At 70.3% G+C, this 57,479-nt stretch carries 51 protein-coding genes, 3 tRNA genes and 2 pseudogenes (1 of these 56 cut by a window edge); 22 read left to right on the forward strand and 34 right to left on the reverse strand.

The window, feature by feature from the left end; all coding sequences use genetic code 11:
• Both C4T78_RS22120 and C4T78_RS22125 read left to right on the forward strand, forming a co-directional pair.
• A protein-coding gene (locus C4T78_RS22120; protein WP_093350929.1) for a YcnI family copper-binding membrane protein crosses the window boundary here: on the forward strand, positions 1–161 show its final stretch. 565 nt of this gene lie to the left of the window's left edge; the window shows 161 of its 726 coding nt (coding positions 566–726); its start codon lies off the left edge, out of view; it ends in the stop codon at positions 159–161.
• Positions 158–688, forward strand: a complete 531-nt coding sequence (locus tag C4T78_RS22125) for a copper resistance CopC family protein (protein WP_093350927.1) — start codon at positions 158–160, stop codon at positions 686–688. The genes C4T78_RS22120 and C4T78_RS22125 overlap by 4 nt, the downstream gene beginning before the upstream one ends.
• Before the next feature lie 61 nt (positions 689–749).
• On the opposite strand, the gene C4T78_RS22130 is transcribed toward C4T78_RS22125, so the two are convergent.
• Genes C4T78_RS22130 through C4T78_RS22140 form a run of 3 tightly spaced genes read right to left on the reverse strand, consistent with a single transcriptional unit; the run spans position 750 to position 2,012 of the window.
• A complete protein-coding gene (locus tag C4T78_RS22130; RefSeq protein WP_093350924.1) occupies positions 750–941 on the reverse strand; it encodes a DUF397 domain-containing protein in 192 nt (63 codons plus the stop codon).
• 14 nt (positions 942–955) lie between these two features.
• Positions 956–1,153 carry a DUF397 domain-containing protein gene (locus C4T78_RS22135; protein WP_093350922.1) on the reverse strand — a complete coding sequence of 66 codons (198 nt, stop codon included), beginning with the start codon at positions 1,151–1,153 and terminating at the stop codon, positions 956–958.
• A gap of 4 nt (positions 1,154–1,157) precedes the next feature.
• Positions 1,158–2,012, reverse strand: coding sequence for a helix-turn-helix domain-containing protein (locus C4T78_RS22140; protein ID WP_143185792.1), 855 nt, complete (start codon positions 2,010–2,012; stop codon positions 1,158–1,160).
• A gap of 316 nt (positions 2,013–2,328) precedes the next feature.
• Between C4T78_RS22140 and C4T78_RS22150 the strand changes: the two genes are divergently transcribed.
• Positions 2,329–2,670: a hypothetical protein gene (locus C4T78_RS22150; protein ID WP_146075833.1), complete on the forward strand. Its 342-nt coding sequence runs from the start codon at positions 2,329–2,331 to the stop codon at positions 2,668–2,670.
• Positions 2,671–2,927: 257 nt separating this feature from the next.
• Here C4T78_RS22150 and C4T78_RS22155 read toward each other — a convergent pair whose 3' ends face one another.
• The 4 genes from C4T78_RS22155 to C4T78_RS22170 all read right to left on the reverse strand — a co-directional run bounded on the left by C4T78_RS22155 (position 2,928) and on the right by C4T78_RS22170 (position 8,598).
• On the reverse strand, positions 2,928–5,477 hold the full coding sequence (locus tag C4T78_RS22155; RefSeq protein WP_143185791.1) for an HAD family hydrolase: 2,550 nt from the start codon (positions 5,475–5,477) through the stop codon (positions 2,928–2,930).
• 360 nt (positions 5,478–5,837) lie between these two features.
• A complete protein-coding gene (locus C4T78_RS22160) occupies positions 5,838–6,143 on the reverse strand; it encodes a hypothetical protein (protein ID WP_093350913.1) in 306 nt (101 codons plus the stop codon).
• Positions 6,144–6,289: 146 nt separating this feature from the next.
• Complete coding sequence (locus C4T78_RS22165) at positions 6,290–7,192, reverse strand: phosphotransferase enzyme family protein (protein WP_093351196.1); 903 nt, start codon at positions 7,190–7,192, stop codon at positions 6,290–6,292.
• A 38-nt stretch (positions 7,193–7,230) separates the two neighbouring features.
• Positions 7,231–8,598 carry a helix-turn-helix domain-containing protein gene (locus C4T78_RS22170; protein WP_093150584.1) on the reverse strand — a complete coding sequence of 456 codons (1,368 nt, stop codon included), beginning with the start codon at positions 8,596–8,598 and terminating at the stop codon, positions 7,231–7,233.
• 221 nt (positions 8,599–8,819) lie between these two features.
• Between C4T78_RS22170 and C4T78_RS22175 the strand changes: the two genes are divergently transcribed.
• Together C4T78_RS22175 and C4T78_RS22180 are read left to right on the forward strand one after the other, a co-directional pair.
• Positions 8,820–9,071, forward strand: a complete 252-nt coding sequence (locus tag C4T78_RS22175) for a hypothetical protein (RefSeq protein ID WP_235863449.1) — start codon at positions 8,820–8,822, stop codon at positions 9,069–9,071.
• Positions 9,072–9,084: 13 nt separating this feature from the next.
• Positions 9,085–9,423 (forward strand): hypothetical protein, encoded by a 339-nt coding sequence (locus C4T78_RS22180; protein WP_093150589.1) that lies wholly within the window; start codon positions 9,085–9,087, stop codon positions 9,421–9,423.
• Positions 9,424–9,763: 340 nt separating this feature from the next.
• On the opposite strand, the pseudogene C4T78_RS37435 reads toward C4T78_RS22180, so the two are convergent.
• From C4T78_RS37435 to C4T78_RS22200, 4 genes and pseudogenes are all read right to left on the reverse strand, one after another.
• Positions 9,764–10,159: pseudogene (locus C4T78_RS37435) on the reverse strand (GtrA family protein); the annotation flags it as partial.
• Positions 10,125–11,552, reverse strand: a complete 1,428-nt coding sequence (locus C4T78_RS22190; protein WP_093350908.1) for a glycosyltransferase family 2 protein — start codon at positions 11,550–11,552, stop codon at positions 10,125–10,127. The pseudogene C4T78_RS37435 and the gene C4T78_RS22190, both read right to left, overlap by 35 nt.
• Positions 11,549–13,063 (reverse strand): glycosyltransferase family 39 protein, encoded by a 1,515-nt coding sequence (locus tag C4T78_RS22195; protein WP_177247533.1) that lies wholly within the window; start codon positions 13,061–13,063, stop codon positions 11,549–11,551. Before C4T78_RS22195 ends, C4T78_RS22190 begins: the two co-directional genes overlap by 4 nt.
• Before the next feature lie 413 nt (positions 13,064–13,476).
• Positions 13,477–16,896 (reverse strand): L-tyrosine/L-tryptophan isonitrile synthase family protein, encoded by a 3,420-nt coding sequence (locus tag C4T78_RS22200; protein ID WP_235863448.1) that lies wholly within the window; start codon positions 16,894–16,896, stop codon positions 13,477–13,479.
• A 526-nt stretch (positions 16,897–17,422) separates the two neighbouring features.
• On the opposite strand from C4T78_RS22200, the gene C4T78_RS22205 reads away from it, so the two are divergent.
• Positions 17,423–17,995 (forward strand): TetR/AcrR family transcriptional regulator, encoded by a 573-nt coding sequence (locus C4T78_RS22205; protein ID WP_093350903.1) that lies wholly within the window; start codon positions 17,423–17,425, stop codon positions 17,993–17,995.
• A 142-nt stretch (positions 17,996–18,137) separates the two neighbouring features.
• Here the strand turns inward: C4T78_RS22205 and C4T78_RS22210 are convergent, their stop codons facing one another.
• Positions 18,138–19,313, reverse strand: coding sequence for an amino acid deaminase/aldolase (locus C4T78_RS22210; protein WP_093350900.1), 1,176 nt, complete (start codon positions 19,311–19,313; stop codon positions 18,138–18,140).
• Positions 19,314–19,629: 316 nt separating this feature from the next.
• On the opposite strand from C4T78_RS22210, the gene C4T78_RS22215 reads away from it, so the two are divergent.
• Positions 19,630–20,934 (forward strand): D-arabinono-1,4-lactone oxidase, encoded by a 1,305-nt coding sequence (locus C4T78_RS22215; protein ID WP_093350898.1) that lies wholly within the window; start codon positions 19,630–19,632, stop codon positions 20,932–20,934.
• 70 nt (positions 20,935–21,004) lie between these two features.
• On the opposite strand, the gene C4T78_RS22220 is transcribed toward C4T78_RS22215, so the two are convergent.
• The 6 genes from C4T78_RS22220 to C4T78_RS22245 form a co-directional block, all read right to left on the reverse strand.
• On the reverse strand, positions 21,005–21,661 hold the full coding sequence (locus tag C4T78_RS22220; protein ID WP_093351187.1) for an SDR family oxidoreductase: 657 nt from the start codon (positions 21,659–21,661) through the stop codon (positions 21,005–21,007).
• 226 nt (positions 21,662–21,887) lie between these two features.
• Entirely contained in the window at positions 21,888–22,520 is a 633-nt protein-coding gene (locus C4T78_RS22225; RefSeq protein WP_177241959.1) for a hypothetical protein, read from the reverse strand.
• 272 nt (positions 22,521–22,792) lie between these two features.
• A complete protein-coding gene (locus tag C4T78_RS22230) occupies positions 22,793–23,581 on the reverse strand; it encodes an IclR family transcriptional regulator (RefSeq protein WP_093350895.1) in 789 nt (262 codons plus the stop codon).
• Between the two features lie 95 nt (positions 23,582–23,676).
• Positions 23,677–24,126 (reverse strand): HD domain-containing protein, encoded by a 450-nt coding sequence (locus C4T78_RS22235; RefSeq protein WP_235863447.1) that lies wholly within the window; start codon positions 24,124–24,126, stop codon positions 23,677–23,679.
• A gap of 17 nt (positions 24,127–24,143) precedes the next feature.
• Complete coding sequence (locus C4T78_RS22240; RefSeq protein ID WP_235863446.1) at positions 24,144–24,623, reverse strand: anthrone oxygenase family protein; 480 nt, start codon at positions 24,621–24,623, stop codon at positions 24,144–24,146.
• A gap of 601 nt (positions 24,624–25,224) precedes the next feature.
• A tRNA-Leu gene (locus C4T78_RS22245) sits at positions 25,225–25,307 on the reverse strand.
• Positions 25,308–25,519: 212 nt separating this feature from the next.
• Between C4T78_RS22245 and C4T78_RS22250 the strand changes: the two genes are divergently transcribed.
• From C4T78_RS22250 to C4T78_RS22290, 9 genes are all read left to right on the forward strand, one after another.
• Entirely contained in the window at positions 25,520–26,887 is a 1,368-nt protein-coding gene (locus C4T78_RS22250; protein ID WP_093350890.1) for an FhaA domain-containing protein, read from the forward strand.
• A gap of 45 nt (positions 26,888–26,932) precedes the next feature.
• Positions 26,933–27,394 carry an FHA domain-containing protein FhaB/FipA gene (locus C4T78_RS22255; RefSeq protein ID WP_093350887.1) on the forward strand — a complete coding sequence of 154 codons (462 nt, stop codon included), beginning with the start codon at positions 26,933–26,935 and terminating at the stop codon, positions 27,392–27,394.
• Positions 27,391–28,791, forward strand: coding sequence for a PP2C family protein-serine/threonine phosphatase (locus C4T78_RS22260; RefSeq protein WP_093150614.1), 1,401 nt, complete (start codon positions 27,391–27,393; stop codon positions 28,789–28,791). The genes C4T78_RS22255 and C4T78_RS22260 overlap by 4 nt, the downstream gene beginning before the upstream one ends.
• On the forward strand, positions 28,791–30,203 hold the full coding sequence (locus C4T78_RS22265; RefSeq protein ID WP_093350884.1) for an FtsW/RodA/SpoVE family cell cycle protein: 1,413 nt from the start codon (positions 28,791–28,793) through the stop codon (positions 30,201–30,203). Before C4T78_RS22260 ends, C4T78_RS22265 begins: the two co-directional genes overlap by 1 nt.
• Positions 30,200–31,657: a peptidoglycan D,D-transpeptidase FtsI family protein gene (locus C4T78_RS22270; protein ID WP_093350882.1), complete on the forward strand. Its 1,458-nt coding sequence runs from the start codon at positions 30,200–30,202 to the stop codon at positions 31,655–31,657. The genes C4T78_RS22265 and C4T78_RS22270 overlap by 4 nt, the downstream gene beginning before the upstream one ends.
• A 3-nt stretch (positions 31,658–31,660) precedes the next feature.
• A complete protein-coding gene (locus C4T78_RS22275; RefSeq protein ID WP_093350879.1) occupies positions 31,661–32,935 on the forward strand; it encodes a serine/threonine-protein kinase in 1,275 nt (424 codons plus the stop codon).
• 37 nt (positions 32,936–32,972) lie between these two features.
• Positions 32,973–34,934: a Stk1 family PASTA domain-containing Ser/Thr kinase gene (gene pknB / locus C4T78_RS22280; RefSeq protein WP_093350877.1), complete on the forward strand. Its 1,962-nt coding sequence runs from the start codon at positions 32,973–32,975 to the stop codon at positions 34,932–34,934.
• A 198-nt stretch (positions 34,935–35,132) separates the two neighbouring features.
• Positions 35,133–36,539, forward strand: coding sequence for a hypothetical protein (locus C4T78_RS22285; protein ID WP_093350874.1), 1,407 nt, complete (start codon positions 35,133–35,135; stop codon positions 36,537–36,539).
• Entirely contained in the window at positions 36,536–37,666 is a 1,131-nt protein-coding gene (locus tag C4T78_RS22290; protein ID WP_093350871.1) for an ARPP-2 domain-containing protein, read from the forward strand. Before C4T78_RS22285 ends, C4T78_RS22290 begins: the two co-directional genes overlap by 4 nt.
• Before the next feature lie 16 nt (positions 37,667–37,682).
• Here the strand turns inward: C4T78_RS22290 and C4T78_RS22295 are convergent, their stop codons facing one another.
• The 3 genes from C4T78_RS22295 to C4T78_RS22300 form a co-directional block, all read right to left on the reverse strand.
• On the reverse strand, positions 37,683–38,324 hold the full coding sequence (locus C4T78_RS22295; RefSeq protein ID WP_093350869.1) for an aminodeoxychorismate/anthranilate synthase component II: 642 nt from the start codon (positions 38,322–38,324) through the stop codon (positions 37,683–37,685).
• 61 nt (positions 38,325–38,385) lie between these two features.
• The gene (locus C4T78_RS36495; protein WP_093350866.1) at positions 38,386–38,541 is read right to left on the reverse strand and encodes a hypothetical protein; all 156 of its coding nucleotides are present in this window, start codon (positions 38,539–38,541) and stop codon (positions 38,386–38,388) included.
• Complete coding sequence (locus tag C4T78_RS22300; protein WP_093350864.1) at positions 38,541–39,362, reverse strand: class E sortase; 822 nt, start codon at positions 39,360–39,362, stop codon at positions 38,541–38,543. The genes C4T78_RS36495 and C4T78_RS22300 overlap by 1 nt, the downstream gene beginning before the upstream one ends.
• Positions 39,363–39,560: 198 nt before the next feature.
• Between C4T78_RS22300 and crgA the strand changes: the two genes are divergently transcribed.
• The gene (gene crgA / locus C4T78_RS22305) at positions 39,561–39,827 is read left to right on the forward strand and encodes a cell division protein CrgA (RefSeq protein ID WP_093150652.1); all 267 of its coding nucleotides are present in this window, start codon (positions 39,561–39,563) and stop codon (positions 39,825–39,827) included.
• Between the two features lie 163 nt (positions 39,828–39,990).
• Positions 39,991–40,401, forward strand: coding sequence for a PH domain-containing protein (locus C4T78_RS22310; protein WP_093350861.1), 411 nt, complete (start codon positions 39,991–39,993; stop codon positions 40,399–40,401).
• A gap of 2 nt (positions 40,402–40,403) precedes the next feature.
• Here the strand turns inward: C4T78_RS22310 and C4T78_RS22315 are convergent, their stop codons facing one another.
• Both C4T78_RS22315 and C4T78_RS22320 read right to left on the reverse strand, forming a co-directional pair.
• The gene (locus C4T78_RS22315) at positions 40,404–41,333 is read right to left on the reverse strand and encodes a rhomboid family intramembrane serine protease (RefSeq protein ID WP_177247532.1); all 930 of its coding nucleotides are present in this window, start codon (positions 41,331–41,333) and stop codon (positions 40,404–40,406) included.
• Between the two features lie 35 nt (positions 41,334–41,368).
• Positions 41,369–41,917: a peptidylprolyl isomerase gene (locus C4T78_RS22320; protein ID WP_177241941.1), complete on the reverse strand. Its 549-nt coding sequence runs from the start codon at positions 41,915–41,917 to the stop codon at positions 41,369–41,371.
• A gap of 105 nt (positions 41,918–42,022) precedes the next feature.
• Between C4T78_RS22320 and C4T78_RS22325 the strand changes: the two genes are divergently transcribed.
• The 4 genes from C4T78_RS22325 (at position 42,023) to C4T78_RS22340 (ending at position 43,992) form a co-directional block, all read left to right on the forward strand.
• Positions 42,023–42,586 carry a hypothetical protein gene (locus tag C4T78_RS22325; protein WP_093350859.1) on the forward strand — a complete coding sequence of 188 codons (564 nt, stop codon included), beginning with the start codon at positions 42,023–42,025 and terminating at the stop codon, positions 42,584–42,586.
• Positions 42,587–42,686: 100 nt separating this feature from the next.
• Positions 42,687–43,181, forward strand: a complete 495-nt coding sequence (locus tag C4T78_RS22330; RefSeq protein WP_093350856.1) for an SRPBCC family protein — start codon at positions 42,687–42,689, stop codon at positions 43,179–43,181.
• A 50-nt stretch (positions 43,182–43,231) separates the two neighbouring features.
• Positions 43,232–43,441: a helix-turn-helix domain-containing protein gene (locus C4T78_RS22335; RefSeq protein ID WP_093150665.1), complete on the forward strand. Its 210-nt coding sequence runs from the start codon at positions 43,232–43,234 to the stop codon at positions 43,439–43,441.
• Positions 43,438–43,992 (forward strand): Clp protease N-terminal domain-containing protein, encoded by a 555-nt coding sequence (locus C4T78_RS22340; RefSeq protein WP_235863445.1) that lies wholly within the window; start codon positions 43,438–43,440, stop codon positions 43,990–43,992. Before C4T78_RS22335 ends, C4T78_RS22340 begins: the two co-directional genes overlap by 4 nt.
• Here the strand turns inward: C4T78_RS22340 and C4T78_RS22345 are convergent, their stop codons facing one another.
• The 11 genes and pseudogenes from C4T78_RS22345 to dnaN all read right to left on the reverse strand — a co-directional run bounded on the left by C4T78_RS22345 (position 43,993) and on the right by dnaN (position 56,497).
• On the reverse strand, positions 43,993–45,237 hold the full coding sequence (locus C4T78_RS22345; protein ID WP_093350851.1) for an MFS transporter: 1,245 nt from the start codon (positions 45,235–45,237) through the stop codon (positions 43,993–43,995).
• Between the two features lie 536 nt (positions 45,238–45,773).
• Positions 45,774–45,846: transfer RNA gene (locus tag C4T78_RS22350), tRNA-Ala, on the reverse strand.
• A 101-nt stretch (positions 45,847–45,947) separates the two neighbouring features.
• Positions 45,948–46,055, reverse strand: a pseudogene (locus tag C4T78_RS36805) (DLW-39 family protein); the annotation flags it as partial.
• A gap of 62 nt (positions 46,056–46,117) precedes the next feature.
• A tRNA-Ile gene (locus C4T78_RS22360) sits at positions 46,118–46,191 on the reverse strand.
• A gap of 115 nt (positions 46,192–46,306) precedes the next feature.
• Positions 46,307–47,077: a DUF3566 domain-containing protein gene (locus tag C4T78_RS22365; protein WP_093350849.1), complete on the reverse strand. Its 771-nt coding sequence runs from the start codon at positions 47,075–47,077 to the stop codon at positions 46,307–46,309.
• Between the two features lie 51 nt (positions 47,078–47,128).
• Positions 47,129–49,624 carry a DNA gyrase subunit A gene (gyrA, locus tag C4T78_RS22370; RefSeq protein ID WP_093350846.1) on the reverse strand — a complete coding sequence of 832 codons (2,496 nt, stop codon included), beginning with the start codon at positions 49,622–49,624 and terminating at the stop codon, positions 47,129–47,131.
• Between the two features lie 107 nt (positions 49,625–49,731).
• Positions 49,732–51,705: a DNA topoisomerase (ATP-hydrolyzing) subunit B gene (gene gyrB / locus C4T78_RS22375; RefSeq protein WP_093350844.1), complete on the reverse strand. Its 1,974-nt coding sequence runs from the start codon at positions 51,703–51,705 to the stop codon at positions 49,732–49,734.
• 353 nt (positions 51,706–52,058) lie between these two features.
• A complete protein-coding gene (locus C4T78_RS22380; protein WP_093350841.1) occupies positions 52,059–52,553 on the reverse strand; it encodes a DciA family protein in 495 nt (164 codons plus the stop codon).
• A 145-nt stretch (positions 52,554–52,698) separates the two neighbouring features.
• Complete coding sequence (gene recF / locus C4T78_RS22385) at positions 52,699–53,874, reverse strand: DNA replication/repair protein RecF (RefSeq protein ID WP_093350839.1); 1,176 nt, start codon at positions 53,872–53,874, stop codon at positions 52,699–52,701.
• Positions 53,875–54,306: 432 nt separating this feature from the next.
• Positions 54,307–55,194: a phosphogluconate dehydrogenase (NAD(+)-dependent, decarboxylating) gene (gnd, locus tag C4T78_RS22390; protein ID WP_093350836.1), complete on the reverse strand. Its 888-nt coding sequence runs from the start codon at positions 55,192–55,194 to the stop codon at positions 54,307–54,309.
• Between the two features lie 178 nt (positions 55,195–55,372).
• Positions 55,373–56,497: a DNA polymerase III subunit beta gene (gene dnaN, locus C4T78_RS22395; protein WP_093350833.1), complete on the reverse strand. Its 1,125-nt coding sequence runs from the start codon at positions 56,495–56,497 to the stop codon at positions 55,373–55,375.
• Positions 56,498–57,479: the final 982 nt, after the last annotated feature.

The raw sequence follows: 57,479 nt of genomic DNA on the forward strand, positions 1-57,479 counted from the left end.
GCGGCGAGGAGGAGCAGGCGGCGGCAGCCGGAGCCGGTGACGACACGGCCCGCTGGCTCGGCGGCGCCGGACTGCTCGTCGGCGCGCTGGGCGTCGGCATCGGGGCCGGTGCGCTGGCCCGCAGCCGCAGCGCCGCACCGACCGGGAAGGACGAGTCGTGAAGCGATTGATGGCGGTGGCAGCGCTGGCTCTGGCCGCGCTGCTCGGCGGCGCGGGCACCGCGCTCGCGCACAACGTGCTGGTCAGCAGCGATCCGGCGGACGGCGCGAAGCTGTCGACCGGGCCGGGCGAGATCCGGTTGACCTTCGACCAGCCGGTCCGCGCCGGTGAGGGCTACAACACGGTGAACGTGGTCGGCCCCGACGGGACGTACTGGACCGACGGCGAGGTCCGCGTCGAGGGCAACTCGGTGACCGCACCGGTCCGCGAGCTCGGCCCGGCGGGCACCTACACGGTCGGCTACCGGATCCTGTCCAACGACGGCCACCCGGTGCCGGGCAAGGTCACCTTCGAGCTGACCCAGGCGGGCAACGGCACACCGGCCGAGCCGCCGCAGAACGCGGACCAGCCAACCGAGCAGTCGGGCGAGTCCGGCGGCATGCCGATCTGGCCCTGGATCGTCGGAGTGGTGGTCCTGGTCGGCCTCGGCCTGGTCCTGGCACTCCGCCTCGGCAAGCCCAAGGCCTGATCGCAGAGCAGTTGACGCGTGGAGGGGCACCTTTCGGCCGAAAGGTGCCCCTCCACCTCGTTCAGCCGTCGAACCTGCCGGCCTTGATCGCGGCGACGAACGCCGACCACTGGGGCGTCGTCGTCGTGAAGTGACCGGCAGCGCGGTTCTTGGTGTCGCGGACCGCGGCTCCGCCATCGACGCGACCGACCTCGACGCAGCTCGTCTCCTGGTTGCTCCAGCTCGACTTCCGCCAGCCTGGCTGTTCGGTCACGGGTCGCTCCTCGCTCAGTCGGCTAACTTTCCGGACTTGATCGCAGCGACGAAATCCGCGAACGCGCTGGCCGTCACGTTCAAGGTTGGCGACGAGCCGCCGAGCTTCGAGTCACGCACGAGAGCGCGCCCCGGCACGTTGGACGCGACTTCCACGCAGGCGTTCGCCTGTCCCGAACGGCTCGACTTCTTCCACGCTGGTTCTGGGCGCACCGCGCTACTCCTTCACACGTGAGGCGTGTTCCAGAGCGATGCTACGCAGCAGTTCAGCGGAGTCGGCTTCGTCGAGCGCCCGAGCTTGCAACGATGCGAAAAGACGCGCCAGCTCGGCTACATCCCGGATGTCGTCTATGACGTGACCGCCGAGCGGGGTGTCGCTGAAGGCGACATCGCAGTGGCCTGGATCCGAGAAGCGAAGCAACAAGATCGGGCCGTGGAGTCCCTCGTGCGAACCAGCTTCGAAGGGCAGCACTTGAAGCCGGATGTTCGGCCGCGCAGCGAACTCCGCAAGCCGTTCCAGCTGATCGACCATCACCTTTCGCGAGCCGATGACCCGTCGCAATGCTTCCTCGGCGATCACCACGTGAAGCGCCAGAGCACCGTCCTCGCTCAACCGCTCTTGACGCTTCAGCCGAACGTCCACCCACTGTTGGAGCTCGACATCTGTCAGCACCAGACGCCCTGCTTCGTGGATCGCACGCGCGTAGTTCTCGGTTTGGAGCAGGCCTGGGATCACGCCCAGCTCGAAGTGGAAGATCTCGCTGGCCTCTGCTTCGAAGCCGACGAACGGGGCCAGGTACTGCGGCAGCTTGTAGCTCTGCCACCACCCGCGCTGCCCGCTTTCCCTTCGCAGCTGGTGGAGTTGTTCGACCACGTCGTCGGGCGTCTTGTAGAGCGCGAGAAGGGCTTCGAGGTCTTTCGCCGACACCCTGGAATGCCCGCGCTCCCAGTGCCCGACCGTGGCACGCGATCGTTCCAGGTGAGCCGCTGCTTCGTCCAAGGACAAGCCCGCCTCGGTCCGAAGCTGTCGGAGCTGACGGCCCAGATGGATTTGCCGAGCGGTTCCTGCCATGCGCCCAGCTTTACACGCGACGTCGACGGTCAAGATCACCCGCTTGGGTAACTCGACGAAGTTACCCGGTAACCATTACCGTCTAACGCAGAGTCGCCGAGCGACAACAGGCCGTAGCAACGATCGGGGTGGACATGACGCAACCACAGCCTCGCTACTTCTGGCTTCCCGTCGTGGACGAGTCGGGCCGAAACGGGATGGTCCGGCATGCCTTCCCGGGAAGACGCCTGGATTCAGGCCTGAGCGGTGAGTCCTTCTGCGGTGATCAGTTCGGCCTCGCGGAGCCGTCCGAAGTGGACTGGATACAGGCCCCGTCGTGCCGAAACTGCAACTCCGCACTCAAGGCGGCGAAGGGATGATCATGCCGAACCTCGCGATGTTCTGGGTGATCACGGCCGTCGCCGCTGTTCTGGTCGCTTTCTTCGTCGTCCACCGGGTCTTCTCGTACCGGCCGCAGCACGCCGGGGGCGGGGATGGCGCGCTGACCGTTCGGTACCTGATCGAGCGTGTCGAGGCCGAGACCAGTGGTGGTCGGCATCGTCTGCGCGAGCCCGACTCCGGTGGGCGCGGCTCCCCCGACGTAGTCGTGCCGACTTCTGGGTTCTCGCGGAATACCGAAGTGTTCCAGCGGGTACTCGCTGGGCTGCAACGGCTTTAGACCCGGTCCCGGCTGTTCTGCCCCCGACCAGGCAGCCGGGACCGCCCTGCTCGCAAGGCAATCCGCGCTTTCGCGACGCGGATCCATGGCGCGGGCGGGAGTTCCCCTCCCCGCTCCTGCTCGCAGCGGTGCCCCGCGGTCCTCCCCCGGCCGCGGGGCGCTGCGCTTCCCGGCTCGTTTCGGCTGGTCAAGTACCGTGAGTGGTTTGGGGTGTTATAGCGCCCCAAAGCACTCACGGGAGCTTGGACGGCTGAATCTCACTTGGGGCGGAGGCGGGTGCTCGACAGGAGGCGTTCGGTCGGGCGGCCTTCGGGATCCAGGAGGGCCGGAGGAACCATCAGCCAGGGTTGGCGGAGTCCTCGGCGGGTTGGGCCCCCCGGGGCGTAGAGGGGGCGGAAACCCTGGTCCACCAGGGAGATCGCGTAGTCGACCGCCACCTCCTGGTTCCCGTTGAGGGCTGCCGTGCCGTGCCAGGGCATCACGCCCGAACCGCCGAGCGGGACGAAGCGGAGCCTGCCCGGGGTCGGGCGGATCGACAGGCTCATCCGGACGCCCTCCCGCCACAGGACCTGGTAGCCGAGATCGGCGTCCACGTGCTTGTTCGCCAGGTAGGTGATGGTCTCGCGCCAAGCCGAGACCAGCAGATCACCGCGGGCCCGGCGCACCTCGGCCGGTGTCGAGCGGTCGGTCAGGTCGAAGGGATCCGCGTAGATCCGCTGCGACCAGGCGAGCGGATCGCCGCCGTGGCACGGGATGTCCACCGCGTGCAGCACCGACCGGAACAGCTCCGCGAACCTCGGCTGACCGGCAGCCGACGGGTCGCGGGTGGCCGCTTCGGCCAGCGCCGCTCCCGGATTCCGGAGGACGTCCAGGCCCGCGAAGGCCGCTTCGTACCTCTCGCGGTGCGCGCGCAGGAGTTCCGAGCGCTGGCTGCGGTCGCCGCAGGCCGGGTGCGCGTCGGCCGCGTCGTCGAAGTCCTCGACCGACACCAGGTCCGCCGCGCCGACCGCGGCCACCTGCCGGGCGAACTCCCGGTGGTAGGCCGCGCACCGGTCGGGCTCGCGGAACCGGAAGTGGCTGGCATCGGTGAGCGCCCGGACCCGGATCCCCGGCGGGTGCACCTGCCGGACCGCCGCGTCCAGCTGCCGCAGCCGGACCAGCATCGCCAGCTCCGCCAGGTCGGGCAGACCGCCGAGCGCTTTGAGCCGGGATCCGTCCTGCTTCAGCGACGGCCCCACCACGACGAACGGGATCGGCTCGCCCGCTTCGACCGGGCCGCGCAGATCCCGCTCCGCCACCGCGAGCGGATAAGCCGACCTCGACGCGCCGAACGGCTTCGCGGTGATCACCTGCCACACCGCCCGGACCCGGTCGGCTCCCGCGGTGATCGCCGAACCGAGCTTCCGGCCGCTGGTCACGGCGGTCGCCACCAGCGAGTCGACGATCCGCGCCTGCTCGGCAGCGGTCAGCTCCGCGCCGCGGCCCCAGATCGTCGGGCGGGTGCTCAGCTCACCGACCCGCAGCCCGCTGAGCGAGGTCACGTGCGACAACTGCGGCTCGCGGGCATGACCGCGGCCGAGCGGCACCGGGTGCGGCAGCGACTCGAAGGTCTCGATGCCGTCAGCGGATTCGCCCGAGGTGAAGCCCGGCAGGCGGACCGGGATCACCAGGGCACCGGGGAACGCGGTGCGCAGCGCGGCCCGGTTGGCCGCCGAGTCGTCGAACGCCGCGACCAGCTCGTACCCGTGGAACTCCCGCAGCGCGGCCACCTTGCGCTCGGCGACGGGGCCGTCGTCGGAGGTGCGCAGGTCGAGGTGCCCGAGCCCGCAACCGGCCAGGAACTCCTCGGTCGCCGCGCGCACCCGGTGCCGACGGCCGGTCAGCCAGACCACCCGAGCGCCCGCCTGCTCCAGATCGCGGACGTACCGCTTGATGCCCGGGGCGAGGGTGTCGGTCAGCAGCGCTTCCCCGTGCCACGCGATGTTCCGGCGGTACTCGGCGTGCAGGCCGGCGCCGCGCCGCAAACCGTTCCGCGCCAGGAACGGCCGCCAACCCGCCGGGTAGAGGCCGGGCAGCACAGCGGGATCGGCGAACTCCGCGATCCCGTGCGCCGCGCCCACCCGCCGCACCGCCTCGTGGACCCGCTGTCTCGGCTGCACCGCGCAGAAGTCCAGGTCGACCGCCACCAGCGGACGCGGCAGCCCGCTCTCGCGGCGGCACCGCGCGCTGCGCTCGCGGACCGTCCGGAGCACCTGGCGCAGCAGCTCGTGCTGACGCGCTCCGACGACGTGCACGAACTCGCGCCACGGGTGGTCACCGGCCAGGCGAGCCGCGGTTTCCGCCGACAGGTTCCGCAATTCCTGCGAGACCACTTCGTCGAACGCACCGCGGATCCGCTCCTGCTCCTCGCCGGTGACCAGCACGCCGGCCGCGGCCAGCTCGGTCAGCCAGCCGTCCAGCGCGGTGATCGCCGCAGGCACCTCCGCGGCCGGGCGGACGCCCTCGACCACGACCCGGCCGGTGGCCGACGACTCCGGCCCGAGCTCCACGCCCACCTCGCCCGCGGGCAGCGAACCCCTGGCCAGCAGACCGCGGAAGGTGATCAGCAGCGGCCGCACGACGAACTCGGCGAGGTGGTCCCGCGCCGTCCAGTCCCCCGGCCGGTCGGCCACCAGCCGCTTCAACGCCAGCACATCTCCCGGGAAGTCACCGCGCACCAGATCACCCAGGGCGAGCCAGTCCCGCTGAACGGGTGCGCAGTACAACCTCAGCAGCGCGTCGTCGGCCAGCGCGCTCCGCAACCCCACGCGGAATCCCGGCATTTCTTCCGGACTGCACAAAATCATCTCCCATCACGGATTTTTCCGATCCCGGCGAGCGAATTGGCCGGGATGCGGCGAGAATTCGACTGCGGTGAGAAAGAGATCAAAGGGAAGTGGTTTCGGTCACTTTTTCCGAGCACGTCGCCCGAACCGGCTCCGGGCACGGCGGATGGGCGCGGCAGATGGCCCCGGCCGAGCCGGAAAACCGGCCGCTACCGGGGAAAACGCGTACTTCAGCCCGACCGAACTGCGCGCTGCGATTTTCGGCGCACCAGCAGAAAACGCTGGTCGCAGGCGCGATTCACCGAAACGTCAACGATGACGCGCCGGTCGCCGAGCGGTCATTCAGCGTCGGTGAGTTGCACCGACACCCAGACCATCCGGTTCCTCCAGGCGGAGCAGCGCGGCGCGGCCGCGCCGCTCCAGCTCCCGGCGGGTGATCCAGCCCTTCGCGTAGTGCCGGTAGTTCTGGGCGAGCAGCACCAGTTCCGTGAGGTGGTCGGCGTGCCGTCGCCGGACGTCCGCGGGCAGCAGCGGCAGCGAGGCGACTTGGGAGTCCACCACGTCGTCGAGCGCCTGGGCGGAGCGCAACGCGCGCGCCCGGCGCCAGCGCGGGGACAAGACCCCCAGCAAGAACTCCGCGACCATCATCGACAACCCATCCAGTTGCAACGCCCTGACGGATCAGTTCCCTCGTATGGTTTACCCCTTCGGGTCAGCGTCGTCACCAAGAATGACCAAAAGAGCGCAGCGTTCGGCCTCAAGATCGCCCGTTCGGGTGTAGGACTGTCTGTCGATCAGCTGTAGGGGGCCCACTGCGCGGCGAGGTCGCCGTCGCGCATCGTGCGCAGCCGCCGGTGCAGCTGCTCGCGGAGCCCGGGATTGCTGCGCACGATCGGCAGCACGCCGGTCGTGATCTTCAGCTCGCGCAGTTCCCGCAGCACCGGGAAGCCTTCCCACCCGGTGATGTCGAAGCCGTACGCGGCGGCCAGGTCGTCGTACCAGGACGGCGGGTGCCCCATCCGCAGCCGGCCGACCGCCAGCGGCGTCAGGTCCCACTCCGGCGGCCCGACGCACAACGAGTCGAGGTCGCACAGCAGCGGGCCGTCCGGACCGCCGATCACGTTGCCCAGGTGCGCGTCCGCGTGGATCACGCACTGCGGCAGCGGGAACCGCAGCTCGGCCAACTGCTCCTCGACGTGGTCGCAGCGCTGCTCCAGGAAGTAGCGGTCGGCCGGGTCGATGTCCACCGCGTCGGTCAACCGGCGCCGGATGTCGGCCATCGGCTGCCAGTCCAGGAACGTCGGCGACAGCGGTTTCGAGTGCATCAGCCGCAGCAGCGCACCGAGGTCGGCGCCGTCCGGCACCGGCCCGATCTCCGGCACGTAGCGCCAGAGCGTCGCCAGGTGCTCCCCCACCTGGACCGGCTGCTCGAAACCGGGCAGCAACCGCACCGCGGGCACGCCGTGCACCGCCAGCCAGCGCGCGGCGTCGACTGCGTTGAAAGCTCGGTAACCGAACGACGGGGACAGCACCACGCGGACGATGACGGGATCGTCGCGGAGCAGGAAGACCCCGTTGTTGATGAATCGGATCAGTCGCGCACCCCGCGGATCCAGTCCGGCGGAAGCGCAGATCTCGGCCAGCGCCAAGCCCAGTTCAGGCGGGACTCGCTGACCCTGTTCGACGTATGTCTGCATGCTCATGGTGTTCGCACCGGCGCATCGATCCGGGCAGCTCACGCCTGCCGGAACTGCCGGACCTCTTCGAACAGGTCGCGGGCGTCGGAATTGGCCCGGTGCTTGGCCGCTTCCAGCTCCAGCGGCTTGAGCCGGTCGGAGACGCGGGCCGATTTGACCCGTTCGCCGTGCTGCAGCGCGCGGCGGCCGACCTTGATGCCCTCCTGGACGTCACCGGCCCGGAAGTGGTTGGTGGCCTGCAGGCTGAGCCCGAAGACGTGGGTGCGCTGCATGTCCGCGCCGTAGGCCTCGTTGCACTTGATCGTCTCGGCGACGGCGATCGACGCGTGCTTGCGCGGGTCGAACACGGCCAGCGCGTCGTGCGCGGAGCCGATCATGCCGTGCAGGTCGTTCTCGTTGAAGAACCGCACCCAGTCCGGCGCCTCGCTGGCCTGCGCCCGCGCGAACTCGTCCTTCGTCCGGCCGACCATCTTCTGCACCTGGTCGGGCCGGTTCAGCATCCCGTACGCCCAGGCCTCGTTCGCGCACAGCACCGCGACCGTCAGCGCCGATCCGGACTCCTGCGCGGCGATCTGCCCCAGCTGGAACAGCTTCAGCGCCTCGTTCGGCTCCTGGTGGTGCAGGTACACCCGGCCCATCCGGTACAGCACGCTGGCCAGCAACCCGTGGTCATCGGCCTGCTTGGCGAACTCCAGCGCCTTGCCGAAGTGCCCGCGCGCCGGGTCCAGCAACCCGACGTCGAACGAGGTCCACCCGGCCAGGCTGTGCATGTCCGCGAGCGCCACGAACAGCTGCTTGCGCACCAGGTCGGTGGAGGTCGAGTCCAGCAGCTGCTGCGCCCAGGACAGCTGGGCCACCACGGCGTCGCGGCAGGTGCCGCCGCCGTAGCGGTAGTCGAGATCGCGCAGGGCCTTGGTGGCTGCCTGGATCTGCTGCACGTCGGTCATGCCGATCCGGGCCGGCGCCGGTGTCTGCGCGTTCGCCGGGAGCCAGCTGGTGGCCTCCCCGAACACGGCAGCGCCCATGGTCACCTGGGCGGCGTGGGACAAGAACTTCCGACGCTTCACCGATTCGTCCTCCTCAGCTTCGAGGGCGTTGGTCGCGCTAGCGACCCGCATCGCGGTCGCCCCGTCGTAAGCGAGGCCCATGTAGCCCCGCGGGATACCCAGCCCGTCGGCGATCCTGGCCAGCACGTCGTAAGCCATGACCTGCCGACCCTTGAGGATCTCGGACACCTCGGATTGCGACTGGCCCGTGGAGGCCGCGATCTGGCGCTGCGAGACACCGCGTCGGCGCAGTTGCTTGTAGATCTCGCTGACGTCCCGCCGGGCCAGGGCGTCCCGCATCTCCCGATCGTTCCAGACGTCGGGTGTAACGGGAGAGCCGCTAGAACCGATGATGTTCATTTAGACCCCCTGACGCTCTGCACGGGCGTTGGTCGCAGGGTAAGGGCACTGCGGCAGCCCGGTGAAGCCCGCTTCGGTAGAGGTGATCGGTTGCGCTGAAGTCCGCCGACCGTTCGTCGTCGCCATTGGCCCGGTCGGCGCCCGACGACTAGGCGAACCCGTCGACTGGGACCAATCTAGTCATCAGCAAGCAACCGAGCACGGACGGGACGGGAAGCGAAGTGGACGAGCAGATGCGGGAAACCGGGATCGGCCAGTCGGCCGAGTCCGCTCCGGCAACTGCCGACCACCGGCGTTGGTGGCAGGTGGACTGCCGCGATCTGTCGAACGCCCACCGGAACCTGGCCGTGCTGGTCGACCGGGATGAGGTCGAGCTCGTCGGACCGCCCGGCCACGCCGCAGTGCTCTCCGCACTCGGCGTGCGCCAGTTGTCAACAGCGTTGCGGGATGCCGCGATGCAGGCGAGAAAGTGACGGTGACGTTCCTGTGGACGAGATCCTGGGTCAGGTGCTGCGAAACGCGGTGCGCGAGCGGCTCGACATGCTGAGCGAGCTCGCGGACCGGGCGGACGCCACCTCCCTGCTCTCCGTAGCGCGTTCCGAACTGCCCCGGCTCACCGAGGGGTGGCGAACGCTGCTCACCGCCCACGAAGCCGACGAGAAGGGCAACTGCCCGGAGTGCTCCAGCCGCTGGCGCCCGCAGAAAGCACCGTGCTCGGTGTGGCGCTCGGCGTACGAGCACCTGGTGGCAGGTGCCCTGGCTCCCCGTCCCGCTCGGCACCAGCGACCGGCGCACGCTCTGCGCCCGGTGGCGCCGGTGCCGTAAAGCCGGCGGACTCGGTCCCGGACAGCAACACCTCCTCCCCGACCCCGGGCAAGACCGAGCAACCGCCAGGTGACGGCCGATGGGCGACTGGTCGCGTTTCCCCGACCTCGGCCAGCGCGCATCGGCCGTCACCGCGAAAAACTCCACAGTGAGAAGAACTTCCGCGGGCTGGTGCTGACGCACTCCCCTCCCCCCGACCGGTGCTGGTCCGCGGACTCCAACCGCTTCGGAACCCGTTTCCCCGGACGGCTCCGAAGTGAGGATGGGAAGGCCCTGGCAGCTCGTTTCCCCGACCGAGCCGCCAGGGCTCTTTCCTTTCACCGGGCCGGAATACCCAGCGGTTCAGCGCGACGAACCGCAGCACCGTGCCGATCCCGCTGAACACCGCCAGCGCGAACAGCTCCAGCAGCACTCCAGCCGTCGGCACCGCGGCGCGCACCAGCAGCAGCCCCAGCACCGTGACCGCGTAGGTCACCGCGAACGCCAGCAAACCGCGGATCTGCACCGATGCCGTGGAGTTCGGCCGGTCCCGGAAGGTGAAGCGGCGGTTGAGCTCGGTGTTGGCCATCGTCGCCGCGACCAGCGCGACCAGGTTGGCCAGCAGCGCCGGGCAGCACGGCCGCAGCGCCGCGAACAGCGCCGCGTGCAGGGCCGTCGAGAACGCGCCGACGCAGGCGAACGGGAGCAGGCGCCGGGCGCCGTCAGCGCGCGGTGTCCGCATCGAGCACGAGGCCATGGGCCGTCAACTCCCAGTAGTGCCTGCGCTTCGGGCGCACCAGCTGGGTCACCGCGCGGATCGCGGCCACGCTCATCAGCGCCCAGTACAGCGGGATCGTCAGCATCGCGGGCACCGCGCGGTGCAGCCCGGGGCGCACCATGCAGGCGACGATGAACAGGTAGGTCGTGGCCAGGTTGCCGAGCAGCATCACCACGACGCCCGCGTAGAGCACCGGCCCCGGGTACAGCGGCTCGATCCGGCTCGGCCCGTCCAGCAGGTACCAGCAGGACAGCGCCCAGAAGACCGGGTTGCACAGCACCGTCAGGTTGCTGACCGCGAAGGTGAGGTGGAAGCTCGCGAACCGGCGCCAGCCGAGCTCGGCGAGCAGCCGTCGCGGGTGGCGCATGTGCACCAGCCAGGTCTGCAGGTGGCCCTTGATCCAGCGGCTGCGCTGCCGGATCCAGTTGCCGGTGCGGCTGTTGGCCTCTTCGAGCGTGACCGAGTCGAGCATCCGCACCTGCCAGCCGCGGCGGGCGATCCGGATCCCGAGGTCGGCGTCCTCGGTGACGTTGTGCGGGTCCCAGCCGCCGAGTTCGCGCAGCGCCGAGGTGCGCAGGTGGTTCGACGTGCCGCCGAGCGGGATCGGCAGGTCGAGCCGGTCCAGGCCGAGCAGGGTGAGCCGGAAGTTCAGCGCGTACTCGCCGGCGAACATCCGGGTCAGCCAGTTCGTCCACGGGTTCCAGTAGGCGAGTTCGGCTTGCAGGCACGCGACTTCCGGCGGGTGGTGGGCGAACGCGGCGGCGGCCTTGCGGAGCTGGTCGGGTTCCGGCCGGTCCTCGGCGTCGAAGATGACGCAGTGCTCGGCGGTGACCCGGGCGAGGCCGACGTTGCACGCGTTCGGCTTGGTGCGCGGCCCGCCTTCGGGCACCACGACGATCTCGTACTGCGGGCCGAGGTGGTGTTCGGCGAGCGCCGACCGCGTGGTGCTGTCGTCCTCCTCGACGAGCAGCAGGACGTGCAGCTTGCCGACCGGGTAGCGCAGCGCGTCGAGGTGCGCGAGGAGGCTGGGCAGCACCGCTTCCTCCCGGTGCAGCGGCACCAGCACGGCGTAGCTCGGCAGCTGGTCGTCGGGGATCTCGGTGCCGACCGGCTCGACGGCGCGCGGCGCGATCAGCACCAGGAACACCCGGTAGCCGATCACCAGCACGTAGCAGGCGGTCATGGCGATCACGCCGACCTGCGCCCAGGCCAGCGCGGACACGCCGTAGCCCGTCACCGCCCAGAGCAGCACCGTCCCGATCCCGAAGGCCAGCGCCGCCAACGAGAACCGGCGCTGACCGGTGCTGAGCAGCTCCCGCGCGCTCAGGTGCTCCGGCAGCGGAGCGATCGCGGATTCCGCCCGGGTGCTCATCGGCAATTCCCGCGAAGCCGGTAGACCTGCCGGTCGGCATCCGCGTACACCAGCGCGTAAGACCTGGTCAGCTGCGGTTTTCCGTGCAGGCTGGTCCACACCCGGTCGGGCAAGCCGCGGGCGCGTCCGAGGTGGATCCACCGGATGCCGTGCGCGGCCGGATCGGCCAGCGCCGGTTCCCACTGCCGGTAGCTGCCCTCGTAGACGACCTCGCGCAGCGGGATGCCGGATTCGAAGTTGACGGTCTCGTTGTTCCATGACTGCATCAGCACCCGCCCCCGGTCGTAGTGCTCGCGCAGCCAAGCCGCGCCGCGCGCGTTGGTCCGTTCGGCCGCGCCGGCCCGGAAGGCCTGCGGCTCCTGCAAGGTCGCGATGCCGCCGACGGCGAGCAGCACCGAGGCGATCCCGGCCGCCACCGGCGCGAGCCCGGCCAGCACGCGCGGCCGCACCTGCGCGGCCAGGTATCCGATGAGCAGTGCCGCGGGCACGATCACGGCCAGCCCGAACCGGACGTTGTACAGATCTCCGCTGATCTGCGGGACGTGCAGCGGGCGCTGCCCGGATCGCAGCGCGAAGACGTAGAAGACGGGCAGGACCAGCAGCAGCACCGGTGCCATCGCCTCCGCCCGCAAGCGCGTGCGCCACACCAGGAAGCCCAGCCCGACCGCAGCGGCACCCAGCACCACCGGGCCCAGCACCGCGACCACCGCCCACAGGTAGCTAGCGCCCGCCACGGCCCAGTTCCCCACCGCCGGATCGCCGGCAGCCACCCACAGCTCCGGCTTGGCGAACTCGCCGCGCAGGAAGTTCAGCGGATCGCCGAAGATGATCGCGTTCCAGCCGATCCAGCCCACCACGCCGCTGGCCGCCAGCACGCCGAACAGCACGAGGTCGGCCCGGACCGCGTACCAGCGGCCGTCACCACCGGCCCGCCGCCACGACCGCCAGCCGACCGCGGCGACCAGCACCGGGAGCAGCACCCAGCCCTCGTAGCGCACGAGCGTGGTCAGCATCGTCGCGAGCGCGCAGAGCAGCAGGTACCGGAGCTCGTCGGTGCGGCACCACGCGACGAAGCACGCGATGGTCGCCGCGATGCCCGCCAGCATCGGCACTTCGGTCATGGGCGTGCTCTGCAGGTAGAGCACGTTCGGGTTGGTGGCGAACACGGCTGCCGCGACGACTCCGCCGACGGTCCTGCCGGTGATCCCGCGCCCGGCCCGGTAGAGCCAGCCGGTCGCCGCGACGTAGCAGGCCATCGACAGCACGCACGCGCCGATCCCCGACCGCAGCAGCGGATCCCACTCCACCAGCGGCGCGGCCAGCAGGTGCGGCAGCGGCAGCCAGACGCCGCCGAGCTGGGCGGCTCCCGGTGTCGAGGCGCCGGAGACGCGGCCGGTGATGAGCAGGTGGGACATGGCATCGGCGTAGGCGAGCGTGTTACCGGAGAGCGCGGTGACCACGCACGCCCCGATCGACAGCAGCGCGGCACCGACCAGCACGGCGATCAACACGGGATCGCGAAACCGACCGGCGAACCGCACAGCGGGACGAAACGACACTTCCTCCCCCATTCCCGTGCCCGACGATCCCCCACCGCCACGCACGAACCCACTCGTGAGCGGCAAAGGTCGCAAGAACAACCAACGCCGCTCACGAACCCACGCCACCCACTCGTGAGCGGCGAAAGTCGCAAGGGCGACTAGCGGTGCTCACGAGCTTGGAGTTGGGCATGTGCCTTCGGGCCTCGTGTTTGAGGCTGGAGGCTGGATTTGTTGGTGAGCCGTTGCGTGTGGAGCGGCGCTGCGCTGGCCGGTTCCGAAACGGCGTTGCACTCAGCTTCCAGGGCGTTGAGCTGGACCGCAAGGAAAGCGCCCCGAGGGGATGCTGTCCTCGGGGCGCGCGTAATCGTCGGGCTTCCGGGGCGTCACTTCCGGCGGAGCCGGGCCTTGGCGATGAGGTGCTCGTCCAGGCTCAGGCCGGACTGCGGCGCCGCACCCCGGGGCGTGGGCACGTGCGAGCGCTGCGCCGGGTGGGTGCGGTCGGCCGGGACCATCGCCCACGGCTGCCGCGGTCCCAGCAGCGGCGAGTAGACCGGGACGAAACCCTGGTCGAGCAGGGAGATCGCGAAGTCCACCGCCACCGTGCCGCGCGGGTCGAGCACGCCGGTGCCCTGCCACGGCAGCAGACCCGAGCCGCCGAGGTAGGTGAAGCCCAGGCAGCCCTTGCGCACCGCGCTGAGCGTCAGCCGCACCCGGTTCGGGAACATCCGCTCGTAGCCGAACTCCTCGTCCACCTGCATGGTCGCCATGTAGCGGATGACGGTGTGCCAAGCCCGGCGCAGCACCGCGCAGCGCGCCTGGCGCACCTCGGCCGACACGCTCTGGTCGCCGAGGTTGTAGACGTCGGCGTAGATCGCGGTGGACCACTCCAGCCGGTCGACGCCGGTCGGCACCGAGACCGGCACCGAGTACACCATCGACATCAGGATCTCCCGGAACAGCCCGATGACGTGCGGTGCGAAGTCGTCCGCGCCCGCCGTCCAGCGGTGCACCCGCTCCAGGGTGCGCAGCGGGTTGTCGGTGATGTCGAACTCCCGCAGCGATTCGCCGAGCAGCCGCCGGTACTTGGCGATCCGCTCCGCGCGCTGCGCGGGCAGCCCGGGCCCGAGCCGCTGCTCGGCGACCACGTCGATGTCCTCGACGAGCGTGCGGTCGCCGATGCCCGCCAGATCGGCGTACTCGCGCAGCTTCCGCTGGTAGGCCTCGGTGATCGCGGCCGGGCGGCTCCGGAAGTGCCGTCCGTCGGTGAGGATGTTGAAGTGCAGGCCGGGCGGGTGCACCGCGCTGATCGCCCGCTGCATCTCGCGCAGCCGGGCCATCGCGCCGAACTCGGCCAGGTCGGGCAGCGGACCGCCTGCCTTGAGCCGGTTCAGGCACTGCTTGACCGGGAAGCCGAGCAGCACCACCTCGATCGGCTCGCCGCGCCGCACCAGCGGTTCGGCGTCGGCCCGCAGGTCGGCGAGCTGGTAGTTGGCACGGGAGCCCTTGAAGAACTGCTTGCGGGTGAGCACGTGGTGCACCGCGGCGAGCACCTGCTCATCCGCCGCCGGCCCCCGGTCGAGCCCGAACTTGGCCGCCGCGGCCTGCCCGGTGCGCGCCGCCGCGCGATCGGCGTCGGAGAGCACCGAGTCCACGATGTCCCGGGTCTCCTGCGCCGTGAGGTGCACGGCCCAGCGCTGCGCCAAGCGGTTCTTGCGCAGGGCGCCGATCTGCAGCTCCTCCAGCGAATGCGTGTTGGACAGGCGCGGCCCGATGCGCTCGTCGGGGCGCGGGCGGGTTTCGAAGGTGGCGATCACCTCGTCCTGGTCCGTGCGGCGCTCGGCGGCGAACCCGGGGATCGCCACCGCGACCGACCGCGCGCCACCGAACTCCGCGCTGATCGCCTCCCGACCGGCCCGCGCGTCGTCGAAGACCGCGACCACGTCGACGGCACCGAGGTCGTCCGACCGCAGCGTGCCGTCCTCGGGCAGGAACCGCAGGTCCGCCTCGGCGATCCCGGCCGCGGCCAGGACTTCCTCGGTCTGCTCGCGGAACCGCTCCTTGCGGCGGGTGTAGAACACCACCTGCCCACCGGCGTCCTGCACGTCCCAGGCGAACCGGGCCAGGCCCGCGTTGGCGCTGTCGGTGCGCAGCCGCTCGCGCGGGCGCGCCAGAAACGCGCGGACGAAATCGGCGCGCACCGCCGCCCAGTCCACCGCCGGGTAGCGCTCGCCGAGCCCGCTCTGCTCGACGAAGTCGTCCCAGGTCTCCGGGGAGTGGGTCGGCAGCAGCGGCAGGGTGCCCGCGCTGGCGAGTTCGAGGATGCCCTCCGGTGCGCCCGGCCGCGGCCCGGCGGTCGCGCGGGCGGCGTCGAGGATCCGTTGCAGGGGAACGAATCCGCACAGGTCGACGTCGATGGCCACCGCGGGCTTGGCGAGATCCGGGTTCCACCGGCGCTGCCGGGTGCGCTGCTGGACGTCGTCGAGCACCGACCGGAGCACCGCGTCCTGCTCCTCGGGCACGGTGTGCGCGTAGCACTGCAGCGGCTGCTCGCCCGAGAGCAGCTCCGCGGTGCTCGGCTCCAGGTAGCGCAGCTCCTCGGCGATCACCCGGTCCACCGCGTGCCGGATCTGGCCCGCCCGGCGACCGCCGCCGAGCTCGGTGAACCCGGTGCTGAGGCGGTCGAGCGTGCCGACCAGCGCGCGGACGCCCGCGGCGACCTCGGTGCGACCCGGCTCCCAGCTCACCCGGTCGTGGTCGGTGACCACGATCCGGCCGGTGGCCTGGAGTTCCGGGGAGAGCTCGACGGCCAGCCCGGTCTCGTCCAGCGCGAACAGGCCGATCCGGTGCACGTCGAGGGCCACCCGGAAGGTCCGCAGCAGCGGCCGGACGAAGTGCTCCAGGAAGTACTCGAGCTCGTCCTCGCGCCATTCGAAGCGGTTGTCCAGCACCACGCGGAGCAGTTCCGGCGTGCCCGCGGCTCCCGGGCGCAGCAGCGCGGAGAGCGGCACGGCGATGGTGCCGCCGGGGTGCGACGGGTGCGCGGGCGCCGGTTCGGCGAGGCGGAACAGCGCCGCCGCGCCGGTCCGGGTGTCGATCACCGCGCCCGGCACCGGCTGCGCCGCGCAGTGCATCCGCAGGTTCGGGTCCTCCGCGACGACCGCCGAAAACCGTTCCCAGCAGCGGATCTGCCGCTGCGCGCGGTCGCGCGAGGTGACCGAGCTCAGCTGCACGGTGCGGGCCCGGCCGTCGACGCTGAGCTGCCCGCTGGGCAGCTGCACGGCCAGGTCCGGATCGGTGACCGCGATCAGCAGGTCCGCGGTGAGGTCGGGGTCGGCGCCCGGCAGCAGTTCGACGCGGTCCAGCGGAACCCTCGTGCAGGGGCCGGGTTCCGGCGCGTCGGCCAGGGATCGGGTCAACCGCTGCAACCAGCTCGCGTCGAACACCTTCCGGGTGCGGCGCGATCGCACCAGGGCGCGGTACAGGTCGGCCCAATCCGGTTCACCGCCCAGCGGGACTCCGCTGCCGATGCCGGTGAGCAGCAGTCCTCCGCAGGCACCTCGCTCGACGCGCAGCCCGTACCCGCCCTCGCCGAGCAGCTCGTTCGCCGCGGCGGTGGTCAGCTGGTGCCGGAGCGCCGGGGCGTCCTCGGTCGCGGGCCGCCGGCTCGATCGGTGGGCCCGCTCCGCGGTCAGCCGCGCGGTCACGGCGTCGCGGTGCGCGTCGCGCACGGGACAGCGCAGCAGGCACGGGTAGCCGCGGCAGGGTCGTTGCAGGTCCTCGCGCTCCCCCAGGTCGGAGTCCACCGGGTAAGCACAACACGTCGAACGACGGGAAAACGAGAGGAAGCCGCGCAGTAACCCACAATGACCTTTCTGTCACGGAGAATGACGACCCGATCACCCTAGATAGTGACCGCGCGCGCTGACAACATGACTCAATGCATATCCGAATCATGTAACGCGGCCGGATCCGCAGGTCAGAGGCAGGGCTGTCACCCGGCCGATGACCAAATACCCCGATTGGTCAAGTCGTTGCCCGAGAAATCACCCGTTCGATTGATACCGTCTTCGGCATGTCCGGAGCGCACGACCGCCCGCGGGCCGGGAAACTTGGGACATCACCGGCATCTGGGAACCTCCTCGGAATTCACCGGTGAGCCAGACCGCCGGGTCGAACTCGGCACATCTCCCAGGGCTCCCCTGAAAGAGAATCACGGTCGTGGTCGGCAAGATGGTCAGTGAACATGATCAAGGAGTTGCCTTGCCAGCCGAAGTCGCCCCACTGCGCCGCAAGCCGGTCCAGCAGCGCAGTGCACAACGCGTGGAGAAGATGCTCGTGGCCTGCGCCGAGCTGATCGACGAGGTGGGGTACGACGGATTAACGACCACGCTCATCGCCGAGCGGGCAGGCGTCGCGGTCGGCTCCCTCTACCAGTTCTTCCCGGACAAGCGGGCGGTGGTGCAGGAGCTGACGCTGCGCAACCTGGACCGCTTCGTGCGCACCGTGTCGGCCCGCTTCGAGCAGCTGGAACTGGCGCACTGGTGGGACGCGGTGGACGCGGTCTTCGACGTCTACCTGACCATGCACCGCGAGGTGCCGGCCTTCAGCCGCCTGCACTTCGGCGACGTGGTCGACCTGCGCCTGCTGGACCCGGGCAAGGACAACAACGCGGTCATCGCGGAGAAGCTGATCGGGCTGCTCGCCGAGGAGTTCGGCCTCGACCCGCAGCAGCTGCTGCTCCCGCTGGCCGTCGCGGTGGAAGCAGCGGACGCGGTGCTGCACATGGCATTCCGCCGCGACCCGGCGGGCGATCCGACGCTGGTCGCCGAGGCGAAGGAGATGGTCCGCGGCTACCTGTCCAACCGGATTCCGGAGGAGCAGAAGCCGTCCGCGCCCTTGTGAGCGGCGGCAGCCGCTCGGGGCACGTGCGCAGCTCGCACCGCCGCGGGTTCTGAGTGCCTTCCCGGCGAGGACGGCCCCTCCGCCGTGCATCAAGCAGTCCGGGGAAGCACTCGGGTTCCGCCGAGCGCCCACCAGCGGGCCTTCAGCCGAAGGACCTGCCCTCGCCGCGGTAGGTCGGCACGGTGGTCAGCCGCCCGCCGTCGATCAGGTGGTAGTGGGTGAACCGCTCGGCCAGCTCGCCCGCCTTGGCGTGCCGGAACCACACCCGGTCGCCGAGGCGGAGCCGGTCGGCGGCCGGCCCGACGACGGGCGTCTGCACCTCGCCGGCGCCCTCCGTCGAGGTCAGCCGCAGCCCGCGCGGCCGGATCGGCACGGGCACCCGGTCCGCGCCCGGCGGGCCAGAGGCCAGGTAGCCGCCGCCGAAGAGGGTCGCGATGCGCGGTGCCGGCCGGTGCACGACCGGCAGCGCGTACTGCACCGCGGGTCGCGGCTGGAACGCCCGGTAGGCGTCGAAGAGCGAGGGCCCGATCAGCCCGGAACCGGCGGCGAGTTCGGTGACCGCCGGTTCCGCGGTGGTGCGCTCCAGGCTGCCGGTCCCGCCGCCGTTGACGAATTCCAGCGGAGCCAGCGCGCGCACCTCGCGGACGACCGCGGCGCGCCGCTCGGCCAGCTCGGCCGCCGACCGGCGCTGCAGCCAGCGCACCAGGGCGGCGCGCAGCGGCTGTCCGGCTGGTGCGTCGCCGATCCCGGCGATCTGGCCCTCGTACACCATCACGCCGACCAGTTGAAAACCGTTGCGGCGCACGATGGTCGCGGCGGCCCGGCGGGCCTGGTCGGCGCTGTGCACCGGAGAGCGGCGGGTGCCGATGTGCAGCCCGGGCAGCGGTCGCCAGGAGGCGTCGACCTCCAGGCAGAGCCGGATGTCCGGGCGGGTGGTGCCGACGGCGTCGTCGATGAGGTCGAGGTGCTCGGGCGAGTCCACCACGAGCGCGATCGCCGCGGCGGCCGCCGGATCGGCGGCCAGCTCGCGCAGCGCACCGCGGTCCACCGTCGGGTAGGCGACCAGGATGTCGTCGCTGAGCCCTTCCCGGTGCAGCCAGAGGGCTTCGGCGAGGCTGTAGCACATCAGCCCGGCGAACCCGGGAGTCCGCAGCGCGCGGCCCAGCAGTTCGCGGCAGCGCACCGACTTCGTGGCCACGCGGATCGGCCGCCCGGCCGCCCGCCGCACGAGGTCCGCGGCGTTGTGGTCGAACGCGTCGAGGTCGACCACCGCGAACGGCGGGTCCAGCTCGCTGGTGATCTCGTCTATCCGGGGCACGTCGACAACCGTAAGCCGAAAGGTCTTGTTATGTGAATCTCTTTCACATAATTTCTCTGCCCAGACGGTTGATCCCTTGTTCGGGTCGCAGCAGCGAGGCGTACCGCAACAACGGCATGAGCCGTCGCAAGCGCGTAGCGCTTGCCCCACCCTCGCAACTCGCACCGCCGCGGGTTCTCAGAGGTTTCCTGGCGAGGACGGCCCACCGGTCATGCATAAGGCTGGGCACCCGCAGACCAGGAAGCCTCCGAGGTTCCGCTACCAGCACCGCTACCCAGGATGAGCACGGAATTTCCAGGCACCGAAGGACGTGGGCATGCAGCGTTGGACCAACTGGGCCCGAACCGCCACCGGCACGCCGAGCAGCGTCCTCGCGCCGCGCGACACCGCCGAAGCCGCGGCCGCGATCCGGGAGGCCGCGGCCGCCGGACGCACCGTGCGCCCGCTGGGCACCGGCCACTCGTTCTCCAGCATCGGCTCGCCGGGCACCGGCTGCGCGCTGGACCTCTCGCACTGGACCGGCATCGTGCGCGCGGAACCGGACACCGGGCTGGTCACCGTCCGCGCCGGGACCCCGCTGCACCAGCTGAACGCCGAGCTCGACGGGCTCGGCCTGGCGATGGCCAACCTCGGTGACATCGACCAGCAGACGATCTCCGGCGCGATCTCCACCGGCACCCACGGCACCGGCGGCGCGCTCGGCGGACTGGCCACCCAGGTCGAAGCGCTGGAGCTGCTGCTCGCCGACGGCAGCGAACGGTGCTGCTCGGCCACCGAGAACCCCGAGCTGTTCGCCGCCGCGCGCGTCGGCCTCGGCGCCCTCGGCGTGATCACCTCGGTGACGCTGCGCTGCGTACCCGCCTTCACCCTCCACGCCGACGAGCGCCCGGTGCCGCTGGAGGAGGTGCTGGAAAGCTTCGACGAGCTGGCCGCCGACAACGACCACGCCGAGTTCTACTGGTTCCCGCACAGCGCGAACACACTGGTCAAGCGCAACAACCGGCACGACGGCCCACCCCGGCCGCTGCACCCGGTCCGGCACTTCCTGGAGTACGAGGTGCTGGAGAACCGGCTGTTCGGCACGGTCTGCAAGCTCGGCCGCGCGGTGCCCGCGCTGGTGCGGCCGCTCAACCGGATCTGCGCGGCGACCTGGTCCGCGCGCAGCTACAGCGACCGGTCGCACCGGGTCTTCACCACGCCGCGCAGCGTCCGGTTCGTGGAGTCGGAGTACGCGATACCGCAGGAAGCGCTGCGAGATGTGCTGCGGGAGCTGCGATCCGCCGCGCGCGGACTGGACGATCCGGTCATGTTCCCGGTCGAGGTGCGGGTCGCGGCGGCCGACGACATCTGGCTGTCCACCGCCTACCAGCGCCCGACCGCCTACATCGCGATCCACCAGTTCCAGGGCATGCCGCACCGCCGGTGGTTCGACGCCTTCGAGGACATCGCGGGTGCGGCGGGCGGCCGCCCGCACTGGGGCAAGATGCACCGGCTCGACGCCGACGCGCTGCGCGAGCGCTACCCGCGCTTCGACGACTTCCGCCGCCTGCGGGCCGAGCTCGACCCGGCGGGCGTCTTCCGGAACGCCTACCTGGACCGCGTCCTCGGACCCTGTGGATAACTCCGCGACCTGTCCACAGCGGGAGGCGATTCCAATGGAAATCAGATGTCCGATTCCCATTGGGATCGCGTCAGCCGAGTGCCTGGCGGAGGGCTTCGGGGATCGGGGTCGGCCCGTTGGCGAGCTCCAGCTCCCGCCCGATCGAGGCGGGTTCGTCCAGCAGTGCGAGGAGCACCGCCGCGACGTCCGCCCGGGTCACCTCGGCGCGGCCGACCTCCGCGGCCAACCGCACCCGGCCGGTCGGCCGATCGTCGGTCAGCCGACCGGGTCGCAGGATCGTCCAGTCCAGCGGCCGGGCCCGCAGATCCTCCTCGGCCGCCCGCTTGGCGTCCAGGTAGGCGCCGAAGACCGGGTCCACGTCGGACGGTGTCGGGTTCTTGGCGCCCATCGAGCTGACCTGCAGGAACCGCCGGACTCCGGCCTCCTGGCAGGCGTCCGCGAGCAGCGCCGAGGCAGCCCGGTCCACAGTGTCCTTGCGCGCCGCACCGCTGCCCGGGCCCGCGCCCGCGGCGAACACCGCGGCGTCCACACCGGACAGCGACCCGGCCAGGTCGACGGCGTCGATCCGCTCCAGATCCGCCACCAGCGGCTCCACGCCGTCGGCCCGCAGGTCCGCCGCGTGGTCCGGGTTGCGGATCAGCCCGAGCACCGAATCGCCGCGTTCGGACAGGCCCCGGCCCAGGTGTCGAGCGATCTTCCCGTGGGCGCCGGCAATCACGATTCGCATGCCGTCCAACGTAGGCCACCGACGGCTTCTGCACCGATCAACACAGCCTGTGGACAACTGGCCACGAGCTGTGGACAACTAGCGCGGAGTGTGGGGCGAACGGCCGCGCACCACAACGGGTGGTGCCGGCGGGCCGTTCGCCCCACACCTCATGGGTGGGGATGAAGAATGCGCAGTTCCAGCCGGAGTGGAGCGGCGCGGGCGGCTGGAACTGCGTCCCCAGGGGTTAGCTCCGGGTCGGCGCCGGGGCCTCGGTGGCGAGCAGCTGCTCGTAGACCACCTCGTTGACCCAGCGGGACACCGCGGTGTGCTCCACCGGTGGCGCGTCGGCGAAGCAGCGACCCGGCAGTTCGACCTGGACGTCGTCGCCGTCCGCGCTGAGCACCGCGATGCCGAACTGGCGGGCCCGGATCAGGCAGGTCTCGGTGAAGTCAGGCGCGATCGCGACGTTGCGCGGCACCACGATCGCCGCGCTGGTGAAGCGGGAGAACGGCACCGCGGCGGTCAGCGCGCTGCGCCAGTGCCGCGCCGGGGCGAGCACGCCGGAGAGCTGCGCGGCGGGCGGGGGCACCCGGCCGTCCATCTCCGGCCACACCCAGGTGGAGATCTCCGCGCGGTCCAGCACCGGGCCGCTGCCGAGGCAGAGCCGCTCGGCGTGCGATTCGGGCAGCAGTTCGGCCGTCGCGATGACCTGCCGCCCGTACAGCTTCACCGGCGGCAGCACGCTGCCCGCCCACCCGAGGATGTCGACCGATCGCTGCGCGAGCCGGCCCATGGAGGCGACCGGTCCCAGCGGGGACCGAAGTTGCGTCGTCGAGCAGGCTCGGACCTCGTCCTCGGTCCAGGCACGTCCCGGCATTCCGGTCACGGCGTTCCGCCTCCCTCATGAACAGCGCTTGCACTCCACGGCCACCGACAGCGGGGCCACGTTCGACTAAAACAGCTCGGGGCGGGTTCCGCGCTGCTCATCTGTGCTCGCTGCGACCGGCGGCGGGCATCGGTCGGTGACTGGTCGATGAATGACAACAGGACTTCAGCCCAGCGATGCCGCCATTCAGGTGATAGCGATGCGACTCCCAGGCCCCGTGCGCGGTTTCGGGATGTCGTGGCGCCCCGAACCGCGCACGGGTCTCACCTGGACAGCAGGTCGAGCTCGGTGCGGTCCAGCTCCACCAGCCGCTGCCGGATTCCCTCCGCGGCGGGCAGGAGCGCCTTGACCAGCTTCCCGACGTCGGCCCGAGCGCTGTGCGCCACCACGCCGATGGCCGCGACGACCGAGCCGCCGCCGTCGTGCACCGGCACCGCGACCGAGCAGTTCCCGAGCGTCATCTCCTCGTTGGCCTGGGCGAAACCGCGGCTGCGCACGCTCTGCAGCTCGCGCCCCAGCCTGCCGGGCTCGGTGATGGTGTAGGCGGTGTGCCGGTCCAGCCCGCGCTCGCAGTACTCGTGCACCACCGTCGTCGGCGCGTGCGCGAGCAGCACCTTGCCGACGCCCGTCGAGTGCAGCGGCAACCGCCCGCCGCTGCGCGAGATGATCGGCACCGCGCGCGGCGTGGTGAGCTTCTCGACGTAGACGACCTCCAGCCCGGAGCGGACCGCGAGGTGGACGTTGTCGTGGGTGTGGCGGCACAGCTCCTGCATGTGCGGCAGGGCGACCTCGCGCAGCCGGCTGTTCACCGGCGCGAGCAGCCCGATCTCCCACAGCCGCAGGCCGATCGCGTACCGGCCGTCGCCGTCGCGCTGCAGCGCGCCCCACATCTCCAGCTCGCGGACCAGCCGGTGGGCGGTGGCCAGCGGGATCTCCGCCCGCCGCGCGATGGCGGTCAGGGTGAGCCGGACGTGGTCGATGTCGAAGGCGGTGAGCACGCTGAGCGCGCGCGCCGTGACCGATCGGCCAGGATCCCGGCTGTTCCCCGCCATGTCGCCTCCCGTGGAGCGGCCACCGCGCCGCTCGGGTGTCACCAGCTGGGCCCAAGCCCAGCACAGTCGATCGTTTTCGCCAAGCCCGCGCCGGATCAGCGCAGCCCGAGCAGCTCCCGCATCCGCGCGTACTTGCGGGTGAGCCGGTCCCGGGTCGCGGCGTCCAGCGCGGCCAACCGGCGGGGATCGGCGTTGTGCGCCAGATCCGCCTCCTTGACCAGCAGCGCGCCGGGGGTTGCCAGGATCCGCGCGGCGTAATCGGCCGGTTGCTCGCCGGACCGCTTGGTCACGGCGAGCACGATGTCCCGGGTCCCGGCCGGGAGCGAGGCCCGCTGGAGCCACTCCTCGGTCACCGCCCCGTCCTCGACGGAGTCGTGCAACCAGGCCGCGGCGATCTGGGCCTCGTCACCGCCGCGCTCCCGCACCCCGGCGGCCACCGCGGCGAGGTGCTCGACGTACGGCCGCCCCGCCTTGTCGACCTGCCCGCGGTGCGCCCGCGCGGCGAACTCGGCGATCTCGTCCAGGCCCATGCCCCGCGCTCCCACAGCCGAACCGTACAAGATCAACTGATCTGCACCCCGGTGACCAGCGCGATCAGCCAGCACAGCAGGGAGCCGACGCCGGCGAAGGCCCGCACCAGGTTCCACCGGACCCACTTGGCCTCGAACCGCTCCCGCAGCGCGGCGATGTCCTCACCACCGGCGGCCAGCTCGTTGTTCAACGGCACGTTCGCCGTCCCGGTGACCAGGAACACCACCAGGTAGAGCCCGGCCCCGGCGACCGCCCACCACGCCCCCGGAGCGGCGGCGGACCACACCAGCCACGCGGCCACCCCACCCAGCACCAGCCCGCCGAGGAACATCGGCAGGAAGACCGGGTTCAGGATCGCCGCGTTGATCCGCTGCATCGAGGTGACGAACGCCCGGTCGTCGACGGCCCGCAGCCCGGGCATCACGGCGTAGCCGAACCCGGCGAACAAACCGGCCACCAAGCCGCTGCAGCACACCGCAGCGACCACCAGCACCTCCACCAAAACGCCCACTCCAGCCCCGAACCCGGACAAAAACACCGATCACCATAGGCGGCCGAACGCCACCGGCCCCCGAATCGGCCCGAGATGCCCCGAAACCGCAACCGAGTGGTGATCCCCACACTCCCGATCTGCCCCCGGTGTTCGCTGTCCGCTGAACCCGAACGCACCCCCGAACATGACAAACCCCACCCCACAACAAGAACGAGAAATCCCACTCCGAAAACCCCGCAGAAACCCCAAAACCGGCACAACCCGAGAACCAGAACGCCAAAACCCGAGGCCACCACCCCGACCACTACGACGTTCGGAGCAACGACGCCCAAGACCGAAGCCCAGACACCGAAGACTCCGGCTCTGAAACCTGCGCGCACGGCCGAGCACCTGAAGACCGAAACACTGAAACCCGGGAACCCCACCCCTGAACGGCCCGACGGGCGAAGCCCGGAGAACAAAGCGAACCGCTGGTCCCCGACCCAGGCCGGGAACGCCGCCCATCGCGAGGAGCGGAGAAGAAGGCCCCCACCGCACCGTGGGGGCCTACGGGGACTCGGCCCCCGTAAAGAAATACGAAGAAGGCCCCCGGCGAAGCATGAGCCGGGGGCCTTCGGAGTGGGCGAGGAGGGAGTTGAACCCTCACGTCCTTTCGGACACACGGACCTGAACCGTGCGCGTCTGCCATTCCGCCACTCGCCCGTGGCTTGGCTGGAAGCTTACACTGACTGCTTCCGGCCTTCGGCACCGGGGTCGCTTTCGCTTCCCTGCTGCCCTGTTGGCGAAAGTAGATTAGCACGGGCTGACGAGGGCCTTCGGCGGGGGGTCGGACTTGTTGGGAACTGGGCGGTGTCCCGGCCCGTTGACCCAGATACGATGGGTGTCAGGAGTCGTACGCGTGGAAGGAAATTGCCGTGGGCCTCGTGCAGCGCTTTGAGCGCCGACTCGAAGGCATCGTCGGTAACGGCTTCGCGCGCGTTTTCGGCGGGAAGGTCGTGCCCCAGGAGGTCGCCCAGGCACTGCAGCGGGAAGCCGAGCTGCAGGTCCGGGAGCTCGCCGGGGGTCGACTGCTCGCGTGCAACCACTACGTTGTGCAACTGAGCCCGTCCGATCACGATCGGCTCACCGACGACGAGGACCGGGTGACCGACCTCCTCGCCGACTGCGTTCAGGAGCATCTCACCGAGCAGGGGTGGGACACATATGGTGACGTCGTAGTCTCCCTGGAGCGCTCTGAGACGCTGCACACGGGACAGTTTCGAATCAGCTCGACCGTCGACCCCGACGTGACTCGACGGCCGGCACAACCGCGTACCGCAGGAGACCGACCCATGAGCCAGCCACCAGGCCACTATCCCCAGGGAGATCCGTACAACCAGCAGGGGCAGTACGGCTACGACCAGGGTTACGGCCAAGGCCAGGACCCCAACTACGGCTACGGCCAGCAGCAGCCCCCGGCTGCCGGCTACGACCAGGGCTACGGCCAGCAGCCCCCCGCCGGCGGTTTCGACCAGGGCGGTTACGGCCAGCAGCAGCCCGGTTACGACCAGGGCGGTTACGGCCAGCCCGCCGGTTACGACCAGGGCTACGGCCAGCAGCCGGGTTACGACCAGGGCGGCTACGGCCAGCAGCCGGGCTATGACCAGGGCTACGGGCAGCAGCCCGCTGCCGGTTATGACCAGGGTTACGGCCAGCAGCCCCCCGCAGCCGGCTTCGACCAGGGCGGCTACGGCCAGCCCGCCGGTTACGACCAGGGCTACGGCCAGCAGCCCGGTGGCTACGACCAGGGTTACGGCCAGCAGCCCGCTGCCGGTTACGACCAGGGTTACGGCCAGCCCGCCGGTTACGACCAGGGCTACGGCCAGCAGCCGGGCGGTGCCTACCCGCAGTCGGGCGGTTTCCCGGACCAGGGCGGCTACGGCCAGCAGCCCGGTGGCGCCTACCCGCAGAGCGCGCCCGGCGGTTACCCGCAGGGCGGCCCGCGCGGCATGATGACCGCGACCCTGCACCTCGACGACGGTTCGAACCGCTCGTACACGCTGCAGCAGGGCTCGAACATCATCGGCCGCGGCCAGGAGGGCCAGTTCCGGCTCCCCGACACCGGCGTCTCGCGCAAGCACATCGAGATCACCTGGGACGGCCAGAGCGCGATGTTGGCCGACCTCGGTTCCACGAATGGCACCACGGTGAACGGCACTCCGGTGCAGACTTGGCAGTTGGCGGACGGAGACGTGATCAGGGTCGGGCACTCCTCCCTGATCTTCCGCGCTCAGCAGGCCTGAGACCGCGAACCGCGTCCCCGACACGAGTAGGAGCGTTCACAACAAGTGCCAGAGCTGGTGATGCAGCTGACCAGAGCAGGGTTCCTCGCCCTGCTCTGGTTGTTCGTGCTGGCTGCGCTTCGAGTGGTTCGTTCAGACCTCTACTCGGCGTCCGGGATGCGGCTCCCGATGCCAGGTGCGGGTCGGGCCCCGGCCAAGGGCAGGGGCAGGAGCAAGGCGCCACGCCAGATGGTGGTGACGCACGGTGCGCTCGCCGGCACGCGCATTTCACTGGACGGTCGGCCGATCCTGATCGGCCGGGCGGACGACTCCACGTTGGTCCTCGATGACGACTACGCGTCGACACGACACGCGAGGTTGTCCCTTCGGGGCTCCGATTGGTACGTGGAGGATCTAGGCTCCACAAACGGCACATACCTCGATCGGGCGAAGGTCACGGGGCCGACCAAGGTCCCGCTCGGAGTTCCGATCAGAATCGGCAAGACGGTGATCGAGCTGCGCTCATGACCCTCGTCCTTCACTACGCAGCCCGCAGCGACCGCGGCCTGGTTCGTTCCAACAACCAGGACTCGGTCTATGCCGGCCCACGACTACTCGCCCTCGCGGACGGCATGGGAGGCCATGCCGCCGGTGAGGTCGCCAGCAAGGTCGTCATCGCGGCGCTCGCGCCGCTGGACGACGACGAGCCCAGCGACGACCTGCTGGGTCAGCTCCGCAACGCGGTGCTGACCGGCAACGGTGCCATCGCCGAGCTGGTGGCCAACGACCCGGACCTGGAGGGGATGGGCACCACGCTGACCGCTGTCCTGTTCGCGGGCAGCAAGCTCGGCTTGGTGCACATCGGCGACTCCCGGGCCTACCTGGTCCGCGACGGCGAGCTGGCCCAGATAACCCACGACGACACCTTCGTGCAGTCGCTGATCGACGAAGGCCGGATCACCGAGGAGGAGGCCGCCAACCACCCGCAGCGCTCGCTGCTGCTGCACGCGTTGACCGGCCACGAGGTGGAACCGAGCCTGGCGATCCGGGAGGCGCGCGCCGGGGACCGCTACCTGCTCTGCTCGGACGGGCTGACCGGCCCGGTGAGCACCGAGACGCTGGCGGAGGCCCTGCGCATCCCGGACCCGCAGCAGTGCGCGGACCGGATGATCGAGCTCGCCCTCAAGGGCGGCGGTCCGGACAACGTCACCGTGATCATCGCCGACGTCGTCGACGTCGAGTTCGGCGATGACGCCCCGATCGTCGGGGGCGCGGCGGGAAATGGCGATGAGCATCCGCAACCCGATTCGTCGGCGGCGCGCGCTTCCGCGGTGACCATGCCGCGGCCGCAGCCGCAGCGTTTCGAACCCACCTCACCGCCGCCGGAGCTGCCGCGCAAGCGGCGTTGGCTGCGCTGGCTGCTGGTGATGTGCGGCGTGCTCATCCTGCTTGTTGGCGGCGGACTGGTCGGGCGTTGGTGGGTGCTCAACCAGTACTACATCGGTGCCAACGCCGCCGATGAGGTGGTGATCTACCAGGGCGTGCAGGGCAGCGTGCTCGGCGTCTCGCTGAACTGGCAGGTGGAGACCTCCTGCCCGCCGGACTCGGCCGCGGACTGCACCCCGATCAAGCTGACGGACCTGCAGGAAGCGCAGCGACCGGACGTGCGCAACGGCATCACCGAGGTCAACGGCCTGCAGGACGCCCGCGAGGCGATGCGCAGGCTGCGGATGACCGCGCTGCTGCCCGAGTGCCAGAAGCCCGAGCCGCCCGCGCAGCAGCCACCGGCGCCGCCGACGAACCAGCCCGGCGACGTCGTCCCGCCGCCCGGACAGCCGAACTCCGAGGTGCCTCCGCCGGATGACGCCACCCCGCTGCAGACGGAGGAGCAGAAGCCGGGCGTGACCTGCCGGATGGTGAGTTGATGCCCGAACCGGCCGCTCAGACCGGAGCGACCAGCGGCGCCCCGCGAGTTCTCACTCGGCGGGGCACCGAACTGTTCATGCTGGTTTTCGCTGCGGTGCTCGTCACCTTCGCGCTGCTCATCGTGGAGATCTCCCAGGAGCAGACCGTCACCCGGGACCTGTTCCTGTACGGGGCTGCCTTCCTGGTGCTCTTCGGCGTGGCGCACTTCGCGGTGCGCCGCTGGGCGCCGTACGCCGACCCGTTGATCCTGCCGCTGGTGGCGCTGATCAACGGGATCGGTCTGGTGATGCTGCACCGGCTCGACCTCGCCGAGGTCTACGGCGGGCCGTTCACCGGCAAGCAGATCATGTTCAGCGCGATCGGCGTCGTGCTGTTCGTCCTCGTCCTAGCGTTCATCAAGGACCACCGGACGCTGGCCCAGTACGGCTTCACCTGCGGGTTCGTCGGGATCGCGCTGCTGGCGCTGCCCGGCCTGCTGCCCGCCAGCATCTCGGAGGCCAACGGCGCGAAGCTGTGGATCCGGTTCGGTCCGCTGGGCTCCATCCAGCCCGGTGAGTTCGCCAAGATCCTGCTGCTGATCTTCTTCGCCTCGTTCCTGGTCTCCAAGCGGGAGCTGTTCACCACCGCCGGGAAGCGCTTCCTCGGCGTGGACTGGCCGCGCCCGCGGGACCTGATGCCGGTGATCGCGGCCTGGGTGCTGTCCATCGGCATCCTGGTGCTGGAGAAGGACCTCGGCTCCTCGCTGCTGTTCTTCGGCATCGTGCTGGTGATGCTCTACATCGCCACCGAGCGCGCGGTGTGGGTGTTCCTCGGCCTGTCGTTGTTCGCGCTCGGCGCCATCATCGCGTTCAACCTGTTCGACCACGTCCAGGCCCGGGTCAACACCTGGCTGGACCCGCTGGCCGAGGGCGCCGCCAACGACCAGCTCCGCACCGGCCTGTTCGGCATGGCCAACGGCGGGATGTTCGGCTCCGGGCTCGGCTCGGGCCGGCCGTACCTGACCTCATGGGCGGCCAGCGACTTCATCATCTCGGCCATCGGCGAAGAGCTCGGCCTGGTCGGGCTGATGGCCGTGCTGATGATGTACCTGCTGCTGGTGATGCGCGGTCTGCGCACCTCGCTGGCGGTGCGCGACTCCTTCGGCAAGCTGTTCGCCGGCGGTCTCGCGTTCACCATCGTGCTGCAGCTGTTCGTGGTCGCAGGCGGCGTCACCGGGCTGATCCCGATGACCGGTCTGACCGCGCCGTTCCTGGCCGCCGGTGGTTCGTCGCTGCTCGCCAACTACGTGCTGGTCGCTCTCCTGCTGCGGATCTCCGACGCCGCGCGGCGGCCGCAGACGCCTGCCAAGCCCAAGCCGAAGCAGGCGCCGATCGCGGAAGCGCATACGGAACTCGTGGAGCGTCCCCGATGAACAAGCCGCTGCGCCGAGTGGCGCTGGCCATGATGGTGATGGTCGTGTTGCTGATGGGCAACGCGACCTACATCCAGGTGATCCAGGCCAGCGAGCTCCGCGACCACGCCCTGAACAAGCGGACCCAGTACGAGGAGTTCGCCAGGGAGCGCGGGCAGATCATCGCCGGTGGCCAGTCGCTGGCCCGGTCGGTGCCCAACGAGGACAACCGCTACAAGTGGCTGCGCACCTACCCGAACGGCCCGATGTACGCCCCGGTGACCGGGTTCTACTCGTTCTACTACGGCTCCAACGGCATCGAGCGCGCCGAGGACAAGATCCTCACCGGCAAGGACGACAGCCTGGCCTTCGACCGGCTGTCGGACATGATCACCGGTAAGGAGTCGCGCGGCGGCAGCGTCGAGCTGACCATCAACACGGCCATGCAAGAGGTGGCCTACAAGGAGCTGACCAGCAAGGGCTTCTCCGGCTCGGTGGTGGCGCTGGACCCGCGGTCGGGCGAGATCCTGACCATGGTCAACGCGCCGTCCTACGACCCGGGACTGCTGACCTCGACCGACAACAACGAGGTCGCCAAGCAGTGGAACAACCTCAGCGAGGCCGAGGACAACCCGATGTCCAACCGCGCGGTCTCCGAGATCTACCCGCCCGGTTCGACCTTCAAGATGATCACCACCGCCGCCGCGCTGCAGAACGGCTACAAGCCGGACAGCAAGGTGGAGACGGCCGCGCGCATCCCGCTGCCCGGCACCGCCAGCGCGACGCTGCCCAACTACGGCAGCAACACCTGCCGGGGCGACACGCTCACGGCGGCGGTGGCCTACTCCTGCAACACCGCCTTCGCCAAGATCGCCGGTGAGCTGGGGCCGGACAAGCTGCGGGAGACCGCGGCGGCGTTCGGGTTCGGCGACGACCTGCAGATCCCGATGAGCGTGGCCAAGTCCGACCTCGGCGCGATGGCCGACACCGCCGCGCTGTACCAGAGCGGCATCGGTCAGCGCGACGTCCGGGTCACCCCGCTGCAGAACGCGATGATGACCGCGGCCATCGCCAACGGCGGCAAGCTGATGAAGCCGCAGCTGGTGAAGAACACCCGCTCGCCGGACATGTCGGAGCTGGACACCTTCCAGCCGGAGGAGATGAAGCAGTCGGTCTCGCCGGAGATCGCGCGCATGCTCCGCGACATGATGATCCAGTCGGAGAAGTACACCAAGGGCTCCGGCAAGATCTCCAACGTCGAGATCGCCTCGAAGACCGGTACCGCCCAGCACGGCGACCCCGGTGACAAGCCGCACGGCTGGTACGTGGCGTTCGCCCCCGCGGAGAACCCGACCATCGCGGTCGCGGTGATCGTGGAGAACGGTGGCGACGAGGGCGCCGAGGCCACCGGTGGCTCGGTGGCCGCCCCGATCGGCCGGGAGGTCATCCGGGCCGGTCTGCAGGGAGGTGGCTGACCCGTGCTGACCTCCGGCCAGTTACTCGCCGACCGGTACCGCCTCGGCAAGCGGATCGCGGTCGGCGGGATGGGCGAGGTGTGGGAGGCGGTGGACGTCCGGCTGGACCGGACGGTGGCGATCAAGGTGCTCAAGGCCGAGCTGTGCGGGGACGCGGAGTTCCTGCACCGCTTCCGCACCGAGGCGCGCACCACCGCATCGCTGAACCACCCGGGCATCGCCGCGGTGCACGACTACGGCGAGACCGCCGCGATCCCGGACGGGCCGGAGGACACCGCCTACCTGGTGATGGAGCTGGTCGAGGGCGAGCCGCTGGCGGCGATCCTCGCCCGCGAGGGCCGCATCAACACCGACCACACGCTGGACATGCTGGAGCAGGCCGGCCAGGCGCTGCAGGCCGCGCACGAGCGCGGCCTGGTGCACCGCGACGTCAAGCCCGGCAACATCCTGATCACGCCCGACGGCAAGGTGAAGCTGACCGACTTCGGCATCGCGAAGGCCGCCGACTCCGCGCCGGTGACGCGGTCCGGCATGGTGATGGGCACCGCGCACTACATCGCGCCGGAACAGGCCCTGGGCAGCGACGCCACCCCGTCCAGCGACGTGTACTCGCTGGCCGTGGTCGGCTACGAGTGCCTGATGGGGCACCGGCCGTTCCTGTCCGACAACGCGGTGACGGTCGCGATGATGCACATCCGCGACATCGCGCCGCCGCTGCCGCCGGACGTGCCGCCGGGCGTGCGCGCGCTGATCGAGGCCACCATGGCCAAGGATCCGCGGCGCCGCTACGCCGACGGCGGCGAGTTCGCCGGCGCTGTCGCGGCGGTGCGCGCGGGCCGCCCGCTGCCCACGCCGTCGTCGCTGGTCCTGCCGCAGCAGCGCCAGCAGATGAACGTGCCCGTGCCCAACACCGGCGTCCACCCGATGCCGACCCAGCTCCCGCCGATGGGCAACACCTACCCGCCGGGGCTGATCCCTCCGCAGGCACCGGCCCCGCAGCTGCCGCCACCGCAACCGCCGCCCACCTCCTCGGCCAACAAGGTCGTGATCTGGGTGCTGGTGGCGGTGCTGGCCATGGCGGTGCTGGCCGCGGTGGGATTCACCACGTACTGGCTCGTCAACCGGGACGAGAGCCTGGGTGCGCAAGCTCACGGCCTGGATTCCGCCGCAGCGCTGGGCCACACTGCGCTACGGCAACCGGACCCGGTGGTGCTGCCGGGCACCGGAGTCGGGGGAACACCACTCGTCCCGTCGGCCGACGAGGACGGATCGGCATGATGGGACGATCGTTGACAAGGATCGGAACGACGCTTCGATGAGTTCACCCCGACTTCTGTCCAACCGATACGAGCTCGGCGAGACGCTCGGCTACGGCGGCATGTCCGAGGTGTTCCGCGGTCGCGACACCCGGTTGAGCCGGGACGTGGCGGTGAAGATCCTGCGCGCCGACCTCGCCCGCGACCCCACGTTCCAGCTGCGGTTCCGGCGCGAGGCGCAGAACGCCGCCGCGCTGAACCACCCGGCGATCGTGGCCGTCTACGACACCGGCGAGACGGACACCGAGAGCGGTCCGCTGCCGTACATCGTGATGGAGTACGTCGACGGACGGACGCTGCGCGACATCGTCAAGACCGAGGGGCCGCTGGCGCCGCGCCGGGCGATGGAGGTCATGGCGGACGCTTCGGCGGCGCTGGACTTCAGCCACCGGCACGGGATCGTGCACCGCGACGTCAAGCCGGCCAACATCATGATCACCAACTCCGGTGCGGTGAAGGTGATGGACTTCGGCATCGCCCGGGCGCTGGCCGACGGGCAGGCCGCGGTCACCCAGACCGCCGCGGTGATCGGCACCGCGCAGTACCTGTCGCCGGAACAGGCCCGCGGCGAGGCGGTGGACGCGCGCAGCGACGTCTACGCCTCCGGCTGCGTGCTGTTCGAGCTGCTCACCGGGGAGCCGCCGTTCACCGGCGACTCGCCGGTCGCGGTGGCCTACCAGCACGTCCGGGAGGAGCCGCGCAAGCCGTCCGACGTCAACGCGACGGTTCCCGCGTCGCTGGACGCGGTGGCGCTCAAGGCGCTGAGCAAGAACCCGGCGAACCGCTACCAGTCGGCCGCGGAGATGCGCGCCGACCTGGTGCGGGTGCTGTCCGGGCAGCGCCCGAAGGCCCCGATGATCATGTCGGACGAAGAGCGCACCGCGATGCTCTCGCAGTCCGCGGCGACCGAGCTGATGCCGCCCGGCAGGCACCGGTCGGTGGACCGCGACGCGGAAGAACCGGTCGACGACGAGAAGGAGCGCAAGCGCCGCCGCACCCGGACGGTCGCGCTGGTCACGGTGGCCTGCGTGGCGGTGTTCGCGCTGGCCGCGTGGGCGGTCACGCTGCTGATCGGCAACGGCGCGGAGAAGACCGAACCGGTGCCGAACTTCGTGGGCATGATGAAGAACGCCGCCCAGGAACGGGCGATGACGGAGAACTGGAACGTCAAGCTCACCGCGTGCCCGTCCTCCCGGGATGAGATCGACAAGGTCGTCAAGCAGAAGCCCGAGTACCCGGCGGAGCTCAACAGGGAGACGGCCAGCATCGATCTGTGCATCGGCACCGGGCCGGAGAGCGTGCAGGTCCCTGACCTGGAGGGCCTGTCCATGACCGAGGCGCAGCAGGAGCTGGAGAAGGTCGGGCTCAAGCTGGGCATCACGCCGAAGTACGAGGAGACCTCCGACCCGCAGCTGGTCCAGCGGATCATGAACTGGGACAGCCGGGGCAGCTCCGTGGCCAAGGGCACCACGATCAACGTCGTGATCGGCCAGAAGATCGAGACGGTCACGCTGCGCGACCTGCGCGGCATGTCCTACGACATGGCCAAGGCCTACCTGGACGGCGCCGGCTTCACGGTCAAGAGGCAGACCCGCGACTCCGACCAGCCCGCGGACACGGTGATCGACCAGTCGCCGGCCGGCGGCACCTCGGTCCGGCCGAAGAGCGAGGTGGTGCTGGTGGTCTCCAACGGCCAGCAGATCACCGTCCCGCAGCTGACCGGCATGTCGCCGAGCGAGGCCAAGCAGGCGCTGCAGGCGCTGGGCTGGAACGGCAACATCAACGAGGTCACGCAGGAGACCGCGGACAAGGACATGGACGGCAAGGTCGTCGGTTCCTCGCCCGGCTCCGGCCAGAAGGTCGGCAAGTCCCAGACGGTGACGATCTACGTGGGCGACTACACCAGCTCGCCGACCACCAGCCCCGGCAACGACGGCGGGATCTTCCCGCCTTTCGGCTGAGCCCGGAGGGGCACCTCGGACCGGGAGGTGCCCCTCCGGGGGCGGGATGAATGCCGTGATCGCGCCCGGCGGGTGTTGCTAGCATCCCCGGTGCCGACCGCGGGACTTCGGCGCGACTTCCGGAAACTGCCTTTACCGCACTGATTCGCAGCTCGCGCCCCCACTCCCCGGTCGGCGCCAAGACCGAGGGGGCGCCGGGTGGGATCGCGGGGAGAGCTGCTCGCCGCCGGTGACGTGCTGCTGTTCGTCAACGCCGCGATCACCGCGACCGGCCAGCGCGAGTTCCACACCGGCGCCGACGAGCAGCAGCTGTCCCTGGCGTTCCTGCACGAGTACATGCTGGTCAACTACCGGGACCTCTACGCAGGCGTGCTGGCGCTCGACATCAACGACCACAACGCGGCGCTGATCGTCCGGCGCCTGCTGGAGACCTCCGGCGAGGCGACCGCCGAGCAGCGCCGCAGCGAAGGCCGGCTGATCGCGGGTCGCCTGGCGCTGCTCCCGCCGCAGCGCGTGTTCCGGCTGTTCAGCGCGCTGCGCCGGGCCAAGGTGAACAACCGCCGGACGCGGGCGATCATGCGCGACTGGCTGGCCGCCCGACCGGACCCGGCCTTCGACGCGGTGAAGTACCGCGGCGGCATGAAGCGCGCTCTCCGGCACGCGCACCTCGCCCCGTCCGGTGAGCTGGGCACCTTCCTGTTCGCGCCGCTGACCCGCGCGCAGTACGAGACGCCGCTGCTGGAGACCTGGCGCCGCGCGCACTACGAGCAGGCGTCCGTCTACGAGCTGCCGTTCACCGCCGCCGAGGGCTTCGCCGCCGAGCACGGCATCCCGCGCGATGTCTTCCTGGAGCGCATCGCGCCGAAGATGACCCGCTTGGAGGCCTTGCGGCTGCAGGAGTCCGGCGCCGCCGAAGCCGACCTGACCCGGATGCCGCTGACCCGGTTGGCCGCCTACGCGCTCGCCCTGCCGGTCGAGGACCGCGTGCGCCGCCGCGACGAGCTGACCCGCGCGCTGCGCGCGGCGGCCGACCGGGTGGCGGGCCCGCACCGCGGCACCTGGGGCAAGGTCGCCGCCGTCCTGGACGACAGCTTCTCCGCATCCGGCTCGGGCCAGAAGCGCCGCCGACCGCTCGCCGTGGCGCTGGCCTGCCACTACCTGCTCGCAGCCCTCGCCGACGACTACACCGCTCGGTGGACGTCGGGCCGCACCGACGCGCTGCTCGCCCGCCCGCACGGCGCGACGCCGCTGGGTCGGCGGATCGTCGAGGTGCTGGAAACCGGCCCGGACCGGCTGGTGATCGTCTCCGACGGGTGGGACAACGCGCCGCCCGGTCTGGCCGGTGAAGTGCTCCGCGCCTGGCGCTCCCGGCTCGACGCGCAGCACCGCACCAGCGCCGTGCACCTCAACCCGGTCTACGACGCGACCGGTTTCGACGTGCGCCGCCTGTCCGAGGTCGTGCCCAGCACCGGCATCCGCGACGCCGAGGACCTGCCCGCGCTGGTGGAGCTCGCCCAGTTCGCGACCGGGCGGACCGGGCTCGCGGAGCTGATCGGTTACCTGAGCAACCGCGCTGACCGGCTGCTCGGCGGGGAGACGCCATGACCGGACTCGACCTGACCGGCCTGCAGACCCGCCCCGCCCAGGTCTGGGGCGCCGTCCGCCTGGTGCCGCTGGTGCGCGCGGAACCGATCGACGACCTCCGGCTGCACCCGCGGATCTACGGCGACTCGGTGGGGGTGGTCGAGGTCGGCCGCCGCAGCACCTACATCTCCTACGTGCCGCACGGCTTCGTCGCCGACTGGACCGGCGACGCAGCGGCGGCCACCTACGGCACCCAGCTGCCCGGCGACGAACCACCGGACGCGATCCCGCTGCGCTTCCACCGGAAGCTGGCCCGTCGCGAAGCGGCCGGGCGGTTGCGGTTCCTGCCCCTGCACCTGGCGCTGGAGGGCTACCTCGCCCTGCACTTCGGCGGCCCGGAGATCGCCTGGTCGGAGTGGTCGCAGCAGGCGCTGCGCCGCGGGCTCTCGCCGCGCGCGGAAGCCGCCTGGTCGGGCGCGGCGGTGCCCGGGCTCGACGATGCGCTGCGGGTTTTCGAGATCCACCCCGGGCAGTGCGGCATGCTGCTCTACGTCGCCGACGCGCTCGCCGCCGCGTTCGTCGTCCCGCACCCCGACGACTACCGCGCCCTGCACCCGACGTTGGTGCAGGACATGCACGGGGAGCTGATCTTCCAGTACGCGCTGCTGATGCCACCGGTCGCGGACTTCCGGGCGAGCATCGCCGACGCGCGGATCGACACCTTCGCGGACCTGCGCGCGGCGGCCGACGCCGAAGAGCGCGCCTGGGCAGAGTTCCACGACACGACGATGGCGGCGGGCCTGCTGGCGCAGGACTGCACGTGGCAGGCCGTCCACCGGATGGGGCGCTTCGAGCTCGCCCGGTTCCTGCCGGTGTTCCGCCCCAAGGAGGAGAACCACATCGGCGAGGCGATCCTGGACGAGCGGGGCCGGACGGCGTACCTGAAGACGTTCCGGCTCTCCGAGAGCCAGGTCCGCCGGGGCCACCTGCTCAGCCGCCTGGCCGCGCACGGCTGGCACCTGGCCGACACCGCCGCCGATCTCGGCATTGACGAGGCCCAGCTCGGCCTCCGCCTGGAATCCGCGGGCTTCGGCCACCTCCTCCGCCAGGACGTCCTCGACGCCTACCGCAAGCAGGCCCGACGCTAGCCAGCGGAGGTGGGGGTCAGCGCTGGGCGGCCGCGGCCACCTCGCGCATGCCGCGTTCGAGCTCGTTGACCAGGTGTTCATCGACCGGGTGGCCCGCGCCGGCCATCCAGTTCGCCAGCATCCGGTGGCCGCCGTCGGTGAGCACCGACTCGGGGTGGAACTGGACGCCCTCGACCGGCAGCTCGCGGTGCCGCATGCCCATCACGATGCCCGACGCGGTCCGCGCGGTGATCTCGAAGTCGTCCGGGATGGTGTCCGCGCGCACGATCAGCGAGTGGTAGCGGGTCGCGATGAACGGCTCCGCCAGCCCGGCGAACACCCCGGCACCGGAGTGGTGGATCTCGCTGACCTTGCCGTGCAGCAGTTCCGGCGCGCGCTCCACGACGCCGCCCCACACCGCACCGATGGCCTGGTGCCCGAGGCACACGCCCAGCACCGGCTTGCGCTCCGCGGCGCAGCGCTGGATCAGCTCCATCGTGCGCCCGGCGCGGTCCGGCGTTCCCGGACCGGGGCTGAGCAGGAGCCCGTCGGCGGCTGCCACGTCGTCGTCGGTGACGACGTCGTTGCGCCGCACGACGCAGTCCGCGCCCAGCTGCGCGAGGTACTGCACGAGGTTGTAGACGAAGCTGTCGTAGTTGTCGACGACGAGTACGCGCACGGCGCCAGAGTACGCGGACACCCGCCGCCCCGTCCTGCCGGTTTTCCCGAACCGGGCCCGGTCACCGCGTGGTCACCTCGTTGAAGGGCAGCAGCGGGTCGATCGCCGGGAACACCGCGAACAGCAGCAACGCGACCACCAGCGCCACCAGCAGCACCGCCTGCAGCGCTTTCGCCGCGGTGCCGCCCGGGAGGTGCCGCCACAGCCACCCGTACATCAGCGCTCCTCCAGCTCAGCGGGGCGCAGTTCCGGGTGCGCCGGATCCTTCGGGTACTCCGTGGTGAGCACGCCGTGCACGATCAGCCGCTGCTCGGCGGAGAACTCCGGGTGACAGGTGGTCAGCGTGATCAGTCGGGTGCGCTGGTCGGCGGGCAGCTCGTCGACCGGCCGATCCGGCACCGGGTGGATCACCTCGCCCTGGGCGGGCAGCACGATGCGGCGGCCGTGGGCCTGCTCGTACGGTTCGCCGATCGGTGCCACGCCCCGGCAGCGCGGATCGCCGCCGCGCCCGTCCCAGCCGGCGACCTCCTCGGCCATCGGCAGCACGCGGTAGACGTACCAGCGCGTCTCGGTCTCCACCACCACCGGATCGCAGGATTCCAGCTGGTCCAGGTCGTTGAACGGCGCGCCCTTGCCGATCCGGTGCCCGGCCACCGCGAAGTTGCCCCGCTCGCCGGGCCATGCGGTGCCGGTGTAGTGGCCGGGACCGGCGGCCAGGGTCGCGCTGTCGGTGCCCTCCAGCACCGCGAACCGGAAGTCCGGCCCGAACTCCGGCAGGTACAGCTGGGCGAAGCCCTCGCCGGTGCTCGGCGGTGGTGGCGGCGCGGCCGGTCGCGGCTGCTGCCACCGGGTCAGCAGCCGGTCGGTGGCCGCGGCCTGCTTGCGGGCGGTGGACCAGTCGGTGACGTAGACCGCGTAGAACACGAAGAGCAGCAGCACCAGACCCGCGGTGATCAGCAGTTCGCCCACCACGCGCAACGCGGAGCGGACGCGCCGGCGCTCCGGCGGCGGGGCCTCGGGATGCTCCGGTGCTGTCACGGTTGCGCTCTCCGTCACGGCTCGGACCGCGGGGACTGGTTCGTCTCCGGGCAAAATGACCACAGGCGGGCTCTAGATCAGCTCTGTGATTACGTTAACGTGGTACCTGGAACAACGAACCGATCCGCGGCTGGTTTCGCGGGTCGGCGACCGCCCGAGCACGCGGCACCCGCGGCCGCATCACCTGGCGAGGACACCATGCCGAAGTCCAAGGTCCGCAAGAAGGACTCACCCACCCCGGTGGGCGACCGCCGCACTCCGGTGAAGGCGAAGGCGGTCGGCCCGTCGCACCCCATCTACGTCGTAGTGATGCTGGGGATGATGATCATCGGGCTGCTCTGGCTGGTGGTCAACTACATCGCGGGCGAGAAGATCCCGTTCATGACCGACCTCGGCGGCTGGAACTTCGCCGTCGGGTTCGCCTTCATGATCGTCGGCCTGCTGATGACGATGCGCTGGCGCTGACCGCACCACCGCGATTCGTGACCGAGGCCCGGAGGGCGCAACCCCTTCGGGCCTCACTCATCTCGTCGGGGTATTGACAGCCGGTCGTCGAACAACATGGGTGTAACTCATCCCCAATGGGGATAACTCCTGTGGATAACTCATCGGTAGCGGGTGGATAACGGTGGACGTGCCGAACGGATCGCAGCAGTGGGCGACCCCGGCGGGGTTGGTCGCCACCGGTTGGGTGCTCACCGCAGCAGCCGCCGCCTGGTGGTTCGCCGCCGAATCCGCGGTGGACCGGACGTTCGTCGGAGTCCTCGTGCTCGCCCTGGCCGTCGCCTCGGCGCACGCCACCATCTGCCGCCCGAGGCTGAGCGCCGACCGCGAGGGCGTGACCGTGCGCGGGCTGGGCGGCCGACGGCGCTGGCCCTGGTCAGCGGTGACGGTCCAGGTCCGCAGCCACCGCCGCTTCGGCCGCGAGGTGCAGTCCCTGGAGCTCGACTCGGACGCCGTCCTGGTCATCCTGACCCGGCTCGACCTCGGCACGGACCCGCAGGACGTCGCCGAAGCCCTCCGCGACTGGCAGCGCTGAGCTCAGGAACCGAGCACGCCGCAGCGGGTCTGCGCGCCGGAGCCGAAGCACACCACGTTGCCGAACTGCAGGTCGCGCGTGATCACCACGGCCAGCAGCACCAGCAGCAGCGCGCCCAGCGCACCGGCTTGGATCAGCACCTGCCGGTTGCGGGGCGCGTAGACCAGCGCGCCGGTCGCGAGCACGCCCAGCACCAGACCGCCGATGTGCCCGAGCAGCGAGATCCCGGGGATCACCACGCTGGCGACGATGTTCAGCGCGATGACCACCAGCACCGGCCGCAGGCTCACCTTCAGCCGCAGCGCGGCGATGGCGATACCGCCCATCAGGCCGTAGACGGCGCCGGACGCACCGGCCACCGGGGTCACCTCGTCGCCGAACAGGAACACCGCGGCGCTGCCGCCGAGCAGCGACAGCAGGTACACCGCGATGAACCGCAGCCTGCCGAGCAGCAGTTCCAGGTCACGCCCGATCACCCACAGGGCGATCATGTTCATCGCCAGGTGCAGCAACCCGATGTGCAGGAAGCCGGCGGTGAGCAGCCGCCACCACTGGCCGCCCGCGACCAGGATCGGCCACAGCGCGAACTCGTCGAACAGCGGCGCCGTGAAGTTCGCACCGATGCTGCCCGCCTGCACCGCGGTGAGCGCGAAGATCACCACGTTCACGGCGATCAGCACCGGCACCAGGATCGGCTTCGCGGGCAGCCGAGCACCGGCGACCGTCACCGGCTGCCGCATGCCGCGCTGCCCCTGCGCGACGCAGTCGACGCAGTGCTGGCCGACGGAGGCGTCGCGCAGGCATTCCGGGCACGCCGGGCGCTCGCACCGCGTGCAGCGCAGGCCGGTCGGGCGGTCGGGGTGCCGAACGCAGGTCGGCAGCTGCGGCGGCGCCCCGTCCGCCCCCGGCTGGGATCCGGGCGGAACAGTCACGTGTCAGGACCTGCTCTTTGCTCGGTGGGCGGATCTCAACCGCGCTCGATCGAGACCCTCTCGATGACGATGTCGGTGACCGGGCGGTCAGCCGCACCGGTGGCGGTGTGCCCGATCGCGTCGACCACGTCGCGGGACGCCTGGTCGGCGACCTCGCCGAAGATGGTGTGCTTGTAGTTCAACCAGCTGGTCGCGGCGACCGTGATGAAGAACTGCGAGCCGTTGGTGTTCGGCCCGGCGTTGGCCATGGCCAGCAGGTACGGCCGGTCGAACTGCAGCGTCGGGTGGAACTCGTCGCCGAACTGGTAGCCCGGGCCACCGCGGCCGGTTCCGGTCGGGTCACCGGTCTGGAGCATGAATCCGTCGATGACGCGGTGGAAGATCACCCCGTCGTAGAACGGACCGGACTTCTCGCCCTTCGCGTTGGGGGCCGCGTAGTCCTTGGTGCCTTCGGCGAGACCCACGAAATTACTCACGGTCTTGGGCGCCTGGTCGGGGAAGAGGTTGAGCCGGATGTCCCCCTGCGAGGTGTGCAGGGTGGCGGTCACCTTCGTCCCAACGAGCGATCCGTTGTCTTCAGCCACCCGACCATCCTGCCATCGAACAGGCCGATCGCGGTTTCTGGGTGCAGTATGGGCCCCGATGCGGCCAGTAGTCGACCGGCGGACGCCGGGCCCAGGAGGCACACGATGGATGAGGTGAAGGCGATGGCCCGAGCTGGCGAGAGCGTGGGCAAGGCGGTGGGAACCGGCATCAAAACCGCACGTCGCAACGCGAAACGCGCGGGCGAGGTCGGTGTCGCGCTGTCCAGGCACGCCGCCGCGCTGGCCGAGCAGGAACTCGCCAGCCGCGGCATCTCGACCGAGGACCTGCAGGAGAAGCTCGCGCAGCGCGCCACCGGCATGTCCCGCGAGGAACTCGTCAAGCAGAGCCGCAGGGCGCGCAAGCGGTGGGAGAAGAAGGCGGCTGCATCCCGCAAGCAGCTCGCCAAGAACACCGCGGTGGCCCGCAAGGAGCTGGCCGAGCGGATCAGCCCGCACGAGCCGAAGCGCCGCAAGTGGCCGTGGGTGCTGCTGGTGCTGGCCGGGTTGGCGGCGGCGGCCGCGGTGGCGTTCTCCCGCCGTCCGGAGGAACTGCCGGTCGCCTCGGCGGACAACGACTTCACCAAGCGCGACACGCCCGCCCGCCACCGCGCGGAGGTGCCCGCCCAGACCGACGGCCAGCACCGGCCCACATCGGAGCGGTCCCACTGACGTGAAGGGCACTTCCGGGCGAACCTGTTGCCCGGAAGTGCCCTTTTCTATGCCCTAGATCACAGGGTGGTGTATCGGTTCGCGGCGCGAGGATGCTGGCATGGCTGAACTGATCAGTTACGACCTGCACGCCACCGCGGAAGTGGCCGCCCCGGCCGACGCCGTCTACCGAATCGCCGCCGACATCACCCGGATGGGCGAGTGGAGCCCCGAGTGCACCGGCGGCCGGTGGAAGTCCGGTGAGCCCGGCGCCGTCGGCGCCCGCTTCGAGGGGGACAACCAGGCCCGGGGCGACACCTGGACCACCGAGTGCGAGGTGATCGCCGCCGAACCGGGTCGCCGGTTCGCCTGGGAGGTGCTCACCGCCCCGGCGCTCACGGACAACATGGTGTGGTCCTTCGAGATCGAGCCGACCGCGGACGGCTGCGCGCTGACCCAGCGCTTCCGGATGAAGACCGCGCCGGACCGCCTGCTGAAGATCCGGGACAGCCTCCCGCCGGAACGCGCCGCGACCTTCCCGGAGTTCCGCCGCGAACTCCTCCAGAAGGGCATGCAGCAGACGGTGGACCAGATCAAGGCCGCCGCCGAGGGCTGAGCTGTCAACATCGGTTGACAACCTCCCGAGTGTCAACGTAGGTTGACGTCATGGCAGGAGCTACGGAACTCGCCGCCGCCGCGAGCGATCGGGACCCCCGCGTGGGCCTGCGCGCCGTGGCGGCGCTGCGCAAGCTGCTCGAGCAGCTCGAATCGGTGCAGGTCCGCAACGCGCGCAACCACGGGTGGTCGTGGCAGGAGGTCGCAGCGGAACTGGGCGTGTCCAGGCAGGCCGTGCACAAGAAACACGGGAGGTCATGACCATGTTCGAGAGGTTCACCGCAGCCGCCCGCCAGGCGGTGGTCGGTGCGACGGAGCAGGCTCAGCAGCGCGTGCACCCGGAGATCACCGACGAGCACCTGCTGCTCGCGCTCGTGCGTATGCCGTCGACCCGCGCCGGCCAGTTGCTCGCCGAGCACGGCGTCGACGAGGACGGCGTGGTCGCGGCCTACGCGAAGGCGCGCAGGTTCGGCGGTCTGAGCGATTCCGACACAGAAGTCCTGCTCGAGCTGGGCATCGACGTGCGCGAGGTCGTCGCCAACGTCGAACGCTCCCTCGGTCCCGACGCCATGGCCGAACCGAAACGCCAGCGGCGGCGGCGCTTATTCAAAGCCCACAGACCGTTCAGCGCCACCGCCAAGTCCACGATCGAGGACGCGCTGCGCGAAGCGGTCGAACTGCGGCACCGGGAGATCGGCGACGAGCACATCCTGCTCGCGCTGCTCAGCCGCCGAGGTGTCGCGGCCGACTTCCTGGCCGGACACGACCTGACCCACCAGTCCGTTCGCCAGGCGCTCCGCAACGCGGCCTGATCACTGCTCGGCGCGCTCGGCCGCGCGCTCCGGGGACTGCGCCACCCCGGGGCGCCGGACCAGCGCGGCACCGACGGCGCCGAGCGCGCCGACCACGGCGAAGGCGTAGAAGCCCCACGGGTAGGCGATTCCGGCCGTGAGCATCGCGCCGCCGAGCAGCGGGCCGCAGATCGCGCCGATGCGCCCGATCCCCGCCGACCAGCCGAGCCCGGTGGCCCGGTTCGCCGCCGGGTAGACGCGGCCGATGTAGGCGTACACCAGCACCTGCGAGCTGAACACGAAGCAGCCTGCGACCAGGACCGCGAGGTACACGCCGATCCCGGGCAGCTTGATGCTCAACGCCGCCAGGAAGACGGCCGAAGCGGCGAACCAGCCGATGGTGGCCGGCCGGGGCCCGACGCGGTCGGCCACCGCACCGGCGATCAGCAACCCGATCACCGCACCGATGTTCAGCGTCAGCAACAACCCCAGCGCCGCGTCGAGCGGGTACCCGGCGGACTTCATGATCTGCGGCAGCCAGGTGTTCAACCCGTAGACCAGCAGCAGCCCCATGAACGACGTGACCCAGAAGGCGATGGTGGCCCGGGCGAAGCCACCGCGGAACAGCGAAGCAACGGCCTCGGCACCGCCACCGGCACCGCGCTCGGCCTTGACCTGCTGGAACGACTCCGACTCGGGCAGGTACCGGAGCATCAGCGGCACCAGGACCAGCGCCGGAGCAGCCCCGATGACGAACATCGCGCGCCAGCCCAGGTTCGGCAGCACGGCGATCCCCAGCAGCGCCGTCAGCACGGCCCCGACGTGATACCCGGTCATGATCGTGGTGGTGGCGCTACCGCTCCGCCCAGCACGGGCGTGCTCGGTGACGAGAGCGATCGCGGTGGGCAGGCAACCGCCGAGCCCGAGCCCGGCGAGAAACCGCAGCAGCCCGAACGCGAAGACCGAAGGCGCAACCGCGCACAACGCGGTGAACAGCGAGAAGCTGATCACCGCGAAGATCAGCGCCTTCCGTCGCCCGATGACATCGGTGATGGTCCCGATGGCCAACGCACCAATGGTCATCCCGACCAGACCGGCGGTCGACACGAGGGAAGCGCTCGCCGCGGTCAACCCCCACTGCTGCACCTCGAGCAGCACCGGAAGCACGCTCCCGAGCACGACGAGGTCGAACCCGTCCAACAGCACGGCGGTCCAGCAAAGCGGCAGAACCCAACCGCTCCGCCCAACAGAACCCACCCCGGCCATGCCTCGACCTCCCTGCCCCGCTGCAGAAAACCCAGTGCACGGATGCTGCCCCGCTACGACCACCACCCGAGCAAGAACCTTCCACCCAGTAAAAGCCCCGAACGTGCTACCCCCACGACGAACGACACCGCCGCACCACCAGCGGTGACACCCAGATGCGCTTGACGAGGAGAAGCGCCGGAACGCGCGGGGTTCAAGGCGGCGGGTGGTCGCGTTCCGGGTGCAGCGATTTCAATTGAAATCGGCGACGTCCTCGACGGAGCCTGCGGCACCGAGGCAAGCCGATTTCAACCGAAATCGCAGAGGTCCGGCACTCCGTGACGGCCACAGGGACCCCGCCACACCACGAACGCATCGGAGCGAGGCGCTGCTGGACGAGCAGGCCGGGAACGCCACTCCACGCAAGGAGCCCACGAGAAGCAACCACCGCACCGTGGGGGGCATGGGGTTCGAGCCCCAAAACAATGACGTAGAGATAAAGCGAAAAAGCCCCCGCACCAGCAGGGGCTTTGAGCACACTTCACGGAATCTCTACGTGGAGACGAGGGGAATCGAACCCCTAACCCCCGCCTTGCAAAGGCGGTGCTCTGCCAATTGAGCTACGTCCCCTGACCGTCGCCGCGCGTTGATCGGCGGTGGCGACGAGAACAGCCCGGCGCGGCGAAACCGGACCGGGCTGGTTCAGGTGTCTCGCCGGGCGATCAGGCCTCGGCGGTGGCCTCGCGCCAGAGGTCGGCCTCGGCCTTGGCGGCGCGGTTGCGCCGGACCACGAACAGCACGACTCCAGCAACTGCGGCGAGTGCGAGCAGCTTCTTCACTTCCGGTCGCCTCCTTGCACGCGGCGCGCGGCCCGTGACGTTCGGGTTCTAAGGGTTTCCAGTGGGCCTAGAAGGACTTGAACCTTCGACCTCTTCGTTATCAGCGAAGCGCTCTAACCGCCTGAGCTATAGGCCCTTGTTGTGATTCAAAGACTACAGGACGCCTTCCGGCCCTTCGAACGGGGGGTCGTGTTGCGCCGCGGCGGCGTGGCGATTCCGGCCCGGCGGACCGGAATCGCCACGTCAGCGGCTTACTCCCGCTCGGACAGGGTGATCTCGACGCCGCCGGCGAAGTCGGCCGCCACGTTGTAGATGAACGCGGCCACCGTCGCCAGCGCGGTCACCAGCACGATGTTGATCGCGCCGATGATCGAGGCAACGCCGAACACCCGGGCGGCGCTGATCAGCGGCTCCGCCGCCGCGTCGTCCGGCTGGGTCAGCTCGCTGAAGGTGCCGTTGAGCTGATCCCACACGCCCATGCCGTCGAGCACGCCGTAGAGCACCGCGACCGCGATCATCCAGACGAAGAACAGCGCCACGCTGAGCACCAGCGCGAGCTTCAGCACCGACCACGGGTCGACCCGCTTGACCTGCAGGCTGGCCCGGCGCGGTCCGCGGCTGGGGCGGCGCGCCGACGGCGTCGACGCGCGCGGCCCCGCGGCACCGGTCCCGGCCCCGGTGAACGAGACCTGGGTCCGGGCCGACGACGGCACCTTGGTGCGCACCGTCTCCTGGTCCACGGACTGCTTCGGGATGGTCTGCGTGTCGTCGACGTCCGGCACCTCGGCGACCACCGGGGTGGCCTCGGGGGCCTCCCCGCCGGTCGCCGCCGACGCGCGCTGCCACGGCGGCGGCGTCTCCGTGCCGTTCAGCTCCTCACCGCTGGGGCTGTCGGCCTCAGCGGCCACCGGGGCGGTCTCGGTCTCCGCCTCGACGGTGCTGTCGACTGTCTGCGTGCTGGCCGAAGCCTGGTCCGCGTCCTTGTGCGGGCCCGAGGACTCCGGCTTCTCGGAAGGTGTCACGAGCGATCCTTCGGTGATCGTCGGCGGTGTGCGGCGTGGTCTCCCACAGTGTTACTTCTGCTGCTCCGGCCCCGCAGCGTCCGGGTCGGCGGCCTCATCGGCGTTGCGCGCGATGGCCACCAGCGCGGAACCCTCGTCGAGGTTCATCAGACGAACCCCCTTCGTCTGCCTGCCGGCCTTGCGGACCTCCTTGGCGGTGGTCCGGATGACTCCCCCGCTGGAGGTGATCGCGTAGAGCTCGTCGTCGAGCTCGACGATGAGCGCCCCCACAAGCCTGCCACGCTTGTTGTCGTACTGGAGAGTCAGCACTCCCTTTCCGCCGCGACCCTGGACCGGGTAGTCGTCGATCGGGGTGCGCTTGGCGTAGCCGCCGTCGGTCGCGACCAGCACGTACCGGTCCTCGCGCACGACGCCCATGGCCAGCAGCTCGTCACCGTCGTTGAACCGCATGCCCAGCACGCCCGAGGTGGCGCGACCCATCGGCCGCAGCGCCTCGTCGGTGGCGTGGAACCGGATCGACTGACCCTCGGCGGACACCAGCAGCAGGTCGTCGTCGGCGGAGCAGAGCACCGCACCGACCAGCTCGTCGTCCTCCTTCAGGTTGACGCCGATGAGACCACCCGATCGGTTGGAATCGAAATCGGTCAACCGGGACTTCTTGACCAGACCCTTCTTGGTGGCGAGCACCAGGTACGGGGCGGCGGTGTAGTCCTTGATCTGCATGACCTGGGCGATCTGCTCGTCCGGCTGGAACGCCAGCAGGTTCGCCACGTGCTGACCGCGCGCGGTGCGGTTGGCCTCCGGCAGCTCGTAGGCCTTCGCCCGGTAGACCCGGCCCTTGTTGGTGAAGAACAGGATCCAGTCGTGGGTCGAGCAGACGAAGAAGTGCGACACGATGTCGTCCTGCTTCAGCTGCGCGCCCTGCACGCCCTTGCCGCCGCGCTTCTGCGCCCGGTACAGGTCCGTGCGGGTCCGCTTGGCGTAGCCGGTGCGGGTGATCGTGACGACCACGTCCTCCTCGGCGATGAGGTCCTCCATGGAGACCTCGCCCTCGAAGGGGATGATCTGCGTGCGGCGGTCCTCGCCGTACTTGTCGACGATCTCCATCAGCTCGTCGCGGATGATCTGCCGCTGCCGCTCCGGCTTGGCGAGGATGTCCTTGAGGTCCTCGATCTCGCGCTCGATCTCGGCCAGCTGGTCGATGATCTTCTGCCGCTCCAGGGCGGCCAGGCGGCGCAGCTGCATCTCCAGGATCGCGTTGGCCTGGACCTCGTCCACGTCGAGCAGCTCGATCAGGCCGGTGCGCGCGTCGTCCACCGTGGGCGAGCGCCGGATCAGGGCGATGACCTCGTCCAGCATGTCCAGCGCCTTGACCAGACCGCGCAGGATGTGGGCGCGCTCCTCGGCCTTCTTCAGCCGGAACCTGGTGCGCCGGACGATGACCTCGACCTGGTGCTTGACGTAGTACCGGATCACCTGGTCCAGCCGCAGCGTGCGCGGCACGCCGTCGACCAGCGCCAGCATGTTGACGCCGAAGGTCGTCTGCAGCTGGGTGTGCTTGTAGAGGTTGTTCAGCACCACCTTCGGGATCGCGTCGCGCTTGAGCGTGACGACGATCCGCATGCCGCGCCGGCTGTTGGACTCGTCGGCGATGTCGGAGATGCCGGTGAGCTTGCCCTCCCGGTGCATCGAGGCGATGTTCTCGATGAGGTTGTCCGGGTTGACCTGGTAGGGCAGCTCGGTGACGACCAGCGTGGTGCGCCCCTTGCTGTCCTCCTCGATGGTGACGACGGCCCGCATCTTGATGGAGCCGCGGCCGGTGCGGTAGGCGTCCGCGATCGCGTTGGTGCCAAGGATCTGCGCGTGCGTCGGGAAGTCCGGGCCCTTGATGCGCTCCATCAGCGCTTCGAGCAGCTGCTCGTCGTCGCAGTCCGGGTTCTCCAGTGCCCAGACGACGCCGTCGGCGACCTCGCGCAGGTTGTGCGGCGGGATGTTGGTCGCCATCCCGACCGCGATACCGCCACCGCCGTTGACCAGCAGGTTCGGGAACCGGGACGGCAGCACGTCGGGTTCCTGGGTGCGGCCGTCGTAGTTGTCGGAGAAGTCGACGGTGTCCTCTTCGATGTCGGCGAGCATGTGCATCGCCAACGGGGCCAGCCGCGACTCGGTGTACCGCATGGCCGCGGCCGGGTCGTTGCCGGGCGAACCGAAGTTGCCCTGGCCGTCGATCAGCTTGTGCCGCATCGACCACGGCTGGGCGAGCCGGACCAGGGTGTCGTAGATCGCCGAGTCGCCGTGCGGGTGGTAGTTGCCCATCACGTCGCCGACGACGCGGGAGCACTTCACGTAGCCGCGGTCCGGGCGGAAGCCGGAGTCGTACATCGCGTACAGCACGCGCCGGTGCACCGGCTTGAGCCCGTCGCGCACGTCCGGCAGGGCGCGCGCGACGATGACGCTCATCGCGTAGTTGATGTAGGAGTTCTGCATCTCCTGCTGGATGTCGACCGGCTCGATCCGGCCGTGTTCCGGCGGCAGGACTTCAGTCACGACTTGAAATTCCTTTCGGGAGGTCGGAGGCCGCGGTCCGGGCGGTCCGGGCGGTCATCGCCGCGGACCGGGCGTCCGACCGGGTCGGGTGAGTTCCGGCGAGCGGGTCACACGTCGAGGAAGCCGGCGTCCTTGGCGTTGCGGGTGATGAAGGAGCGCCGGGCTTCGACGTCCTCGCCCATCAGCACGCTGAACAGCTCGTCGGCGGTGGCCGCGTCGTCCAGCGAGACCTGCAGCAGCAGCCGGGTCTCCGGGTTCATCGTGGTGTCCCACAGCTCGTCGGCGTTCATCTCGCCGAGACCCTTGTAGCGCTGGATGCCGTCGTCCTTCGGCAGCTTGCGGCCGGCGGCGGCGCCCGCCTCCAGCAGCGCGTCGCGCTCGCGGTCGCTGTAGGCGTACTCCGGCTCCGAGCGCGGCCACTTGATCTTGTACAGCGGCGGCTGCGCGAGGAACACGTGACCGTTCTCGATCAGCGGGCGCATGAAGCGGAACAGCAGGGTGAGCAGCAGGGTGCGGATGTGCTGGCCGTCGACGTCGGCGTCGGCCATCAGCACGATCTTGTGGTAGCGCAGCTTGGCCAGGTCGAACTCGTCGTGGATGCCGGTGCCCAGCGCGGTGATGATCGCCTGGACCTCGTTGTTCTTGAGGACCTTGTCGATCCGCGACTTCTCCACGTTGATGATCTTGCCGCGCAGCGGCAGGATCGCCTGGAAGCGGGACTCGCGCCCCTCCTTGGCCGAGCCGCCCGCGGAGTCGCCCTCCACGATGTAGAGCTCGCACTCCTCCGGGTTGTTGGACTGGCAGTCCTTCAGCTTGCCCGGCAGGCCGCCGATGTCCATCGCGCTCTTGCGGCGCACCAGCTCCTTGGCCTTGCGCGCGGCCATCCGCGCCTGCGCCGAGGAGACCGCCTTGTTGACGATCACCTTGGCCTCGGCCGGGTTGCGCTCGAACCAGTCGGTCAGCCACTCGAAGGCGGTGGTCTGCACGAACGACTTGACCTCGGTGTTGCCCAGCTTGGTCTTGGTCTGGCCCTCGAACTGCGGTTCGCGGACCTTCACCGACACGATCGCGGCCAGTCCCTCGCGGACGTCGTCACCGGTGAGGTTGCCGTCCTTGTCCTTGATCAGCTTCTTGTCCCGCGCGTAGCTGTTGACCACGCGGGTCAGCGCGGAGCGGAAGCCCTCCTCGTGGGTGCCGCCCTCGTGCGTGTTGATGGTGTTGGCGAAGGTGTAGACCGACTGGTTGTAGCCGGAGTTCCACTGCATCGCGATCTCCAGCTCCTGCCCGGAGCCGGAGGCGTTGAAGGCGACCACCTTCTTGTGGATGGGTTCCTTGGTGGCGTTGATGTGCCGGACGAAGTCCTCCAGACCGCCCGGGTAGTGGAAGGTCCGCTCCTTCGCGCGGGCGGTGGTGCCGCTCGCGTCCTCGCCGGCCTCGTCCTCCTCCGCGACCCGCTCGTCGCGCAGGATCATGGTCAGGCCCTTGTTCAGGAACGCCATCTCCTGCAGCCGGCGCGCGATCGTCTCGGCGTTGTACCGGGTGGTCTCGAAGATCGTCGGGTCGGCCCAGAAGGTGATGCTGGTGCCGGTCTTGTCGGTGGTCTCACCGCGCTCGACCTGGGCGACGGGCTTGGAGTCCTCGTAGCGCTGCCGCCACACGTAGCCACCGGTGTGGATCTCGGCCTCCAGCGCGGTGGACAGCGCGTTGACCACCGAGACGCCGACGCCGTGCAGACCACCGGAGACCGCGTACGCGTCGCTGTCGAACTTGCCGCCCGCGTGCAGCACGGTCAGCACGACTTCCAGGGTCGGCTTCTTCTCCACCGGGTGCATGTCGACGGGGATGCCGCGGCCGTCGTCGATCACGCGGACGCCGCCGTCGGGCAGCAGGGTCACCTCGACGGTCGTCGCGTACCCGGCCATCGCCTCGTCGACCGAGTTGTCCACGACCTCCTGCACCAGGTGGTGCAGACCGCGCTCACCGGTCGAGCCGATGTACATGCCCGGACGCTTGCGGACGGCCTCAAGGCCCTCAAGAACGGTGATGGATGAAGCGTTGTAATCGCTCTTCTTCGGTGCCACGGGCCTCGATTTCTCCTTGAGCCGACTGTGCTGTCAGGGTGATCGGTCGATGCCGGGTTCCAACGCGACGGCGTCGAAGCACCGCTGACCACTTCGGGGCGACTGTCGTCTGCTGACGCCGCGACCAGCCATGAGCCGGTGCCGCGCACCTCGCCGATGCGCTCCTCTGGCAGGCGCCTCGGCCACACCCGGTTTGATTCTACTGGTCCACCCGGACAGAAGTGGGGCAAGGACACCCCTGACTTGCTCACAGAGCGGAGAACTCGAATCAATCCACCATCCGAGAGCCGCGAGCGGCAGCTGAGGGATCTCTGCGCCGATCGGCCGCCCGTCGGCAGGACCGGGTGCCGCCCTCAGCCGTAGGTGTCGCGCGGCCCGCGCCCCGGGACGTGCCGCGGGCCGTGCCGCCAGCTGGGCGCGGCCGGCCCCTGCACCTTGATGCGGCGGACCACGTCGCGGCCGACGCCGTCGCTGATCCGCTTGAGGATCTGCCGCTGCAGCAACCGCAGCTGGGTGGCCCAGGCCGTGGACTGGGCCTGGACGGTGAGCTCGCCGTCCTTGAGCGCCACCGGTTTGGTGTGCTCGGCGACGTCGGCGCCCACCAGCGCGGGCCACTTGGCGAACACCTGGCCGCCGGAGAGGTGCTCGGTCCAGCCCCGCTCGGAGGCGATGCGGGCCGCCAGCCGGCCGAGCGGCTGCGGATCCCTGTCGTCCGGGCCGGGCCCTGACCAGCCACGACGGCGGCGGGTGCGGATCTTGCCGCCCTTCTTCTTGGCGTCCCGGCGGCGGGCCGCGGACTGCTCGCGGGCGGCCTGCAGGGCCGCGCGGGCCAGGTCGGGGCCGCTCATCCCGGCGCCATCACCACCGGCCGCGGGCACGGTCGGTGGCGTCGGGTTATCCACACCATCCACAGAGTTATCCCCAGCTGTGGGTGAATCAGTGGGCCGGGTGGCCCCTTCGATCACGCTGGGTGAACCGTTCGGCCGCGCGCGGTCACCGGACACGTCGCACCTCGCCTTCGCGAACGTCGAATCGCGCGCCGGTGAGCTCGGGCGGCACGTCCTCGGCCACCGCCGCGGTCACCAGCACCTGCTCGGCCCCGGCGACCAGTTCGGCCAGCCGGGCCCGCCGGCGCCGGTCCAGTTCGGCGAAGACGTCGTCCAGGATCAACACCGGTTCCGCGCCATCCTCGGTGAGCAGGTGGTAAGAAGCCAGCCGCAACGCCAGCACGAACGACCACGATTCGCCGTGGCTGGCGTAGCCCTTGGCGGGCAGGTCGCCGAGCAGCAGCTCCAGGTCGTCGCGGTGCGGTCCGACCAGCGACACGCCGCGCTCGATCTCCTGCGGCCGGACCCGCGCCAGCTCGGCGAGCAGCGCCGCTTCCAGCTCGTCCACGTCGGCCGCCTCGCCCATCGGCTCGCCGCACCCCTCGGGCAACGACTCGCCGAGACTGCTGCGGTAGCGCACGTGGGCGACCCGGCCGGACGGCGCGCTGGCCTCGTCGGTCGCGGCGACGTTGGCGTAAGAGCTGGTCACATGGGGTGCGATGGCGGCGACGAGGTCCAGCCGACCGGCCAGCAGCTCCGCGCCGAAGCGCGCCAGGTGCCCGTCCCAGACCTCGAGGGTCCGCAGATCCGCCTTGCCGCCGCCGCGCCGCGCCGCACCGGCGGACTTCAGCAGCGCGCTCCGCTGCTTGAGCACCCGCTCGTAGTCGGAGCGCACGCCCGCGTACCTCGGTGCACGGGCGACGAGCAGCTCGTCGAGGAAGCGGCGGCGCTCGCCCGGGTCGCCGCGCACGATCGCGAGGTCCTCCGGCGCGAACAGCACGGTGCGCAGGATGCCCAGCACGTCGCGGGGCTTGCCGGCCGCGCCGCGGTTGATCCGCGCGCGGTTGGCCTTGCCCGGCGTGATCTCCAGCTCGACCAGCAGCTCGCGACCGCCGTTGACCACGGCAGCCCGCACCACGGCGCGCGACGTGCCGTCGCGGACCAGCGGCGCGTCGGACGCGACGCGGTGCGAACCGAGGGTGGCGACGTATCCGACGGCCTCGACCAGGTTCGTCTTGCCCTGCCCGTTCGACCCGACGAGCACGGTGATCCCCGGCTCCAGCGCCAGGTCGGCGTGCGGCCAGGACCGGAAGTCGGTCACCTGCAAATGACGGACGTACACGACGGTCCAACTTAGTGGTCGGCCGATCCGACCCGAGAGCACTTCACGTTCCTCGGGCGGATCGGTGGGGTGGAACGAGCGGAGCTCGACCTGACGAGCGGTCGGCACCGAGCTGCGAACCGTTCGCCGACAACCGGAGATTTGTCGACAAATCGCTTTGACGACTCCGCTGCCGGGTCGACCGAACTCCTCGTCTTCGCCGGTGACCGCAGCGGCGACGATCAACGCGCTGCTGCGGAAGCGGCCGCATGCGCCGCAGGCTCACAACCCACCTGCGGCGCTCGCACCGCCGCGGGATCTCAGCGTTCGCCTGGTGAGGACAGCCCGTTCGTCGTGTATCGGACGTACATGAGAACGGGAGCCCGGAGTCCAGGCGGGCGCTGAGGTTCCGCTACCCGCACCGCCACGCGGAACGAGCCTGGAAAAGCTCGTTCACTTGTCGGTCTTGGTGATGGCGTGGCCGCCGAACTGGTTGCGCAGCGCGGCGACGGCCTTCATCGCCGGCGAGTCCTCCTGGCGGGAGGCGAAGCGGGCGAACAGCGCCGCGGTCATCACCGGGGTCGGCACCGCGTTGTTGATCGACTCCTCCACCGTCCAGCGACCCTCGCCGGAGTCGTTGACGTACCCGCGCAGCTCGGACAGCTCCGGGTCCTCGTCCAGCGCCCGGACCAGCAGGTCCAGCAGCCAGGAGCGGACCACGGTGCCGCGGCTCCACGCCTTGATCGTCTCGGGCACGTTGGTGACCACGCCCGAGGCGGACAGCAGCTCGAAGCCCTCGGCGTAGGCCTGCATCAGGCCGTACTCGATGCCGTTGTGCACCATCTTCGCGTAGTGCCCGGCGCCCACCGGCCCGGCGTGCGCGAAGCCCTCCTCGCGCGGACCCTCCGGGCGCAGCGCGTCGAAGATCGGCATGGCGCGCTCGACGTCGGCGGCGTCGCCACCGGCCATCAGGCCGTAGCCGTTTTTCGCGCCCCACACGCCGCCGGAGACGCCGACGTCGAGGTACTTGATCCCGTTCTCGGCGAGCAGCGCGGCGTTGGCCTGGTCATCGGTGAACTTCGAGTTGCCGCCCTCGATCACCAGGTCACCGGCGGAGAGCAGCCCGGCCAGCTCCTCGACCGTCTGCCGGGTCGGGTCGCCGTGCGGCACCATGATCCACACGATCCGCGGGCCGGCCAGCTTCTGCACCAGCTCCGCGATCGAGGCGACGTCGCTGACCTCCGGATTGCGGTCGTAACCGACGACGTCGTGTCCAGCGGCGCGCAGCCGCTCACGCATGTTGAAACCCATTCGGCCGAGACCGACAAGTCCGAGTTGCACCGGATCTCCTCTGCGAGCTGTGTTTCCACTGGTCGGTCGGCGCGCGAGGTGGGACCGAGCCAGCTGAATCGATCTGACCGGAGCCTAACCGCCGGCGGCGCGGACACCGGCCGGAGCGGGCACCGGATGTGACCCATCCTTCTTCGGTTCGCGGGCGAGCCGCGCCGCTGAACGAGGGTCAGCCGGGCAGGCGGACCGGCATCAGCAGGTACAGGTAGCCCTCGGCCACGTTGCCGTCCTCGTCGACCGGCTTGATCAGCGCCGGCCGGTTGGCGGTCGTGAACTGCAGCTGGGCGCGGTCGGACTTCATCGCACCGAGGCCGTCGAGCAGGTACGTCGGGTTGAACGCGATGGTCAGCGGCTCACCCGAGAGCTCCACCGCGAGCTCCTCCTCCGCGCTGCCCTCGTCGTCGCCACCGGCGGTCAGCCGCAGCACCCGGTCGGAGAACTCCAGGCGCACCTGGGTGCCGCGCTCGGCGACCAGCGACACGCGCTTGATCGCCTCGATCAGCGGGCCGACGCTGATGTTGGCGGTCACCGCGCTCTCGGCGGGCAGCAGCTGGCGGTACTTCGGGAACTCCGCGTCCAGCAGGCGCGTGGTGTTGCGGCGGGAGGTGCCGGACAGGCCGAGCAGTCCGTCGCCGGAGGCCAGCGAGATCTCCACCTTGCTCGCCCCGGCGCCGAGGGTCTTGGCCGAGTCGGCGAGCGTCTTGGCCGGGACCAGCACCGAGGTGTCGCCGATCGTGGTGCCCGGCTCCCAGGTGATCTCGCGCATCGCCAGCCGGAACCGGTCGGTGGCGACCATGGTCAGCTTGTCGGCGTTGATCTCCATCCGGATGCCGGTGAGCATCGGCAGCGTGTCGTCCTTGCCCGCGGCTACCGCGACCTGGCCGACCGCCTCGCCGAACAGGTCGGTGGGCACCGAGCCGACGTGCTCGGGCATCGCGGGCAGCTCGGGGTAGTCCTCCACCGGCATGGTCGGCAGGCTGAACTTGGAGCTGCCGCAGGTGATGGTGACGCGCGTGCCGTCGACGGTGAGCTCCACCGGACGTGCGGGCAGCGCCTTGGTGATGTCGGCCAGCAGCCGCCCGGAGACCAGGGTCTTGCCGCTGGCGTCGATCGAGGCGTCGATGGTGACCTGTGCGGAGACCTCGTAGTCGAAGCCGGAGATGGTCAGCGCCTCCCCGGAACTCGCATCGAGCAGCACCCCGCCCAGCACCGGAACCGGTGGCCGCGACGGAAGGCTGCGCGCGACCCAGGCGACGGCGTCGGCGAGACCGTCACGTTCCACGCGGATCTTCATGGGTGTCCTTTCGGTTTCAGCCGTGAGCGGGCTGCCGAGAACTGTCTCCGAGCTCCAAGGCTCATTGGTGGGTCGTGGTGCTCCGGCCCCGCGCGGGGTGGAGCGATCCCCGCACGGACGCCCCTAGGCACCGACCGGCCCGAGCAGCAGGACTGCGGCGCGAAGTTCGTCGGGGCTGCCTCCGCGGGAGTTCCACCGTAGAGCGTGCGCTGCGATCTCCGCATCCGGGTCCGAGCAGTTCGTCAGCCCGTCCGGGCCCGCCGAGCCGAGTTGTCCACTTATCCACCGGCCCTTACTTCTGTTTTCTTTTTTCTTCTAGAAGAACAAAAGACCGCAGTAGTAGTAAGGGCTGTGAGTTGTGGGGACAACCGGCGTTTGGGCTGGTCGCGCGGCGTGGCCGGATGTGGATGACCACGGGACGTAACCGTGGACTACGACAACCGGGTGGTGGACAACTTCGGCCCCCCTCCGAACAGTCCACAACCATCCCCAGTTGTCCACAGTTCCATCCACAGTTCGACCCCCCGGTTGTACCCAGCCCCTGTGGTTTTCGGCCGTTCCACCGGTCAGGTTGTGGGCAAACCTGTGGGATCCCTGTGGTCAACCGCCGTCCGGGTTGTGGGCAGACCGCCACAACCTGTGCACAGCCTGTGGATGAATTGGGGAAAACTCCAGGTCAGCCCTGGGGATGCAGAAACTGTGGACAGCTCGGCCTCCAGCGGACTTTTCTGCTGCCGGGGTGAGGCGAAGGCCACCCGGCCACCCAGAAAAGTTCGCGGCTCCAGGGCCTTCCACGTGCGCGCAGCGCGCTCGCACGACCTCGGAACGTGTCCGTCCACGCCTGAATAGACGCCCGAACCCCCTCTCCCGGTTGGCATCGGAGCCTCCGGAGCCGTCGCCGGACGCAGAACTTTTCTGTCGGAGGGGGTGCGCCGGGGCGGATCGCCCCAGCAGAAAGATGTGCGCGCCCGTCGCCTGGCGC

The sequence above is a fragment of the Saccharopolyspora kobensis genome, from assembly GCF_900108315.1.
GTDB lineage: Bacteria > Actinomycetota > Actinomycetes > Mycobacteriales > Pseudonocardiaceae > Saccharopolyspora > Saccharopolyspora kobensis.

What these genes read in the sequence shown, in the direction of transcription:
- C4T78_RS22140 (WP_143185792.1), bottom strand. Translation starts at nt 2,012, where the DNA reads ATGGCAGGAACCGCTCGGCAAATCCATCTGGGCCGTCAGCTCCGACAG.
- C4T78_RS22160 (WP_093350913.1), bottom strand. Translation starts at nt 6,143, where the DNA reads ATGATGGTCGCGGAGTTCTTGCTGGGGGTCTTGTCCCCGCGCTGGCGC.
- C4T78_RS22165 (WP_093351196.1), bottom strand. Translation starts at nt 7,192, where the DNA reads ATGCAGACATACGTCGAACAGGGTCAGCGAGTCCCGCCTGAACTGGGC.
- C4T78_RS22170 (WP_093150584.1), bottom strand. Translation starts at nt 8,598, where the DNA reads ATGAACATCATCGGTTCTAGCGGCTCTCCCGTTACACCCGACGTCTGG.
- C4T78_RS22190 (WP_093350908.1), bottom strand. Translation starts at nt 11,552, where the DNA reads ATGAGCACCCGGGCGGAATCCGCGATCGCTCCGCTGCCGGAGCACCTG.
- C4T78_RS22205 (WP_093350903.1), top strand. Translation starts at nt 17,423, where the DNA reads ATGCTCGTGGCCTGCGCCGAGCTGATCGACGAGGTGGGGTACGACGGA.
- C4T78_RS22215 (WP_093350898.1), top strand. Translation starts at nt 19,630, where the DNA reads ATGCAGCGTTGGACCAACTGGGCCCGAACCGCCACCGGCACGCCGAGC.
- C4T78_RS22220 (WP_093351187.1), bottom strand. Translation starts at nt 21,661, where the DNA reads ATGCGAATCGTGATTGCCGGCGCCCACGGGAAGATCGCTCGACACCTG.
- C4T78_RS22225 (WP_177241959.1), bottom strand. Translation starts at nt 22,520, where the DNA reads ATGCCGGGACGTGCCTGGACCGAGGACGAGGTCCGAGCCTGCTCGACG.
- C4T78_RS22230 (WP_093350895.1), bottom strand. Translation starts at nt 23,581, where the DNA reads ATGGCGGGGAACAGCCGGGATCCTGGCCGATCGGTCACGGCGCGCGCG.
- C4T78_RS22260 (WP_093150614.1), top strand. Translation starts at nt 27,391, where the DNA reads ATGACCCTCGTCCTTCACTACGCAGCCCGCAGCGACCGCGGCCTGGTT.
- C4T78_RS22265 (WP_093350884.1), top strand. Translation starts at nt 28,791, where the DNA reads ATGCCCGAACCGGCCGCTCAGACCGGAGCGACCAGCGGCGCCCCGCGA.
- C4T78_RS22270 (WP_093350882.1), top strand. Translation starts at nt 30,200, where the DNA reads ATGAACAAGCCGCTGCGCCGAGTGGCGCTGGCCATGATGGTGATGGTC.
- pknB (WP_093350877.1), top strand. Translation starts at nt 32,973, where the DNA reads ATGAGTTCACCCCGACTTCTGTCCAACCGATACGAGCTCGGCGAGACG.
- C4T78_RS22290 (WP_093350871.1), top strand. Translation starts at nt 36,536, where the DNA reads ATGACCGGACTCGACCTGACCGGCCTGCAGACCCGCCCCGCCCAGGTC.
- C4T78_RS36495 (WP_093350866.1), bottom strand. Translation starts at nt 38,541, where the DNA reads ATGTACGGGTGGCTGTGGCGGCACCTCCCGGGCGGCACCGCGGCGAAA.
- crgA (WP_093150652.1), top strand. Translation starts at nt 39,561, where the DNA reads ATGCCGAAGTCCAAGGTCCGCAAGAAGGACTCACCCACCCCGGTGGGC.
- C4T78_RS22325 (WP_093350859.1), top strand. Translation starts at nt 42,023, where the DNA reads ATGGATGAGGTGAAGGCGATGGCCCGAGCTGGCGAGAGCGTGGGCAAG.
- C4T78_RS22330 (WP_093350856.1), top strand. Translation starts at nt 42,687, where the DNA reads ATGGCTGAACTGATCAGTTACGACCTGCACGCCACCGCGGAAGTGGCC.
- C4T78_RS22335 (WP_093150665.1), top strand. Translation starts at nt 43,232, where the DNA reads ATGGCAGGAGCTACGGAACTCGCCGCCGCCGCGAGCGATCGGGACCCC.
- C4T78_RS22340 (WP_235863445.1), top strand. Translation starts at nt 43,438, where the DNA reads ATGACCATGTTCGAGAGGTTCACCGCAGCCGCCCGCCAGGCGGTGGTC.
- C4T78_RS22345 (WP_093350851.1), bottom strand. Translation starts at nt 45,237, where the DNA reads ATGGCCGGGGTGGGTTCTGTTGGGCGGAGCGGTTGGGTTCTGCCGCTT.
- C4T78_RS22380 (WP_093350841.1), bottom strand. Translation starts at nt 52,553, where the DNA reads ATGAGCGGCCCCGACCTGGCCCGCGCGGCCCTGCAGGCCGCCCGCGAG.
- dnaN (WP_093350833.1), bottom strand. Translation starts at nt 56,497, where the DNA reads ATGAAGATCCGCGTGGAACGTGACGGTCTCGCCGACGCCGTCGCCTGG.